This window comes from Enterococcus silesiacus, from assembly GCF_001886225.1.
In the GTDB taxonomy this organism is placed as follows: Bacteria; Bacillota; Bacilli; order Lactobacillales; family Enterococcaceae; genus Enterococcus_L; species Enterococcus_L silesiacus.
The window spans coordinates 57,672-115,342 of record NZ_JXLC01000007.1; the positions used below are offsets into that span (position 1 = coordinate 57,672).

General features: G+C 36.1%; 53 protein-coding genes and 1 other annotated feature (2 of these 54 cut by a window edge). Of the genes, 13 read left to right on the forward strand and 40 right to left on the reverse strand.

What is annotated here, in order from left to right:
* From RV15_RS06535 to RV15_RS06550, 4 genes are all read right to left on the reverse strand, one after another.
* Positions 1 to 7 carry the 5' end (the start) of a PTS ascorbate transporter subunit IIC gene (locus RV15_RS06535; RefSeq protein WP_071877251.1) on the reverse strand. It extends 1,253 nt beyond the left edge of the window, so the window shows 7 of its 1,260 coding nt (coding positions 1-7); the start codon lies at positions 5 to 7; the stop codon falls past the left edge of the window.
* Positions 8 to 43: 36 nt separating this feature from the next.
* On the reverse strand, positions 44 to 322 hold the full coding sequence (locus tag RV15_RS06540) for a PTS sugar transporter subunit IIB (RefSeq protein WP_071877252.1): 279 nt from the start codon (positions 320 to 322) through the stop codon (positions 44 to 46).
* A 12-nt stretch (positions 323 to 334) separates the two neighbouring features.
* A complete protein-coding gene (locus tag RV15_RS06545) occupies positions 335 to 769 on the reverse strand; it encodes a PTS sugar transporter subunit IIA (RefSeq protein WP_425429266.1) in 435 nt (144 codons plus the stop codon).
* A 476-nt stretch (positions 770 to 1,245) separates the two neighbouring features.
* On the reverse strand, positions 1,246 to 1,692 hold the full coding sequence (locus RV15_RS06550) for an NUDIX hydrolase (protein ID WP_071877254.1): 447 nt from the start codon (positions 1,690 to 1,692) through the stop codon (positions 1,246 to 1,248).
* 174 nt (positions 1,693 to 1,866) lie between these two features.
* Here RV15_RS06550 and gloA point away from each other — a divergent pair, with 174 nt between their 5' ends.
* Both gloA and RV15_RS06560 read left to right on the forward strand, forming a co-directional pair.
* Positions 1,867 to 2,241: a lactoylglutathione lyase gene (gene gloA, locus RV15_RS06555; protein WP_071877255.1), complete on the forward strand. Its 375-nt coding sequence runs from the start codon at positions 1,867 to 1,869 to the stop codon at positions 2,239 to 2,241.
* A gap of 166 nt (positions 2,242 to 2,407) precedes the next feature.
* On the forward strand, positions 2,408 to 3,127 hold the full coding sequence (locus RV15_RS06560; protein ID WP_071877256.1) for a gamma-glutamyl-gamma-aminobutyrate hydrolase family protein: 720 nt from the start codon (positions 2,408 to 2,410) through the stop codon (positions 3,125 to 3,127).
* 64 nt (positions 3,128 to 3,191) lie between these two features.
* On the opposite strand, the gene RV15_RS06565 is transcribed toward RV15_RS06560, so the two are convergent.
* From RV15_RS06565 to RV15_RS06575, 3 genes are all read right to left on the reverse strand, one after another.
* Entirely contained in the window at positions 3,192 to 4,016 is an 825-nt protein-coding gene (locus tag RV15_RS06565) for an aldo/keto reductase (protein ID WP_071877257.1), read from the reverse strand.
* A gap of 237 nt (positions 4,017 to 4,253) precedes the next feature.
* Positions 4,254 to 4,946: a DUF6612 family protein gene (locus RV15_RS06570; RefSeq protein WP_071877258.1), complete on the reverse strand. Its 693-nt coding sequence runs from the start codon at positions 4,944 to 4,946 to the stop codon at positions 4,254 to 4,256.
* Between the two features lie 154 nt (positions 4,947 to 5,100).
* Positions 5,101 to 6,117, reverse strand: a complete 1,017-nt coding sequence (locus RV15_RS06575) for a branched-chain amino acid aminotransferase (RefSeq protein ID WP_071877259.1) — start codon at positions 6,115 to 6,117, stop codon at positions 5,101 to 5,103.
* A gap of 139 nt (positions 6,118 to 6,256) precedes the next feature.
* On the opposite strand from RV15_RS06575, the gene RV15_RS06580 reads away from it, so the two are divergent.
* Positions 6,257 to 7,189 carry a mechanosensitive ion channel family protein gene (locus tag RV15_RS06580; protein WP_071877334.1) on the forward strand — a complete coding sequence of 311 codons (933 nt, stop codon included), beginning with the start codon at positions 6,257 to 6,259 and terminating at the stop codon, positions 7,187 to 7,189.
* Between the two features lie 95 nt (positions 7,190 to 7,284).
* On the opposite strand, the gene RV15_RS06585 is transcribed toward RV15_RS06580, so the two are convergent.
* A complete protein-coding gene (locus RV15_RS06585) occupies positions 7,285 to 8,415 on the reverse strand; it encodes an N-acetyldiaminopimelate deacetylase (protein ID WP_174549272.1) in 1,131 nt (376 codons plus the stop codon).
* A 115-nt stretch (positions 8,416 to 8,530) separates the two neighbouring features.
* Positions 8,531 to 8,971 (reverse strand): flavodoxin domain-containing protein, encoded by a 441-nt coding sequence (locus tag RV15_RS06590; RefSeq protein ID WP_071877260.1) that lies wholly within the window; start codon positions 8,969 to 8,971, stop codon positions 8,531 to 8,533.
* 133 nt (positions 8,972 to 9,104) lie between these two features.
* Here RV15_RS06590 and RV15_RS06595 point away from each other — a divergent pair, with 133 nt between their 5' ends.
* Complete coding sequence (locus tag RV15_RS06595) at positions 9,105 to 9,569, forward strand: MarR family winged helix-turn-helix transcriptional regulator (protein ID WP_071877261.1); 465 nt, start codon at positions 9,105 to 9,107, stop codon at positions 9,567 to 9,569.
* A gap of 45 nt (positions 9,570 to 9,614) precedes the next feature.
* Here RV15_RS06595 and RV15_RS06600 read toward each other — a convergent pair whose 3' ends face one another.
* The 8 genes from RV15_RS06600 to racE form a co-directional block, all read right to left on the reverse strand.
* Positions 9,615 to 10,820, reverse strand: coding sequence for an ABC transporter permease (locus RV15_RS06600; protein ID WP_071877262.1), 1,206 nt, complete (start codon positions 10,818 to 10,820; stop codon positions 9,615 to 9,617).
* Positions 10,817 to 11,497, reverse strand: a complete 681-nt coding sequence (locus tag RV15_RS06605) for an ABC transporter ATP-binding protein (RefSeq protein WP_071877263.1) — start codon at positions 11,495 to 11,497, stop codon at positions 10,817 to 10,819. Before RV15_RS06605 ends, RV15_RS06600 begins: the two co-directional genes overlap by 4 nt.
* Complete coding sequence (locus tag RV15_RS06610; protein WP_071877264.1) at positions 11,490 to 12,641, reverse strand: efflux RND transporter periplasmic adaptor subunit; 1,152 nt, start codon at positions 12,639 to 12,641, stop codon at positions 11,490 to 11,492. Before RV15_RS06610 ends, RV15_RS06605 begins: the two co-directional genes overlap by 8 nt.
* Positions 12,642 to 12,825: 184 nt before the next feature.
* Positions 12,826 to 13,527: a 2,3,4,5-tetrahydropyridine-2,6-dicarboxylate N-acetyltransferase gene (gene dapD / locus RV15_RS06615; RefSeq protein ID WP_071877265.1), complete on the reverse strand. Its 702-nt coding sequence runs from the start codon at positions 13,525 to 13,527 to the stop codon at positions 12,826 to 12,828.
* 94 nt (positions 13,528 to 13,621) lie between these two features.
* The gene (cbpB, locus tag RV15_RS06620; RefSeq protein ID WP_071877266.1) at positions 13,622 to 14,119 is read right to left on the reverse strand and encodes a cyclic-di-AMP-binding protein CbpB; all 498 of its coding nucleotides are present in this window, start codon (positions 14,117 to 14,119) and stop codon (positions 13,622 to 13,624) included.
* Positions 14,120 to 14,398: 279 nt separating this feature from the next.
* Complete coding sequence (locus RV15_RS06625) at positions 14,399 to 14,911, reverse strand: metallophosphoesterase (protein ID WP_071877267.1); 513 nt, start codon at positions 14,909 to 14,911, stop codon at positions 14,399 to 14,401.
* A 10-nt stretch (positions 14,912 to 14,921) separates the two neighbouring features.
* On the reverse strand, positions 14,922 to 16,271 hold the full coding sequence (rph, locus tag RV15_RS06630) for a ribonuclease PH (RefSeq protein ID WP_071877268.1): 1,350 nt from the start codon (positions 16,269 to 16,271) through the stop codon (positions 14,922 to 14,924).
* Positions 16,272 to 16,311: 40 nt separating this feature from the next.
* A complete protein-coding gene (gene racE / locus RV15_RS06635) occupies positions 16,312 to 17,160 on the reverse strand; it encodes a glutamate racemase (protein WP_281246827.1) in 849 nt (282 codons plus the stop codon).
* 434 nt (positions 17,161 to 17,594) lie between these two features.
* Here racE and RV15_RS06640 point away from each other — a divergent pair, with 434 nt between their 5' ends.
* The 4 genes from RV15_RS06640 to RV15_RS06655 are packed head-to-tail and all read left to right on the forward strand — an operon-like array spanning position 17,595 to position 20,598.
* Entirely contained in the window at positions 17,595 to 18,323 is a 729-nt protein-coding gene (locus RV15_RS06640; protein WP_071877269.1) for an amino acid ABC transporter ATP-binding protein, read from the forward strand.
* A gap of 39 nt (positions 18,324 to 18,362) precedes the next feature.
* On the forward strand, positions 18,363 to 19,184 hold the full coding sequence (locus RV15_RS06645) for a transporter substrate-binding domain-containing protein (protein WP_071877270.1): 822 nt from the start codon (positions 18,363 to 18,365) through the stop codon (positions 19,182 to 19,184).
* A gap of 46 nt (positions 19,185 to 19,230) precedes the next feature.
* Positions 19,231 to 19,929, forward strand: a complete 699-nt coding sequence (locus tag RV15_RS06650) for an amino acid ABC transporter permease (RefSeq protein ID WP_071877271.1) — start codon at positions 19,231 to 19,233, stop codon at positions 19,927 to 19,929.
* 30 nt (positions 19,930 to 19,959) lie between these two features.
* Entirely contained in the window at positions 19,960 to 20,598 is a 639-nt protein-coding gene (locus RV15_RS06655) for an amino acid ABC transporter permease (protein WP_071877337.1), read from the forward strand.
* 77 nt (positions 20,599 to 20,675) lie between these two features.
* Here the strand turns inward: RV15_RS06655 and pheT are convergent, their stop codons facing one another.
* The 10 genes from pheT to RV15_RS06705 form a co-directional block, all read right to left on the reverse strand.
* Positions 20,676 to 23,099: a phenylalanine--tRNA ligase subunit beta gene (gene pheT / locus RV15_RS06660; protein ID WP_071877272.1), complete on the reverse strand. Its 2,424-nt coding sequence runs from the start codon at positions 23,097 to 23,099 to the stop codon at positions 20,676 to 20,678.
* 6 nt (positions 23,100 to 23,105) lie between these two features.
* A complete protein-coding gene (pheS, locus tag RV15_RS06665; protein ID WP_071877273.1) occupies positions 23,106 to 24,152 on the reverse strand; it encodes a phenylalanine--tRNA ligase subunit alpha in 1,047 nt (348 codons plus the stop codon).
* Positions 24,153 to 24,378: 226 nt separating this feature from the next.
* Positions 24,379 to 24,588: a binding site (T-box leader), on the reverse strand.
* A gap of 41 nt (positions 24,589 to 24,629) precedes the next feature.
* The gene (locus RV15_RS06670; protein ID WP_071877274.1) at positions 24,630 to 24,974 is read right to left on the reverse strand and encodes a winged helix-turn-helix transcriptional regulator; all 345 of its coding nucleotides are present in this window, start codon (positions 24,972 to 24,974) and stop codon (positions 24,630 to 24,632) included.
* 60 nt (positions 24,975 to 25,034) lie between these two features.
* The gene (addA, locus tag RV15_RS06675; RefSeq protein WP_071877275.1) at positions 25,035 to 28,835 is read right to left on the reverse strand and encodes a helicase-exonuclease AddAB subunit AddA; all 3,801 of its coding nucleotides are present in this window, start codon (positions 28,833 to 28,835) and stop codon (positions 25,035 to 25,037) included.
* Positions 28,828 to 32,406: a PD-(D/E)XK nuclease family protein gene (locus tag RV15_RS06680; RefSeq protein WP_071877276.1), complete on the reverse strand. Its 3,579-nt coding sequence runs from the start codon at positions 32,404 to 32,406 to the stop codon at positions 28,828 to 28,830. Before RV15_RS06680 ends, addA begins: the two co-directional genes overlap by 8 nt.
* 137 nt (positions 32,407 to 32,543) lie before the next feature.
* A complete protein-coding gene (gene lepB, locus RV15_RS06685; RefSeq protein ID WP_071877277.1) occupies positions 32,544 to 33,083 on the reverse strand; it encodes a signal peptidase I in 540 nt (179 codons plus the stop codon).
* Positions 33,084 to 33,270: 187 nt separating this feature from the next.
* Positions 33,271 to 34,002 carry a LutC/YkgG family protein gene (locus RV15_RS06690; protein ID WP_071877278.1) on the reverse strand — a complete coding sequence of 244 codons (732 nt, stop codon included), beginning with the start codon at positions 34,000 to 34,002 and terminating at the stop codon, positions 33,271 to 33,273.
* Complete coding sequence (locus RV15_RS06695) at positions 33,995 to 35,467, reverse strand: LutB/LldF family L-lactate oxidation iron-sulfur protein (RefSeq protein WP_071877279.1); 1,473 nt, start codon at positions 35,465 to 35,467, stop codon at positions 33,995 to 33,997. The genes RV15_RS06690 and RV15_RS06695 overlap by 8 nt, the downstream gene beginning before the upstream one ends.
* An 11-nt stretch (positions 35,468 to 35,478) precedes the next feature.
* Entirely contained in the window at positions 35,479 to 36,240 is a 762-nt protein-coding gene (locus RV15_RS06700) for a (Fe-S)-binding protein (protein WP_071877280.1), read from the reverse strand.
* 237 nt (positions 36,241 to 36,477) lie between these two features.
* Positions 36,478 to 37,215, reverse strand: a complete 738-nt coding sequence (locus RV15_RS06705; protein WP_071877281.1) for a cyclase family protein — start codon at positions 37,213 to 37,215, stop codon at positions 36,478 to 36,480.
* A 145-nt stretch (positions 37,216 to 37,360) separates the two neighbouring features.
* Here RV15_RS06705 and RV15_RS06710 point away from each other — a divergent pair, with 145 nt between their 5' ends.
* Positions 37,361 to 37,702, forward strand: coding sequence for a hypothetical protein (locus RV15_RS06710; RefSeq protein ID WP_071877282.1), 342 nt, complete (start codon positions 37,361 to 37,363; stop codon positions 37,700 to 37,702).
* Between the two features lie 1,063 nt (positions 37,703 to 38,765).
* Here the strand turns inward: RV15_RS06710 and RV15_RS06715 are convergent.
* Both RV15_RS06715 and gdhA read right to left on the reverse strand, forming a co-directional pair.
* Positions 38,766 to 40,115, reverse strand: a complete 1,350-nt coding sequence (locus RV15_RS06715) for a glucose-6-phosphate isomerase (protein ID WP_071877283.1) — start codon at positions 40,113 to 40,115, stop codon at positions 38,766 to 38,768.
* Positions 40,116 to 40,356: 241 nt separating this feature from the next.
* Positions 40,357 to 41,703, reverse strand: coding sequence for an NADP-specific glutamate dehydrogenase (gene gdhA / locus RV15_RS06720; protein ID WP_071877284.1), 1,347 nt, complete (start codon positions 41,701 to 41,703; stop codon positions 40,357 to 40,359).
* Positions 41,704 to 41,841: 138 nt separating this feature from the next.
* Between gdhA and RV15_RS06725 the strand changes: the two genes are divergently transcribed.
* Positions 41,842 to 43,131 carry a BaiN/RdsA family NAD(P)/FAD-dependent oxidoreductase gene (locus RV15_RS06725; RefSeq protein WP_071877285.1) on the forward strand — a complete coding sequence of 430 codons (1,290 nt, stop codon included), beginning with the start codon at positions 41,842 to 41,844 and terminating at the stop codon, positions 43,129 to 43,131.
* A gap of 62 nt (positions 43,132 to 43,193) precedes the next feature.
* Here the strand turns inward: RV15_RS06725 and RV15_RS06730 are convergent, their stop codons facing one another.
* Positions 43,194 to 45,512 (reverse strand): Ig-like domain-containing protein, encoded by a 2,319-nt coding sequence (locus tag RV15_RS06730; protein WP_083429122.1) that lies wholly within the window; start codon positions 45,510 to 45,512, stop codon positions 43,194 to 43,196.
* Positions 45,513 to 45,740: 228 nt separating this feature from the next.
* Here RV15_RS06730 and RV15_RS06735 point away from each other — a divergent pair, with 228 nt between their 5' ends.
* The gene (locus RV15_RS06735) at positions 45,741 to 46,178 is read left to right on the forward strand and encodes a hypothetical protein (protein ID WP_071877287.1); all 438 of its coding nucleotides are present in this window, start codon (positions 45,741 to 45,743) and stop codon (positions 46,176 to 46,178) included.
* A 73-nt stretch (positions 46,179 to 46,251) separates the two neighbouring features.
* Here the strand turns inward: RV15_RS06735 and RV15_RS06740 are convergent, their stop codons facing one another.
* The 7 genes from RV15_RS06740 to RV15_RS06770 all read right to left on the reverse strand — a co-directional run bounded on the left by RV15_RS06740 (position 46,252) and on the right by RV15_RS06770 (position 51,307).
* The gene (locus RV15_RS06740; RefSeq protein ID WP_071877288.1) at positions 46,252 to 46,953 is read right to left on the reverse strand and encodes a winged helix-turn-helix domain-containing protein; all 702 of its coding nucleotides are present in this window, start codon (positions 46,951 to 46,953) and stop codon (positions 46,252 to 46,254) included.
* A gap of 56 nt (positions 46,954 to 47,009) precedes the next feature.
* Positions 47,010 to 48,116 carry a WxLIP family cell surface protein gene (locus tag RV15_RS06745; RefSeq protein ID WP_071877289.1) on the reverse strand — a complete coding sequence of 369 codons (1,107 nt, stop codon included), beginning with the start codon at positions 48,114 to 48,116 and terminating at the stop codon, positions 47,010 to 47,012.
* A 111-nt stretch (positions 48,117 to 48,227) separates the two neighbouring features.
* A complete protein-coding gene (locus RV15_RS06750) occupies positions 48,228 to 49,019 on the reverse strand; it encodes a WxL domain-containing protein (protein ID WP_071877290.1) in 792 nt (263 codons plus the stop codon).
* A 60-nt stretch (positions 49,020 to 49,079) separates the two neighbouring features.
* A complete protein-coding gene (locus tag RV15_RS06755; RefSeq protein ID WP_071877291.1) occupies positions 49,080 to 49,874 on the reverse strand; it encodes a WxL domain-containing protein in 795 nt (264 codons plus the stop codon).
* Between the two features lie 19 nt (positions 49,875 to 49,893).
* Positions 49,894 to 50,628 (reverse strand): WxL domain-containing protein, encoded by a 735-nt coding sequence (locus RV15_RS06760; protein ID WP_071877292.1) that lies wholly within the window; start codon positions 50,626 to 50,628, stop codon positions 49,894 to 49,896.
* A gap of 13 nt (positions 50,629 to 50,641) precedes the next feature.
* Positions 50,642 to 50,887: a hypothetical protein gene (locus tag RV15_RS06765; protein ID WP_071877293.1), complete on the reverse strand. Its 246-nt coding sequence runs from the start codon at positions 50,885 to 50,887 to the stop codon at positions 50,642 to 50,644.
* Between the two features lie 27 nt (positions 50,888 to 50,914).
* On the reverse strand, positions 50,915 to 51,307 hold the full coding sequence (locus tag RV15_RS06770; protein ID WP_071877294.1) for an LPXTG cell wall anchor domain-containing protein: 393 nt from the start codon (positions 51,305 to 51,307) through the stop codon (positions 50,915 to 50,917).
* 371 nt (positions 51,308 to 51,678) lie between these two features.
* On the opposite strand from RV15_RS06770, the gene RV15_RS06775 reads away from it, so the two are divergent.
* A complete protein-coding gene (locus RV15_RS06775; protein WP_071877295.1) occupies positions 51,679 to 53,151 on the forward strand; it encodes a helix-turn-helix domain-containing protein in 1,473 nt (490 codons plus the stop codon).
* A gap of 72 nt (positions 53,152 to 53,223) precedes the next feature.
* Here the strand turns inward: RV15_RS06775 and RV15_RS06780 are convergent, their stop codons facing one another.
* Positions 53,224 to 54,618, reverse strand: coding sequence for a 6-phospho-beta-glucosidase (locus RV15_RS06780; protein ID WP_071877296.1), 1,395 nt, complete (start codon positions 54,616 to 54,618; stop codon positions 53,224 to 53,226).
* Between the two features lie 204 nt (positions 54,619 to 54,822).
* Here RV15_RS06780 and RV15_RS06785 point away from each other — a divergent pair, with 204 nt between their 5' ends.
* Positions 54,823 to 55,818, forward strand: a complete 996-nt coding sequence (locus RV15_RS06785) for a LacI family DNA-binding transcriptional regulator (protein WP_071877297.1) — start codon at positions 54,823 to 54,825, stop codon at positions 55,816 to 55,818.
* 34 nt (positions 55,819 to 55,852) lie between these two features.
* Here RV15_RS06785 and RV15_RS06790 read toward each other — a convergent pair whose 3' ends face one another.
* Together RV15_RS06790 and RV15_RS06795 are read right to left on the reverse strand one after the other, a co-directional pair.
* Entirely contained in the window at positions 55,853 to 57,112 is a 1,260-nt protein-coding gene (locus RV15_RS06790) for an ABC transporter permease (RefSeq protein WP_071877298.1), read from the reverse strand.
* Positions 57,105 to 57,671, reverse strand: partial view of an ABC transporter ATP-binding protein gene (locus RV15_RS06795; RefSeq protein ID WP_071877299.1) — the 3' portion only. 333 nt of this gene lie beyond the right edge of the window; the window shows 567 of its 900 coding nt (coding positions 334-900); the start codon falls outside the window, past its right edge; it ends in the stop codon at positions 57,105 to 57,107. Before RV15_RS06795 ends, RV15_RS06790 begins: the two co-directional genes overlap by 8 nt.

Sequence of the window (57,671 nt, forward strand, 5' to 3'; positions counted from 1 at the left end):
AATCCACTCTTTTTCATCTCCTTATCTTTACCTTGATACAAAATCAACTATTCAGAAATCCAGCTAGTTTGCTTTGAATTTCATTTTTGTCGACAATATTATTGATACCAATAATTGTTTGCTTTAATCCTTGTGATTCCAACTCCTTAGCAACATCAGCCAGTGTTATCAATAAATCGCCATCAAAACCTGGTACTGCATCTAACGATGCGTGCTCGACTTGAATTGGAAAACCATTTTCTTTGATGACTTGTTCCGTTTTTATTTTTAACATTAAGCTTGAACCTACTCCTGCTCTACAAGCAACAAGGGCTTTATGCATATACTCCATCTCCTATTCTTTTTCAATGATATACTCTAAAATATCCATTGGACTTTGTGCAGTATCTAAAATTTGGTAAAAATAGTGATCACTTAATAAATTGACCAACTCAGCCATTGATTCTAAGTGCGTCTCGCTATCTTTAGCACTCATACAAAAAAGATATTTGACTGGGTCATTCGCTTTATTTCCTGATTTCACTGGTGTTTTTAACGTTGTGATACCCATTGCTAAATCCAATGCACCAAATTGTGCTGGTGCATGAGGCAATGCAACATGTTTTGTGACCACAATATAGGGTCCCAACGTTTGGCTTGTTTCAATAATTTTTTCAATATATTCTGCTGTGATCTTACCTCCATAAAGTAGTGGTTCTGCGGATCTGCGGATTGCTTCTTCCCAATCTGCTACTTCAAGATTTAGCTGAATAAATTCTTCTTTTATCATCTCACTTAACAATATGCAACACCCCTTTTGAATTTCACCAAGCGTACGACTTATTGGTTCCTTTTCAATATAATCTGTTTATGAGAGGGTTTCAATCTCTTTTGATTACTTATTTTGTAGGCTATTACAACAAAATCTGGTCCCTAAAACCAAGTGCGTTCAACAAAAATAGCTATCTGGCAAAAACGAGACATCAAATGTAAATTATTCACGCCATTCATAGTACTTTGCTTACTTTTGATCCCAACCAATGCTTAATCAGCAAACAAAAGCTGAACTAAACATGCTGACTATAAAAATTTAAGTGAATTATTTCATGATTTTCCCATTCGTCTTTTTCATAACAAAAAAAACGTAGAATAAAACTAAACATCAAGTTTTATCCTACGCTCTAAATCCAATTAAATAGTGACAACTATTCAGTATACTTCTCAAAATTCAATACTCATATTTCAATTTCTTTTTACCATAATGATTTATGATTGATTCGCTTGCCATTTTTTAACCGCCCATTTATGACTACCACGTTTTAATAAATGAATGCCTTTTTCAACAGAAACCCAACAAATTCTATTGGTTTTCTCCAAAGGAGCGCAAACCTGTTGCCATTTTATTGCCACAAAGAAATACCCTGGATTATAATAGTCTGTCATTCGATGTCTTGAATGAAAATATTCATCCGCTTGTCCTAAATACTCACCAATTGTTACTTCGATCCCTAATTCTTCTAGCATTTCCCGATGGATTGCTGTTTCCTTTGTCTCACCAGACTCAATTTCTCCGCCTGGTAAAAAATAAGCTCCATTTGGCGCTTGAATCAAAACAATTTCCGTTTCATTATTTCTTGAGACAATAATATATGCGCCTAGTCTTTTTTTATATACCAATGTTTCTGATTTTTCACCAAACGACGGTGTTTTCATAAGAACAGCTCCCATTTTAGTTTACTCTAATTTTACATTAGAATTTTCTCATGAACAAGTGTTAACCTAACCTTTCACTCACAAATCCAACGCAGTCTATGCTACTATAAAAACATCAGCTTTTATTTGATTCAAGCTGAACAATACCCCATTCACGAAAGGAAGATAACCTATATGAAAATGGCTCACACTTGTGTTCGTGTCAAAGATTTAGAAGCCTCATTAGAATTTTATCAAAAAGCATTTAATTTTGAAGAAAGTCGCAGACGTGATTTTCCAGAACATAAATTTACTTTAGTTTACCTAACATTACCTGGTGATGGTTATGAACTAGAACTAACGTATAATTATGACCATGAAGCATATGATTTAGGAGACGGCTACGGTCATATTGCCATCAGCACAGATGAACTCGAAAAATTACATGAAGAACAAAAAAATGCTGGCTTCACCGTGACTGATATGAAAGCCTTGCCTGGTACTCCTCCATCTTATTATTTTATTACTGATCCAGATGGTTATAAAATCGAAGTGATCCGCACTCGTTAGTACTAAAAAAACAGTTGATCATACATTAGGCTCTCTCAACATCCTGCCTAATCTGTGATTAGCTGTTTTTTTCAGCCTGTCTCACTTCGGCCAAACTTAAATATCCCCATTTCATAAAAAAAAGTGCTACACTGTTATTCTACATATTAATTGAGGACGTGATCAAATGACAACAACTATCGGCATAGCCGGCAATCAAATTATTCAATCCGTTGATGTGTTCAACGGGAACCATGTAACATATACACCTCAGGGATTTGTAACAGCTGTTCAAAAAGCAGGAGGATTACCAATGGTTTTGCCAATTGGAAATGAAGAAGTTGCTGCATCTTATATTTCAAAGATCGATAAATTACTGTTAGCTGGCGGACAAGACATTTCCCCTGATTTCTTCGGTGAAGAACCTCACCCTAAACTGGAAGAAACAAATCGAAATCGTGATCTCTTTGAATTAGCCTTGATCAAAGAAGCGATTAAACAAAATAAACCCATTTTTGCGGTTTGCCGCGGCATGCAATTGATAAACGTTGCATTAGGCGGCACCTTATATCAGGACCTTTCTCTCTACTCCGAATGGTCAGTCAAACACGGACAACAGCCGACGCAACCCCAATTTGCTACACATGGGATTAAAATCGAAAAAGACAGTGCTCTTTATCAGGTATTTGGAGCCGAATATCGGGTCAATTCTTATCATCATCAAGCAATCAATGACTTAGCCTCCTCATTAAAAATTACTGCAAGATCTTCCGATGGTATCGCAGAAGCAATTGAATCGATCGATGCAAATCAACGTTTATTAGGTGTACAATGGCATCCTGAGCTTCGTTTTGATACAGCTGCAAAAGAATTTAAGTTATTCGAGTATTTTGTAAACCAATTATAAAATAAGGTGGCACACATCAAAAGTAAAAAATGCTTTTGATGTGTGCCACCTTATTTATTCAATCTTAAAAATCAAAATTATCTGGGTCTGGTCCTAAACGTTCATTTGTATTTAGTTCATTAATCCGCTTAATGTCTGCCTCAGTTAATTCAAAATCAAAAACATCAAAATTTTGTTTGATACGATCTTGGTGAACTGATTTTGGAATGACGATGATATCGCTTTGTAAATGCCAGCGAATGATCACTTGCGCTGCGGTTTTATGGTATTTTTTACCAATCTCAACTAGTGTAGGATTTTCTAGAATTTTACCTTGCCCTAACGGAGACCATGCTTCAACCGCAATTTGATTATCTGCTAGGAATTTGCGTAGCGGCTCTTGTGTCAAGGTTGGATGGAGTTCAATTTGATCGACCGTTGGGACAATGGTCGCTTCTTTAAGCAAATCCTCAATATGATGTTCATGAAAATTAGAAACACCAATTGCTTTAGCTCGTCCACTTCGATAGATCTCTTCCATCGCACGCCAGGAATCCTTATATTTCCCTTCGACCGGCCAATGAATCAAATATAGATCAATGTAATCTAGCCCAAGTTTATTTAAACTCTCATCAAATGCTTTTAACGTTGAATCGTATCCTTGATCCGCATTCCATAATTTTGTTGTAACAAAAATTTCTTCCCGAGGAACACCTGATGCACGAATCCCTTCACCGACACTGACTTCATTTTTATAAGCGGCAGCAGTATCTATTAAGCGATAACCTGCTTGTAAAGCCCATTTTACAGAATCAACAGCCTCAGCACCATCTTTCACTTGCCATACCCCTAAACCTAAACGCGGGATAATTGAACCATTCGCTAACTCTTTTGTTTTCTTAAAAGACATGTTTTTTCATTCCTTCCATTGAAAAAGTGACTCTTATTTTAGTATACTCTTTTAACTGCTAGATGGAAAATAACTGGATTATAAAACAATGTATAGTCTTCTAAAGATTCTTGTTTATTCTTCTTAGAATAGTCATACATTGCTTTTCATTTTTGATCACTCGATTTTTCTTAATTGAGGGCAAAAAAGAAAACAACAAATCGGCTTCGTCATTTTCTTTGCTGTTCATTATAAAAATCAATCTTCTTCTGGTAACTCTATTTTTTCAATTGCATTAAAATTATCAAATTCCGAATCTATGCTGACAACTACTTTCCCTTTTTTATTTTCAGCAAAAACGTTAATCTTCATTTCTTTTACATTAAATGATTTTTTATCTACAATCATGTTCATCTGAATCGATAAATCCTCATCCGTATCAAAACCAGTAAAAGAAATATTATAATATTTTTTCAGTGTTTTATATAATTTTTTATCATACCCGTCATACATAAAGTGATATTCATCATCCGTCGTCTCGAAACCGACATCTTCTGAAACGAACCCGAGTAATTCTAAAGGCACACTGTAATCAACTTGCTTGCTGAACTCTTTCGCATCGACTTTGGCTGTTTTCTTCCAAACCCCTGGTCGGTCTTCTAAATAAGCTTTGCCCTCTTTTATAATCACTTCAAGCTCTTCACCATCGGCTTTCGTCAGGTCAACACTGTAGCCATTATTTTTACGATCGACTTCGGAACTCATTTCAACTCTTGAATTATCTTTTTGACCTAAGGCACTAACCTTCACACTAAGATCCATATCTAGTGAATAACTATCCACTTTACTTTCCTGTGCATCCATACGCTTGAGTGCAGCTTCTTTAGTTAGCGGCTTATTGCAGCCAGCCAATGTAAATAGTAACGCACATACCAAAACAAACTTTTTCATCTTAACTCCCCAAATTCTTCTATTATTTAGTGTGACTATTCTCTAAAACTCATTATACTAAACCTATATTCAAAATACGAGCACTTTTCTGAATACTTTTATCGAATAAAAAAGAAGCCAAATCGCTCACAATTTTGACTTCTTACTTATTTTTCTATATTTTTATGTTTCTGATCCAGCCTTCTGGCGCTGGAATATCTCCAAATTGAATACCCGTCAGCTCATCGTACAGTCTTTGTGTTACTGGTCCAACTTCTGTCTCACTATAAAAGACGTGGAAATCATCATACGTTTGGATGCCGCCAATTGGTGAAATGACTGCTGCCGTTCCACAAGCTCCAGCTTCTTTAAACTGGTCTAAAGAATCAATATAGACATCTTCTTCGACAGCTTCCATCCCTAGATTATGCTCCGCTAAATAAAGCAGAGAATACTTTGTGATGCTCGGTAAAATCGATGGTGATAATGGCGTGATAAAGCGATCATCTTTTGTAATTCCAAAGAAATTAGCAGAACCGACTTCTTCGATTTTTGTGTGAGTTTTCGGATCAAGATAGATACAGTCTGAAAAATGCTGTTCCTTAGCTTCTTCTCCAGGCATGAAACTAGCTGCGTAGTTCCCACCAACTTTAATAGCTCCAGTTCCTTGCGGCGCCGCACGATCATAATCAGAAAAGATAAAGTTCGTCGGCGTTAAGCCACCTTTGAAATATGCACCTACAGGCATACAGAACACCGTAAAAAGATACTCTGGTGCTGGTTTTACCCCGATTCCCTCTCCAACACCGATTAAAAGTGGTCGAATATATAATGTCCCACCACTCCCATAAGGAGGAACAAACGCTTCATTGGCTTTTACCACAGCTTCCACTGCCTGAATAAATTTAGCTTCCGGCACTTCTGCCATCATTAAACGCTTAGCACTTCGATTCATTCGCTTAGAATTTTCATCTACTCTAAATAAATTAATTGATCCATCTTTGCAACGATATGCTTTTAAACCTTCAAAACACTGTTGTCCGTAGTGTAGTGCCGCTGAACTTTCGTGAATTTGTAAGGTGCTATCTTCAGTAAGTTTGCCTTCATCCCACTGACCATCTTTCCATTTAGAAATGTAGCGAAATGGCGTTTTTATATACTCAAAGCCTAAGTTATCCCAATCAATTGTCATACGATCACTCCTTATTTTCAGAATATTGTAACACATTTCCAATGATTTTGTTAAGCTTTTTACAGAAATAATGACATCTTTTTTCAAATTCAAGTATAATAAGAGATAATTATTGATAAAAAAGAAAGTTGGGATTTCCTTGTTTATTCTTGGACAATCAGTATCTAGCACTACAGTTGAAAGTACCATGGATTCTGCTCTTGATATCAAAGCTGTCACTGAAAACAAAGTCAATGCGTTTCAACGTTTTTGGAATGGCATCAATTGGGATGAAATTCTTGCAACACTAATTGAAAAAGCCATTTATCTACTATTTCTAATTCTGCTTTTCGGGCTGCTTAATCGTATAGGCAAAACACTGATTGATAAAACATACGGTAATTACAGTAAAAAACAGTCTTTTAGTGAAAGCCGTTTGAAGACATTACATACACTGATCAATAATGCATTTCAATATACATTATTCTTCTTTTTTATTTACTCCTTGCTGACTGTCATTGGTGTTCCTGTAGGCTCACTCCTCGCTGGAGCTGGTATTGCTGGTGTGGCGATTGGATTAGGCGCTCAAGGTTTCATGAATGATATCATCACGGGATTCTTTATCATTTTAGAGCAACAAATGGATGTTGGTGATTATGTTCGCTTAACAGCGCTAGGAATTGAAGGGACTGTTACAGCCGTTGGTCTTAGAACAACGCAAATGAAAGCTTTAGATGGTACCGTTCACTTTATCCCTAATCGAAATATCACTACAATAAGCAATCTCTCCCGGTCTAATATGCAAGTTTTGATTGATGTTCGAATCATGCCAGATGAAGGATACGATCAAATCATAGCAATTATTGACCAAGTCAATCAAGAATTAAAAGAAAAATACACTGAAAGCATCCAAACAGGGCCGACTATTTTCGGCATGGTTGATCTTGGCAATGGGAATTTTGCTATACGTACAACGATGTATGTATTAAATGGCAAACAAGCACCGATCAGAGAAGAATTTTTAGCTCAATATGTGAAAAAATTATCTGAAGCAAATTTTACGATTCCGAATACACCAATCACAATAAAATAAAAAAACGATCTGACTAGATAAACGATTGTGGCAGAAGGGTTTAACTCCTCATGTTTCTCAGAGTTAAAGACTTCTACCACAACCTCGTCGTTTTTTTATTTATCTAATGATTTTAAAAAGTTGCTGACATGTTCTACAGCAAAAGGAATGGCTGCTTCTTTAGGTTCAAATTTAGCAGAATGCAGGCCATAGACACTATCAACCCCTAGCCAAAACATTGTTCCAGGAACTTTAGATAACAAATAACCAAAATCTTCACCTGTCATCGCTACTTCTGCCTCTTCAAATAAAACACCTGATTCGTGTTCCATAAATGACATGAAATTTTCTGTCTTTTCCTTATCATTAATAACAGGAACATACCCTTTTTGATCTAAGAACACATCTACTTCACAATTGAACGACTTCGCAATTCCTTCACCAATTTCTCTGATTCTGATTTGTGTCAATTGATTCATCTCTTCTGTCAAGGTTCGAATCGTACCTGAAATCGTGGCTTCACCTGCAATTACATTCGTTGCAGTACCAGCATTGAATGTACCGAAAGTGACTACTGCACCTTCAACGGGATTCACATTTCGACTAACAATCGTTTGCGCTTGTTGTACAAGACTCATCCCAGCTATGATCATATCATTTGAAGTATGAGGAAATGCTGCGTGTCCTCCTTTACCTGTTAAAGTGATTTGAACTTCACATGTTGCTGCGAAAAGTGTACCGACTTTTGTTGTGATTTTCCCAACGGGTAGCTCAGGATTGACATGAAGTCCATAAAATTCATCTGGTAGCCACGAACCAAAAGCCCCTGCTTCATACATCAGCATACCGCCAGCTTCATTTTCTTCAGCAGGCTGAAAAAGAAATAGATAGTTATTTTCAGGCTGCTCTAAAGTCATTTGCTCCAGCAATCCTAAGCCAATCGTCATATGAAAGTCATGCCCACATGCATGCATATAACCATTGTGTGTAGACTGAAAATCAGAAATAACTTCTTCTTTTATTGGTAGACCATCAATATCAGCACGCCAACCAATCGTTTTTTTGGGAGCTTTACCGTGAACCAAAACTAAAATCCCAGTTCGCCAAATTTTAAATTCTATAAATTCTTTGTCGATCGATCTAATAATTTCAAGTAAGTATTTTTGTGTTTTTTCTTCTTCTAATCCAATTTCTGGTATTTGGTGTAGCTGTCTACGAATCTCAATCAACTGTTCTTGAATCACCATTCATCTGCCTCTTTTCTATTTCTCTATACCTTATTGTTGAATAAAAAGATGCGTCTGTCAATCCTTCGTTAAGAGAAAAATCCCAACATTTACTCGTTCAAATATCGTATAGATTTTATGAGTGCTTTAAATAGTTTTGAGCAAACTCACTGATTTTATCCAAATCGATTCCCTTTAACTTGTTATCCGTGCTTATCGGTACCCAAGAAGGTTTGTAGCCCCCAAAAGAAACAATTTCAACGGCTTGCTCTCTGATTGCTTCTGGAATACTGGCAATAATCACCTCTTGCGTTGTCTTTGGTTTGGAGTTGCATAAGTAACAAGCTATAGTTTTAGATAGTAAATCCGTTTGACTTTTTTTCAAAAAGTCTCTGATTGGTTTATACATCTTATCATTGCGAACACCTGCACCTACAATAATATGAGTAAATCCCTCTAGAACTGGTTTCTCCTGATCAATATCAATAATAGTAGAATTACTTAATTTTTCTCCTAAAATTTCTGCACATTCTTTTGATGCCCCAGACTTTGTTCCATAAACGATCAACGTTTTCATTTTTTTCAGCCTCGATTCTTTCTTTGCTTTACAGATAACATTAAGCTTGTTATGATATATTTATTCAATTATATTTTGATGAAAAAGAATCTCGTCAAACGAGATATATTAAGCATAAAGCGAGGGAGAGCATTTGTCAAATAATCAACGCTCAACAGCAAACGTATCTATAGATCAACTTACTACTTTATTACGGGGATTCGGCTCACGTTCTATCTTACACCAACAAGCAATCGTTCACTCTCTAGGAATCCCAGCGAATGACTACATTTCAATTGACTTATTGAATGAGCTAGGCCCCCTTACAGCTGGAGAATTAGCAGAAAAAACGGGATTGTCCACTGGAACGATCACGGCATTGATCGATCGCTTGGAAAAAATTGGCTACGCCCGTCGGGAAAAAGATCCTAATGATCGCCGGAGAGTCATTATTGTGCCAACTTACGATGATAGAGAAGAAATAAAAAAAGCTTATCAGCCACTTGATACTGCGATGAAAAAATTAGCACAAGATTATTCAGAAAAAGAGTTAGAAATGATTAACCAATTTTTAACAAAAGCTGTTTCTGTATTGGATGATCAATTACAAACTAAATAGTTTATCTAAAAAAACCAACTAATTAAACATTAGTTGGCTCTTTTATTACTTCATAATATCGATCAAATCTTTTTTAGAAGCAGCTGATGCCGGCATATAACTAAAAACAACACCTATCAATACTGAAATTCCTACAGCCAAACCGATCGTAAATAAGTCTGGCCGAACTTCAAAAGGTAAAAACATAGAAGAAACTAATCCTAGGATCATTCCTAATAGATAGCCAATTAAACCGCCGAGCAATGTTAATGTTAGTCCTTCAGCTAAAAATTGTTTTCTGATATCTTTTTCGGTTGCACCTAGAGCCCGCCGAATTCCTATTTCTTTTGTTCGCTCTGAAACAGAAATATACATCATATTCATGACACCCACTCCAGCAATAAATAACGAAATCCCTGCTACAGCTGAAATGAATAGTGTAAGATTATCCAAAATACTGCCCATTTGGTCAATATCTGATTTTGGATTGTATGTTTCATACTCACCAACATTTCTCATGCTACCATTAAAATTAAGTTGTTTTAAAACCTCTTTGGTCACATCAGCTTTATTTCCTTCAACATCTGTTTCTAAATTTAAAATGGATTGACTTTCAATATTTTTGAAATAGTGATCATAACTTTTTATTGGAAAATAAACAAGCGGGGCTTGATTTTCCATTGATAAGGTCCCATCACCACTGGCCACAACGCCAACAACAGTAAATAATTCATTCATTAATTCGAACCCTTTTCCAATCGCCTTTTCAGGATCACCAAATAGCTTTTGAGCTAAAACTTCACTGATTACAGCCACTTTATTTAATGTTTCGTTGTCTTTAGATTCAATTTGTCGCCCTACCAATAAGCTTTCGGATGTCTTTTCAACCCGTTCTACTTTTTTGGTCAGTTTTTTGCCTCGAATATTAATCTCTACTTGACGTTCAGTCATTTTTTGTTTTGGTTTATAAAAATCAACGTTTCTGACACCTTTTATATTCTTGATCAAATCAAGGTCACTTTTTTTAAACACTTCATTTTCGCTGACCGCATTAGCTACATCATAATAGTTAAACGTGATATTACTAACATTTTCGTTTGTATTCGTCATTGAAATTTTATCGATCATATCTCGTTTAAAACCGTTACCGATAGAAACGATCGTGATCACTGATGCAATCCCAATAATGATACCAAACATCGTTAAAAAACTACGTTTTTTATTTTTTAGAATTGATTTTAATGCTGTCTTCCAAATGACAAAATTTTTCATTTAATCAACTCCTCTTCAACAATGACGCCATCTTTAACACGAATCAAGCGACCGCAATAAGAAACCATATCTGGATTATGAGTTACTAAAATGATTGTTACGCCTTCTTCTTTATTCAAATCTTGAAATAACTGCATAATATCATCCGATGTTTTTGAATCTAAAGCGCCTGTCGGTTCATCGGCTATGATAAATCTGGGTGAGTTCACAATCGCTCTTGCAATCGCCACACGCTGTTGTTGACCACCAGAAAGTTGCTTTGGATATTTATTCCCTTTATCTCCTAAACCAACTTTTTCTAATACTTCTTGTACTCTTGCTTTGGTATTTGTGTAAGCTGAACCGTTGTATAACAACGGCAGTTCGATATTTTCAAAAACAGTATTATTTTCAATTAAGCTAAAATTTTGAAAGACAAATCCTACTGATTTATTTCTGATTTCAGAGAGTTCTTTGTCAGAAAAATCCGTAATTTCTTTTCCTTCAAACAAGTATTTCCCTTCGAATTTTTTGTCGATAAAACCGATTAGATTGATCAAGGTTGATTTTCCAGAACCAGAGGGCCCCATCACAGCTACAAATTCTTTTTCTTTGATCTCAAAATTAACGTTCTTCAAAACATGCAGTTTTTCTTCTTCCAGAGAGTAGAATTTGTTGATTTGTTCCAGTTTAATCATTTTCAACCACCTGCACTTCTGTATTATCTTTTAATTCATCATCTGGGTTTCCGATAATTTTAGCCCCATTTGAAACGCCCGACTCGACATTTTTTGCACCATTTACGTCTGTAATTTTGACATCTGTTTTCACTGCTCGTCCATTTTTATAAACAAAAACAAACGTCTTGTTCTCTTTTTTTAGAACTGATTTTTCAGGTAACACTAATTGGGGCTGTGGCAGTGAAACTTGTGTAGAAGAACCATACGCCCATGGGAAATCTCCCTCTACGATAAATTCATAGGTAGGAATTTCTGAATCATTGCCGTTTTTTGATTGAGGAAGTTGGTTAATGTTAGTTATTTTCCCTTGAGCAGTTTGATTAGAACCAATTGAAGTTACACTGACTTCTTGCCCAATTTTTAGTTTATTTAGGTCATACTCTGTGACGATTCCTTTAATCTGCTTCGTCTTACTTAAAACTTGAATTAGAGGCTGATCCAATGATTTCTTGCCAGCTTCATTGACCATCGCTACACCATCAATCGGCGATTTAACTGTTGATGTAACTTTTCCTTGTTCTGATTCCAGTGCAGCAGATTCATCATTTACTTCTGTATTAGCTAAGTCTAATGCTTGTTGTGCTTGGAACACTTCATTGTTAGTGCTAGTTACTTCTGTTTTTTGTTGTTCCACTTTTCCTTTTAGTTCCTCTTTTTTCTCAGGATCTGTTTCTCGGTCATGATCAGCATTAGCTTGGTTCAAACTTGCTTGCGCTTCATTGTAACGAGCTTGTGCGCGACTTAAATTTTGAGCCGCTTGCTGGGCTGATAGACTACTTTTGTTTACAGTTCGCTGTTGTTGGTCCACACGAGTCTGAGCCTCACCATTTAAATAATTGAGAACAACATCGCCATTTTTCACTTCTTGTTCATTTTTTACTGGAATATCAGCAATTGTTCCTAATGTTTGATCGTAGAAAATATCTTCTGTTTGAGCAGGTTTAACTTCTCCTTTCAAGAGAAGTGGATCTAGTCGACTTAGAGTGAATACATTATAGCTAGGCTCAACTTTTTTTGAGGAGGAAAAAAATAAAAAATAACTTCCCACACATACTCCGATTAAAATACCACCGATAATTAATTTCATTTTCTTATTTTTCATAATACTCGTTCCTCCTACTTTATCTTATATAACTGATTATAATCAGTTATAATCTTATAAAGAATTGAATAGACGAACATTTTCCTTACATATTTGCAAGCTTAATATAACATAAAAAAAATGGACTAAAACTGAATAGCAGTTTTAATCCGTTTTCTAAAAGTAATTGTATTAGTGTCCCTGATTATAATTTACGTAGTTCTTCCATCATGTTTGTTTTACTTTTGGTTTTTGCATCGATATCTTTTATCTTTTTAGCTGGTACTCCGGCGACCACAGTATAAGATGCAACATCGTCAACAACAATTGCTCCAGCAGCAACCACAGCACCCTCGCCTACTCGAATCCCTTCCAAAACAACAGCATTCGCACCAATCAACACGTTGTCTTCAATAACAACAGGCTCTGCACTCGGTGGCTCAATTACACCTGCTAGAACAGTCCCAGCACCAATATGGCAATTTTTGCCAACAGTAGCGCGTCCGCCTAAAATGGCACCCATGTCAATCATTGACCCTTCACCGATCACAGCACCGATATTGATTACAGCACCCATCATGATCACAGCATTGTCGCCAATTTCAACCTGATCTCTGATGATTGCTCCTGGTTCAATACGGGCGTTAATCTCTTTAATATCTAGCATTGGGATGGCTGAATTTCTAGAATCATTTTCTACCACATAATCTATGATAAGTTCTTTATTTTTCTCTAAAAACTCTTTAATTATTCTCCATTCTCCAAATAAAGTTCCTGTTTTACAGTTAGTAAATGCTTGAATCTCATCAGGAAAGGTTACTTCTTTAAGTTTCCCTTTTAATGTAACTTTTACTGGTGTCTTTTTTTCAGCGTTCCCGATATAGTTAATAATTTCATATGCATCCATCCACATAACTCCCTTCAAATTAAACAACAGATTTACCGATATCCTAGAAATACAGCTGTTTTTTACCGCTTAGTATGACTGAAAAAGCTAAACATCAAATAACTTTCATCTCCATAGATCCTTCACCTGATTTTGGAAGTATGATATTTTTCCTTTCCAATTCATGGGCCATATGATTGATTGCTTTCAGCAATTCTTTGCGAGTGATAATCCCCTTAAAGCACTGATTATCATCTACAACTGGAAGAAATGCTGCATCAACTAATAAATGAAGAACGTCTTCTAGTTCCCATTTTTCACCGATCACTGGAACATTTACTTCCATGACATCTGCGACAGTAAAATCTTTTAATTTATCAAAATCAACAGATGTGATATCGAACATTTTATCCACAACATCTGATAAGCTGATCAATCCTACAAAACGATCGCCTTTATCTAAAACGGGGATTTTTGAATATTTCACTTGAGATAAAACCAATAAAGCATGACTTAACGGATTTAAGCACATTACATTTGCAACGTTCTCCGCAGGAATCAAAAAGGTTTCTTGTTTTTCTAATAATAATTCTTTTACAGCAGTTCCAATCATTGGAGTGCCTCCATTTCATTTTCTTTGCCACAACTATCATTGTACAGAAAACGGATGCAAATGTCTTTAAATTCAAACTTTTTTCATAACTCTTAAAAAAAATTAAGGTTTGATCTTAATTTCTTCATTTTTTCGTTTTGATGAAAAACTAAAAATTCGATGAGGCCGAGACAAAAACGTTTAGCTCCGAGAAATTAGAAGGAGTTGCTTTTGTCTCAGGCTCATCAAGAAATCCGAATAAACGGTGAGAGCAGTCTATCCCAACCTTATTCTAATTGATTATTTATTAAAAACAAAATGCAGTTTTTTAAATGGTTGATGATCTCGTCCATAATATTGAATAATGAATTGATCTGCTGTACTTTCAATGATCACGTATGATTTCAGTTGAATTGGCCCTCTAGGCTGGCTGATACTTCCAGGATTTAAATAAAGAACCTTTGCCCGAACTTCACAACCAATTTCATGAGTATGACCAAATAACACAATAGTTGCTTTTGCTTGATCCGCCTGTAAAGCAAGAGTCGTTAGACCCATACGAACATTGGCTAGATGTCCATGTGTCATAAAAATAGTGTCTGTATCACTTTTTTCTACAATTGTATTGGGAAATTCAGGATCATAATCGCAATTTCCCTTGACCACAATAAAATCATTCCATAATAAATCTGTAGGTTCTAATTCAGAATCACCACAATGAAACATTTTATCCACTTTTCCCCGATACGTATCTGCTAAATCAACTAACACCTCACGATCGCCGTGATTGTCGCTCACTACTAGATATTTCATGTACAACCTCCTAGTTTTTTAACCAATTTTCCCATTGATTTCTTAGTTTTGCAACAGCTTTTCCTCGATGACTGATTTCATTTTTACGTTCATCTGACAGCTCAGCTGCAGTTTTTTGTTCTTCTGGTACAAAGAATAGTGGATCATAGCCAAAACCATGATCGCCACGTGGAATTGTTCCGATTGCTCCTGACCAATCACCTTCGACAACTAAGCTCTCTTTATCAGGAGCTGCAAAAACAAGCGTACAGTGAAATGTTGCCGTTCGTTTTTCTTTTGGAACTCCAGTTAGTTCATGCAATAATTTTGCGTTGTTGGCAGCATTATTAGTCGGTTCTCCAGCAAAACGTGCTGAAAATACTCCCGGTCTGCCATCTAATGCATCAACAATCAACCCTGAATCATCTGCTAAAACCGGTTGTTTTAAGATATCTGCAATCGTTTCTGCTTTTAAGCGAGCATTTTCTTCAAAAGTTTTCCCAGTTTCCTCAACGTCTGGTAACTCTGGGTAGTCTAATAACGTTTTGACATGATACCCTTTTTCAGCAAATATTTTCTTGAACTCTTTAGCTTTCCCTGGATTTCTCGTAGCGATCACGATCGTTTTAGCTTCTGCTGGAAAAGATTTTTCACTTAGTTCAGTCATAAAGGCTTCTTTTTGATAGGCAATCAAATGCTCAATCCCTGTTTTGCCATAGAATAATAATGAGTTCAGCTCATCACCTGAAAAAGTAGCCTCTTCTCCTGTTCCTTGTAGCTCAACGAAATTACCCGATTCAGTCATTACCAAATTCATATCAACAGCTGCGGCAGAATCTTCCACATAGTCCAAATCAAGAACACAATTTCCATCGCTTAAAATCCCAGCACTAACCGCAGCTAAGTACTCTTTGATCGGATTTTCTTGGAGCTCTCCTTTTTTGAGCATTTTATCTACTGCTATTTTCATTGCAACAAAAGCGCCCGTAATACTAGCTGTTCGAGTTCCGCCATCCGCTTGAACGACATCACAATCAACGATGATACTTCTTTCTCCCAATTTCTTTAAATCGATAACTGCACGCAATGAACGTCCAATTAAACGTTGAATCTCCATTGTTCGACCAGTCAGCTTTCCTTTGGCGCTCTCGCGGATATTCCTTGTATTTGTGGCTCTTGGGAGCATACTATATTCTGCCGTCACCCAGCCTGTTCCTTCACCTTTTAAAAATGGTGGCACCTTTTCTTCCACGGTTGCAGAGCAGATTACCTTAGTATCGCCAAAAGAAATCACTACTGAGCCTTCCGGATGTTTATAAACGTTGGTCTCAATAGTCACTTTTCTTAATTCTTTTGCTTGTCTTCCATCATGTCTGATCAAAGTTTATTCCTCCCAAAATAGTTGAACTTGAATAACAAAATTAGCTTCTATAGCTAGATAATCGAACTTGTTCAACTTTTAATTTTTCTAAATTTAACCAATCACCAGCAATAGCTTTAAACATTTTAGCTGATCCAGTCGTATAAAATTCATTTGCTTCATTTTTGTATTTCGGAGTATTGGCTATATCAAAATAGTCTAGTAGCATACTAACCTCACTCACCGTTTCAGCACCCGAGTCAATCAATTTTACTTGACTACCCATCACGTTTTGAATCAAAGGACGTAATAAGGGATAATGCGTACAGCCCAAAATCAAGGTGTCCAATTTTTTCAATTGTAGCGGATTTAACGTTTCTGATACAACTTTTTTTGCCACAGAAGAATGAAACTCATTACTTTCAACAAGAGGAACAAACTTTGGACACGCCAAGCTGGCAACAAATGTATTTGGTACCTTACTCTTTAATGCCTTTTCATAGGCACTACTTTTAATCGTTCCAGCGGTACCGATAATGCCAATACGATTGTTTTTTGTCGCCTTCAAAGCAGCTCTAGTTCCTGGCAGAATCACTCCGACTACAGGTATATCTAAGTGCGCTTTGATTTCTTCTAATGCAACAGCTGTCGCTGTATTACATGCGATTACTAACATTTTGATATTCTTTTCTAAAAGAAAATTAGTCATTTCCCAAGTAAATTGCACGACTTGCTCAGCAGGTCTTGGTCCATATGGACATCGTGCTGTATCTCCTAGATAGATCAATCGTTCATTTGGGAGTTGTCTCATTGCTTCTTTTACTACCGTAAGTCCACCGACTCCGGAATCTATAAATCCTATTGCTTCATGGTTATTCAAGTCAATCAAACCTTTACAGTATTTTTTCATCAACCTTATTCTCTACTTTTTGACACTTTTTTTCAAGTTTTAATGCCAGTCACGTTCTTATTATATCATTTTTTTCATCAAGGTTTCATTTGCTTTTTGTTTGTTAAGTGTATTTTTTTGTCGACTCTAGAAAAAAAACTGGTAATCTTATTTTTCATATGTTATAATTTCTAACATTAACAAACGAATAGATTTATGATGAAAAGATTAAAGATAAGCGAAAACAATTTTTATAAACAAAAAACATTTTTTGTGCGAATTATTCTTTGAAAACCTATAGTGAAAATAAACATACGCTCAATCGTCCCTCTTGCCATATTCTTAGTTTATAAAAATAATGCTTTTTTATGTTTCTATCTATTTCTATCTATTTACTTGTCAATCAATATTCACTAAAAGTGATGTGATAATTTTATACATAAAGGAGAATGAGCATGATTTCATTGGAACATGTAAATAAATTTTTTGGGAATCATCATGTGTTGAAAGATGTTTCCTTAACCGTTGCTGAAGGCGAAAAAATCGTAATCATCGGACCTTCCGGTTCCGGAAAAAGCACCTTAATTCGTTGTATCAATCGTTTAGAAAAGGTTAGTGACGGTCAAATACTAGTAGGCGGTATCGATATCACAGAACCAAAAGCTCCTGTTCAACAGGTACGGCAAAAAGTTGCGATGGTTTTTCAAAGCTTTAACTTATATGCCCACAAAACAATTATCCAAAATCTGACATTGGCACCAATTAAAGTCAAAGGTATCAGCAAAGAAGAAGCCACCAAAACTGGCATGGAGTACTTGGAAAGAGTCGGCTTAGCTGATAAAGCCAATGCATATCCAGCTCAACTTTCCGGCGGACAACAACAAAGGGTCGCAATCGCTAGAGCCTTAAACATGCACCCAGAGATTATTTTATTTGATGAACCAACTTCAGCTTTAGACCCAGAAATGATCCAAGAAGTATTGGATGTTATGGTTGATTTATCTAAACAAAATATCACCATGATTTGCGTTACTCACGAAATGGGCTTTGCACGCCAAGTGGCTGATAAAGTTATTTTTATGGATGATGGGCAAATCATTGAGACAGGAACACCAGAACACTTCTTTACGAGTACGCAAAACGAACGCGCTAAAGAATTTTTAAGCAAAATCATTCATAATTAAAAGCACAACTATCAAGCAATTTACGAGGAGGAAAATTTAATGAAAAAGACAAAAAAATTATTAGGTGCATTATCACTTGCTCTACTGCTAGGATTAATTGTAGGTTGCGGCAGCGGAGATGGCGATAAATCTGCAGATTCTGGTTCTAAAGGAACAACAGATATCCAAAAAATTAAAGATGCAGGTGTTATCAAAGTCGGTGTTAAAGAAGACGTTCCAAATTTCGGATATATGAATCCCGACACAAATAAAAACGAAGGAATGGAACCAGATATCGCTCGCTTGATTGCTAAAGAATTAACTGGTAGCGAAGATAATGTAGAGTTCGTCGGCGTTACTGCCAAAACACGAGGACCATTATTGGATAATGGTGAATTAGATATGGTAATCGCTACTTTTACGATTACAGATGAGCGAAAAGAAACATACAATTTCACGACACCTTATTATAAAGATGAAGTTGGTTTCTTAGTGAGAAAAGCAGATAAATTCACCGATACTGCAAGTTTAGATGGAAAAACGATTGGTGTTGTTCAATCTTCAACAACGAAAGAAGCTATCGAAAAACAAGCAAAAGAGCTAGGTGTATCGTTTAAATATCAAGAACTTGGTTCTTATCCAGAATTAAAAACAGCTTTGACTGCAAAAAGAATCGATGCTTTTTCCGTTGATAAATCTATTTTGACAGGCTATGTTGATGACAACACAGAAATTCTTAAAGCTGGTTTTTCACCACAAGAATATGGCATAGCTACGAAAAAAGCTAATACTGAATTAAATGACACTTTAAATAAATCTATTGAAAAATGGGAAAAAGATGGTACTTTAGAAAAAATTTACAAAACATGGAATCTAGATTGACACTCCTGATTCTATCCAATTTTGTCATAATTTGGGAGGAAATTAGATGTTCATTATAGCAAATGCAAGTCCTTTTGCACTCTATCGGTGGGAAGCATTATTTAAAGACTGGAGGCTTTTTGGTGATGCTTTCCTCTATACCATTTTATTGGCTATCGGTTCGCTAATTGTTGCAATGTTATTGGGTATCTTTTTCGGCAGTCTATCAGCGATGCAGAATAAGCCATTAAATATAATCAGCCGGATTTATGTTGAGTTCTTTCAAAATACACCTTTGTTGATTCAATTTATTGTAGTCTACTATGGCTTTCCACTGATTAGTCCTATACTGACTTTTTCAACAACGACAATCGCTATTATTTGTGTTGGTTTTTATCACGGCGCTTATATTTCAGAAGTTGTTCGTTCTGGAATCGGTGCTGTTCCTAAAGGTCAATTTGAAGCAGCTTATTCACAAGGTTTTTCTTATGGTAAGACAATGCGACATGTAGTATTGCCTCAAGCTTGGCGAATTATGTTGCCTCCACTAACAAATCAAGTTGTTAATTTAATTAAAAATACTTCAACTGTTGCGATTATTTCAGGTGCTGACGTGATGTTTACAGCCAACAATTGGTCCTCCATCAATTTAAATTATATTCCAGCGTTTACTATGGCAGGTTTGCTGTACTTTATCCTATGCTTCCCGCTAGCCAAATTAGCTCGGAATTTAGAAGAAAACAACAAGAAAGCTTATACCAGATAGGAGGTTGCAACAATGTCATTTTCAGAACAAATGAGTCAACTTTTGACAGGTAATAATTTGCGCTTTTTATTCGATGGTCTAAAGCTTACTCTTTATATCTCATTTATAGCAATTGTTTTGAGCACTATTTTTGGAACAGTTCTAGCAGTTTTAAGAAACCAAAAATCAGGTCCTTTAAAGTTTTTAGCCAGTTTATATATCGAGATCGTTCGAAATATTCCCAATTTATTGTGGATTTATGTCATTTTTTTGATTTTCAAAATAAAATCAACACCAGCAGGAATTGTCAGCTTTACAGTCTTTACAACTGCTGCTTTAGCTGAAATCATCCGTGGTGGTTTGAACGGTGTTGATAAAGGGCAAAAAGAAGCTGCACGTTCACAGGGATTTAGCAATTTTCAAGTTCTTATTTATATTGTCTTACCCCAAGCAATCCGAAATGTATTACCAGCCATTGTTTCTCAATTTGTGACGGTTATCAAAGATACTAGTTTTTTATATTCGGTTATTGCTTTGCAAGAATTATTTGGGAAATCCTATATCTTAATGGGACGCTACGCACAAACTGGACAGGTTTTCGCTATTTATGGCTTGGTCGCTTTGATGTATTTTGTCATCAATTTTTCAATTTCTCAATTTTCTCGATGGTTATCTAGAAACTGGGCATAAATATAGTTGAGTAAAAACTTATTCATAAATAAAAGTGCAGCAAAACTGGAATTTAGTTTTGCTACACTTTTATTTTTTTATCGAATTGTCACATTAAACAACTCAACTAAAGCTTTTTCTACTTTTTCCATTGATTGATTAATTTCTTCATCAACCAAAGTTGCTTCAGCATTCACAAACGTTAAACTGTAAGCCATTGATTTTTTACCTTCAGTGATATTTGCTCCTTGATAAACATCAAATAAATGAACTGATTGCAAGAACTTTCCAGCATGTTTAGAGATTGTTTCAACCAATTCTTGATTTGTCACTGTTTCATCAACTAACAATGCAATATCTCTTGAGATTGCTGGAAATTTCGAGATTGGCTGATAAACCAAAGCCTCATTTTCAGCTTCAATAATCGCATGAAGATTTAATTCAGCAGCGTACGTTTCTGGAATCTCATATTCTTTTGCAACTGTTGGATGAACTTGTCCAATAAAACCGATAACTAAATCATTTAATTTTACTAACGTTGTTCTTCCTGGATGTAAGTCTGTTTTTTCATTCGTCGCTTCATAAGATATTTTATCTGCAATTCCCACAGAATCAAATAATCCCTCTAACATTCCTTTGATTGTATAAAAATCAACAGGCGTTTCTTTTGTCTGCCAATCTTTTACCACCTGATTACCTGATAACACGATCCCTAAATGATTTTCTTCATATGGTAATTCTTTTTGAGGATCATTCTCTTGATAAAAGACGCGCCCGATTTCATACAGAGCGACATTGTTATTTTTACGTGCAACATTATAAGCTACGTCATCAAGTAAGCCAGAAATTAAGTTCATTCTCAACACAGAACGTTCTTCGCTCATCGGCCACTGTAAACTGGTTGTTAGACTTTCTCTCATCATAAATTGACGTGATTTTTCTTCTGTCGTCAAAGCATAGCTGATTGCTTCGCTAGCCCCAAGGCCTTCTAACAAACTCTTAATTTTACGAACCAACAATTGTCCGCTTGTTAAACTTCCAGCTACAGTTTCACCTTTTGGTAATGTTGACGGTAAGTTATCATACCCATAAATACGTGCAACTTCTTCAATCAAATCTGCTTCGATCGTAATATCCCAACGTCTAGGTGGCACTGTTACACTATATTTTTCTTGATCAAGCTTGTAAGCGAAGCCTAATGTATCGAAAATTTCGCTAACCGTGGCTTGATCCATTTCAGTCCCCAAATATTCGTTGATTCGCGAAATGGTTACACTGACAACCACCTCTTCAAGTACTAGTTGTGAGCCTACAGCTTTTCCAGAGACAACTGTACCACCCGCTAATTTAGCGATCATTGCCGCAGCAACATCACCCGCTTCACCAATAGTTGCGTGATTAATGCCTTTTTCAAATCGACTAGAAGATTCACTGCGCAGATTGAATTCTTTTGACGTTCTACGAATCGATAATGAATCAAATAATGCTGATTCCAAAGCTACTGTCGTTGTTTCTTCAGTGATTTCTGAATCTGCGCCACCCATTACACCAGCTAAAGCTACTGGGTTTTGTCCATTTGTAATGACGATATTTTCATTAGATAGCTTGCGAGTCTCGCCATCCAAAGTAACGATTTCTTCTCCAGTTTTTCCACGTCTCACTAGAATTTTATTGCTATTCAATTTTTGATAGTCAAATGCATGTAATGGTTGTCCAAATAACAAAAGGATATAGTTCGTTACATCTACTACATTATTGATTGGGCGGATTCCTTCATTCATTAAACGGGTTTGCAGCCACAACGGGCTTTCTGCTATTTTCACATCTTTAATGATTCTGATTTGATAAGCAGGCGCATCTTTTTCGTCTTCCACTTCTACAGAAATATACTTTTCAATGGCTTCTCTTGTATCTTCTGCTAAAGGTTCATCATCAAATGTAGGTGTTTGGCGGTAAATGGCTCCCACTTCATAAGCAACACCACGCATGCTTAAGGCATCTGCACGGTTTGGTGTGATCGATAATTCAATAATAGAATCGTCCATATCTAAATAACTAAAAACGTCATCACCATTCACAGCATCTTGTGGCATATAGTAGATTCCCTCAGAATATGCTTTAGGAATTACGCTATCTGAGTAACCTAATTCTTGTAACGAACAAATCATACCATTTGAGACTTCGCCACGCATTTTGCCTTTTTTAATTTTTTGATTCCCACTGATACGAGATCCTGGTAACGCTACAATGACTTTGATCCCCGCTTTGACATTAGGTGCACCGCAAACAATTTGTGATAATTCTGCCTCACCGATATCCACTTGGCAAATCGATAAATGATCTGAATTCGGATGAGGAACACATTCTTTGACCTCACCAACGACAATTTTTTTCAAGCCATCTTCAGGGACTTCAACTCCTTCAACCTCAATACCCGTCAAAGACATTTGATCCGATAACTCTCTTGCAGATATTTTTGAAAGATCTAAATACTCACTTAACCATTTATAAGAAACTAACATCGTCGATTACTCCTTTACCTTGAACTGATTTAAGAAACGTAAATCATTTTGATAGAAATTCCGAATGTCGTTGACTCCATATCGCAACATTGCTACACGATCTGGTCCTAAGCCAAAAGCAAATCCTGTATATTCATTCGGGTCGATTCCTGACATTGATAAGACGTCTGGATGAACCATACCAGCACCTAAAATTTCGATCCAACCTGTTTGTTTACAAACATTACAACCTGCTCCACCGCACTTGAAACAACTAACATCCACTTCAACTGAAGGTTCAGTAAACGGGAAATAGCTTGGACGTAAACGAATCTTACGGTCTTCCCCAAACATTTTTTTCATGACAACTTCAAGGGTGCCTTTAAGATCTCCCATTGTAATGTTTTTATCAATAACCAATCCTTCAATTTGATGGAATTGATGACTGTGTGTAGCATCGTCTGTATCTCTACGAAAAACTTTTCCAGGAGAAATCATGCGCAATGCACCTTTTGAAAAATCATGTTTTTCCATTGTTCTTGCTTGAACAGGTGATGTATGTGTGCGAATCAGTATTTCATCAGAAATATAAAATGTATCTTGCATATCACGAGCTGGATGATCTTTTGGCAAGTTCATGCGTTCAAAGTTATATTGGTCAGATTCTACTTCGTAGCCTTCAACGACCTGGTAGCCCATTCCGACAAAGATATCTTCGATTTCTTCCATCACTTGTGATAATACATGACGCGTCCCATGAGTCATTTGTTTGCCTGGTAATGTTACATCGATTGTTTCCTGCTCTAACGCTGCATTTAAAGCGGCGGCTTCTAGCACTTCTTTGCGTATTTCAATCGCTTCTGTCAGTAAATCACGAATTTCATTGGCAAAGCTTCCCACTACTGGACGCTCTTGTGCAGATAAATCCTTCATGCCTCGCAGCACTTCCGTGATAGGTCCTTTTTTCCCTAGTGTTTCTACTCTGATTTGATTTAAGCTATTAAGATCAGCCACATTTTGAATATTCACCAATGTTTCGTCTCTTAACGCTTCTAATTGAGCTTTTAATGTCATTTTTCTATTCCTTTCTTTCGCTTGGTATTAAATAAAAGCTGAACTGGCTCATTCAGCTCTGACAGAAAAATAGGAAAATATAGTTGTGACACTTTTGGTCACGGACATATTTTATCTTTTTTCCGAAGGACTAGCCTGATAAGCTCGATAATGCATGGTATAAGCTGAACAATCTCTTTTTTCTGAACAACTAGCTAAAATAAAAAAACGATAGCCCATTCCTTTATCAAGGAACGAGCTATCGTGTTACCATCCTACTTCATGATCAAAAATCATGCACTCAATTCTTATAACGGCTTTCACCGGTCTGCTCTTTTTAGAACAAACAAACTCCGAAAGTGAACTTCATTTTTCGATAACGTAACCTGTTTCCAGTCTAAGACAGGTTTTCCCTTTTCGCATCAACCAAATTACTCTTTTTCATCAACGTTTATTGTTATTCAATTGATTACAGTTTACAAGAAATTAAGTCTTAGGTCAACTGCATTCTTCAGCGGTGACCCATTTTTCTGCCCATTCTTGGATTTGTTCCATTGCTTGTTGTAAGTCTTTTCCCTTATTAGTGAGGAAATATTCTAGACGACTGCTCTCATCACAGCGAACTGCTTTTGAAATGATCCCTTCTGCTTCAAGTTCTTTCAAACGTTCGACTAACACTCGATCGCTTAGTTCCGGGATTTTTTGTCTTAACTCACCAAATCGTTGAGGACCACTTTCCAACAAGACATCAATAATCAAACCATTCCATTTTTTCCCTAAAATCGCAAAAGCTTTTTCGAATTTAGGGCATAGTGAAAATTCGGTTGTTTTTACTTGCTCCATTTACCTCACCTCGTGAACTGAGTATAGCACACAACTTACAATTTGTAAGTATATCTGCTTTCATTTTTTCATTTTTTCTATAATTTGCCCAGCATCCATATCAATAATGATTCCTGCAGATAATAACACCAACAAGACCTGAGTTACTTGCTTGCCAGTAGCCTGAACCAACGCTTTCCGGTACAAATTAAGTTGGCCTCTATAGCGTTGGATGATTTTCTTGATCTCTTGATCGTTCTCAATATCTTGAACGAAATCTGTTTTGTAATCATAGAGAATACAGTTCTCCTCTTGCTCGATATAGCCATCAATCATTCCGTGAATCAATAGATCGTCTTCTGTCTCTCTAGGGTAATCTTTAATGAGCTCTTCTGCCTTTAATAACATCGAAAATGGTTGTTCGCGGACAACTTGAGCAGATTTAGTCAATAGTTGCTGACCTAGGCTAGTTTGATAAAAAGAAAGAACCTGTTCAATCTTGATCTGCTTCGCTACATTTTCCTTGATGATTTTTGTTTGGATCAGCTCATCGATCAATTGAAGAATATTGTCTTTTGTCGGTTCTATAGTTAGGTCCAAAAGCTGTAATAGATAATGTGTTGCTGTTCCAATTTCTAATGCCGATGGTTTGCGAATGGTTTCAATGAATCTTGGTTTGCCTAATTCTCCTTCACTCATTCGGTGAATGATCATCGGTGTTGGCTGAATTGTATTTTTATCATCAAGCTCGATTTTAGCGATTTCCTTATTGTCTGGATCTTCAAAAATCCGCTTAATTTCAGATACAGATTGGTAATTGGTCGTTATTGTTGAAAGCTGATATGGATACACATAGTTTAAGCGTTCAAGTCCTCGCTTGGTTAACTTTGGATCATTACTTCCAAAACTTTCCTCATTTACAGAGCTTGTCTCAATAAATTGAAGTGCAGCAAACTGTTCTTGGATCTCTTTTTCAGCCATAAAACTGATGCCAAACCCTGCAGGATGTTGTGTGATTCCTGCAATTCTCTCTGTGATATGTTCTGTTTGAAATTCTGACATTTTGTGATGACGGATCAAACTCATTCCGACCCAGTTCATCAAGCTGCTTTTGCCTTGCAGCCGATTTTCGCTAGGTAACACTTTTGTTTGAACATCGCTGACTTTTAGCCACTCTTTCCAAGTTGCTTCTTGATTATTGTAAGAGCCAATTAAATAAAGTTTTTGTTCTGCCCGAGTCAAAGCAACATATAGTTTCCGCATTTCTTCAGAAAGTAATTTTTTTAATTTTGCTTGCTTTATCGCTAAAAAAGGTAATGTCTCATATAACATCCGGTCCCCTTGGTCAAGATAACGAATTCCCACGCCTAGGCGGTCATCAAATATATAGCGGTCATTCAAATCACCAAGATTGAATTCTTTTGTCATATCCAACACGAATACTACTGGAAATTCTAGGCCTTTACTAGCATGAATCGTCATTACCCGAACTGCATTTTCATCACTTAAAATAACTGGTTCCGCTAAATCCTTATCTTTTTCCTGCATTTTTTCAATAAAACGCACAAACTGAAATAATCCGCGGAAGCTAGTTTGCTCATAATTGGCTGCTCGGTCCACAAGCGCGAATAAATTCGCCTGTCTTTGTTTACCAGCCGGCATGCCCCCCACATAATCTAAATACGCAGTATCTTGGTAAATTTGCCAAATTAACGTGGCTAATTGATTCCGTCTAGCCAGTTCCCGCCATTGGTCTAGTTTTTTCGCAAACTGTGTCGTTTTTTCTTGTACTGTTTGCTGCTCTTTTGTTGTAGCATCATTTTGATTGAACTGCAAAAAAGCTTCATAATAAGAACTTTTTTTAGCAGCTAAACGGATCATAACCAATTCGTTTTCTTTCAAACCCACGATCGGCGAACGTAACACAGCTGCAAGTGGAATATCCTGATAAGGGTTATCGATGATTTGCAAAAGCGCCACCATGGTCTGAACCTCTGTTGCTTGGAAATAATTTTGCGCATCATTGACTTGAATCGGAATTCCAGCTAATTTGAATATTTCCAGAATGGTCAAATTATTTTTCTTAGTCGGTGTCAATAAAACAATATCTTTATAAGTCAGCGGACGATTTTCTTTCGTAGACTTGTCGTAAATCAAAAACTGCTGATCGATCAGTTCCCTGATCTTCAACGCTGTCATATGCAGTTCGCCTTCAGTTTTATCTTCTAAGATCAGTTGAGAATCATCTGTTTTAAGTGTTTCTTCCAGCTGCTCTGATTTTTTTTCATAGATCAGCAGTTCTGTATCATAATTTTCAGCCTCAGCAAATTGATCAAATCCATGAACCAGTTGAGCCGCTTCATCATAATCGATTTGTCCCACCCGTTCATCCATCAGCTGCTCAAAAACTAAATTGGTAAAATCTAAGACATTTTTTCTAGAGCGGAAATTCTCAGCTAAAACGATTCGTTTTCCTTCTTTATTTTGCCCATATTGATTGTATTTTTCAATAAACAACGTTGGATCAGCTAAACGGAAGGAATAAATAGATTGTTTAACATCCCCCACCATAAATAAATTTCCCTCTTCAGCTGATGGTCTTCTAAGCCAATAAAGGATCGTTTCTTGCAAGCGATTGATGTCTTGATATTCATCAACTAACACTTCATCAAATTTATCGCGGTAATACTTGGACGCTTCTGTGGCAAACCACTTCCCAGCTTCTTTATGAGCTAGGATCGCTAGCGTGAAGTGCTCTAAATCGTTGAAGTCAACTAATCCCTTTCTAAGCTTTTGTTCGCTGTAACGTTCAATGAAAGCTTTCCCGACTCTGGCCATTTCTTCTACTACTGGTAAGGATTGCGCTAAGATATCTTTCATTTCCTGCGGTGATAAAGTAAATAAGTTCGTTATAATATCATTTATCGCTTTCTTATTTTGTTCGCGTAGATTTTTTGCTTGAGCCGCAGTTTCTTTTAAATCCTCGACACGAACTGTGGGATAACGTTCAAAGGTCACCGTTTTTGAAATTTCAAATCCAGATTCCAAATCATTATCTGCCAGTTGACTACTGAAATTTTCAACAAATTCCTTTTCATTTCTAGCAAGAATAGCGATTTTTTCTAGTTTCTCTTCTCCTTCGGTCAGGCGGATCATTTCTTCGTAACGAGCTACACAACGGAGTAAACTTTCCATGAGCTGCGGCTTTAAGTATTCCTGAAATAACATTGAATCACCTAACTGTCCTGTTACACGATAGCTATCAGCTAGATGTAACAGCCATTCATCTGGATCAGGATTTGCACGGGCAAATTCATAAAGAGAAAAAATTAGTCGAGTCAGTCCATCATCACTGCGATCATTTGAGAAATTACTTGTCAATTGATAGAAAGATTCTTGGTCTTCTGCGTAAAATTGTTCTCTAAGCTCATCCCAAACATCCTCTTTTAAAAGCAGCATTTCAGTTTCATCCGTCAATAAACGAAACACTGGATCCATTTCAATCAAATAATAAAAACGACGAATCACAGTTAAACAAAAAGCATGCAGTGTACTAATATTAGCCGTAGGGAGTAGTGATAATTGTCTGATAAAATGCTGCTTGCGCTCTTGTTCGCTCTCATTTGAAATCGCCTTTTGTAAAGCACTTTGGATTCTTTCCTTCATTTCTTTAGCAGCGGCTTCTGTATAGGTCACAATCAATAAACGATCAATGTCCACACCACTTTTGAGTTTTTCAATTACTCGGCGTACCAGAACTGTGGTCTTTCCAGAACCCGCTGAGGCAGAAACCAAAATATTTTCATCTCCATCGAAAACAGCTTGCCACTGATTATCAGTAAATTGTTCGTTTTCTGGACGTAAAGGAATCGTCTTACTCATCACTCGCTCCTCCTTTTTGCTCGTTTTCGATCAGTCGATCCATCACTTCATTTTTGGATAAGGTCTCAATCCTATTGTAGTTATTTTCTTTTAACATCACATCAAAATTACAAACACTCCTAAAGGGACAAAAACGACAAGCAATTCGTTCTTTGCCTTGATAGGCAGGATTCAATTCGATTTCACCACTTGTAACCTTGTTGCCCGCTTCGATAAATTTACTGCGGTTATGGGTCAATAAAGCATCTAATTCCGGCTCTGTCACAAATTTATCTTCTTGACGGCGCCCAGGTTTAATAATTTCTTTAGCAGATTCTTCAATTGGGTAAATCAATGAGCTTTGTTTAGCTTGCAAACTCTTATCTAAATTTTCAAGTAAAACAGGATCATTCAATAGCAATCCGTCAAATTGAAATTTTTTTAAAAGCTGCTGCTCTTTTTTATCTTCTGTTTCATACGATAAAATCGGGTTGTGAACGTGGAGATAAAATGAGCCTGCGGGTTTCGCCGTGCGGCCAACTAGATTTACTGCATCCATTAATGCAACATCTAAGTATGTCAACATTTGCATGGCTAATCCATAATAAGCCTCAGTAATATTAAATTTTTTATGGCTGGATTTATAATCAACAACACCTAAATATAAAGAATCTGGTGTCACTAATTGATCCAAACGATCGATTTTCCCTCTAACGCTGATATTTCCGCCATTTTTCAAAGGTAATTCTAGGCCTTTGATCCCTTTTTGGCTAGCAATCTGCCCAAATAAAACTTCCGTTTGAACAGTAGTCATCCCACTACGTTCACTTTGACGTTTTAACGCCCAGCTGACTTTTTTGATTGTTTGACCCAACTGATAGCGAATATAGTTCATGCGGCTGGATGAATCTAAGATTGAAAACTTGATTTCGCCAAAAACAGCGTTCAATATTTGCTCCGTAAACTCACTGACATCTCGATCGGTTAACTCAGATAATTGTTTATTTTGGGTGATCAATAATTTAAAGAACTGATCTAACGCCTCATGGAAAAAATCACCTGTTGCAGCGGGTGACAGCCCAAAAACATCGCGTTCTTTTAAGCCTAAACCAAAACGAGAGAAGTATTGATACTGGCAACGATAAAAGCTTTCCATTCTTGAAACAGACGTGTAAATCTGTTTACTGTATAATTCATCTGCTAAGTGTTCGTTTAAATTTTCCGGCAAGTTTTGATGGCCTAGACTTTCAAAAATATGCTGGGCTAATGGCGCTTGAGCGTCTTTCATTAATGCACGTTCCAGTTCTAACCAAAATGCTGATAGCCCAACTTGGGTTTCTTTTTTCTGACGCTTTAAATTTGTCAAATCACTGATCAATGTTCGATAGGTTCCGACGTGTTCTAAGCAGACCTGTTCATCATCTAATATGGTAAGTATATTTCTCTGCTGTACTTTTAAGCCTAAATCGTTTTGAATATTCGTTAAATAAGTGGAAGGTTTGACATCTTTTGCTGTATCTTTCACACTTGGGTAAGATAAATATAGGCGCTCAGTTGCTGATGCGAACATGATATAAGCATTAAATGGTTCTTTAGCAATGCTTTTTCTGGTGTCATTCAGCAAAAATTGTCCATCCTCTAAATGATCATTGACAAATTGACGTTCTTCATCCGAAAGTAACGTTTTATTCTCAAATTTTTGTGGCAAAACTTGATCCGTCAAGCCAATTGCAAAAACAACTTTAGCCTGTCCTGGTCGAGCTAAGTCGATTGCACGGACTTGTACTTGGTCGATTGCTGTTGGTACTTTGTTATAGCGTAGTCCTTCTAACCCACTGGAGAATAGTTCTTCAAATAACACTAAATCAAATGGTTCATTGCCATAAATCGTTACATACTCATCCAACAAGGTCATTAGAGCTTCCCAGGTTTGTTCGTGATTTCTAGCAGCTTCTAATTGGCCGTTTTGAATAGCTTGATTACGCCACATCATTAATTGCTTCTCTACGCCATTATCCACCAAAAAGCGATAAAAATAATCAGCAGCTTCGATGCCAGAATTCACTTTTTGAAGTGTTTTAAAAAATACTGGTATTGTTTTTTGAATTTGATTTCTAACAGCATTTGAGTCTTTTTCAATCAACTCAGTATCATCTTGTTGCTCTGCTTCAAAATCATAACGGATAAAATGCCAATCTTTAGCCTTTTCCCAATGATATCCCTCGTATCCATACGCAAGAACCACATTTTCAGTTACATCGATCTTACGACGCCATTCATTTCGTTCAGTTAGCCATTGTTCAACTGAGAGTTGATCTTCAATCGGAAAAAATAATTCTGTTCTTAAGAAACGCAATACATCACGATACCGATAATGGTAGCTGTTGATCGCAAACAATGACTGAATAAATTCTACTAACGGATGTTGCTCCATCGCCATATCCCGATCTAGATAAACGGGTATCTCATGCATCGAAAATAACGGCTCGATCAAGGTTTCGTAACTGTCCAGTTCTCGTGTAAGCAATTGAATATCTTTATAGCGATAATTTTCTTCAACAACCAATCTACGGATTTCTTTTGCAATCTGGTTGATTTCTTCTTTGAGATTTTCTGCACACCAAAATTGCAGATGATTCCCCACGACTTGTCTCTTTTTCTTTTGCGGATGATTTTCCTGAGCTTGCACCCAATATTTTTCAAGGTTTTGAAGAGTCTCATCTAAGACCAAAACATTGTTCTTTTCTACGTAATCAGGTAGTATAGCCACCTTTGACTGTCTAGCTAGTTGATAAAGCTTGTGATACGTTGTGCCTGTTTCATAAAACAGATTCATCATCGACGGTAATTCATTGGGATACATTTTATCCAGCGCCAACGAAATTTTGACTTCCCCGCTGCGACGCATTAAGGTATCAATCAATTTTAATTCCCTCGCTGAGAAATGATGATAGCCATTGATCACAAATAAAACGTTGCTAAGATCTTTTGTCTCTAAATAATCAGTTAAATACTGGATAATCTCTGCTGATTTGATGCCATATTGGTTCATCGTTTCTTCAAATTTTGAAAAAACGAACTTAATATCTTGAATTTTTAGTTGCAAGTCTTGTTCTTTGCTGTCTGAACCAGACCCAGTTAAGTGACCAAATAAATCTTCTAAATCAATATTGCCTTCTTTGATTTCCTGATATAATTCAAAAAGCTGTTGAATAAACCCCGATTTATTGACTTCTCCTCGAAAAACCTTCAGTATTTCTTCATTTTCCGATAATATCTTTCTAAAAACCATTGCAGCTCCTGCTTCTGAAAGAATCTCTGAGCTGTAATACTGCGTGTGTTGCAAATAATACCAAGCCAAACGATAGAAACTAAACACTTGAAAACGCATTGTGGCGATCGAGTCACTGTGATTTCCTTGAATAGTTTTGATTCGCTTGAGCGCATTGATCTCTTGTTCAAACTTCATGTGATTGGGTACTATATAAAAAACTTCATGCGTCTCATCTTCAGATAGCCACTTAACAGATGCCTGTAAAAGCGCCTCTTCTAGGTCCATTTCAGCAGTTCCGCGGATAAATTGTAGACTCATTCTGTCACATCCTTTATAAATGTTTCTTGACTTTAGTTTATCATAAATCGGTCTTAAAAACGGCTTTTAGTCCCTAACAAAAAAAGCCTCTTAGTTAAAAGAGAACTTTTCTGTTTATTCGTGTGGCTTAGACCATTTTAAATCGTACCAAAACGATCCAATGGCCATAAAACAAATTTAACATCGCCCATTATTTTGTCCTTACTGATAAATCCGATCATTCGTCCATCTTTTGAATTTCGGCGGTTATCACCCATCACAAAATATTCACCATCGGGAACTTTTTTCTCACCGGTTACTTCACTTAAAGTGAAATCAATGGTCAATGGTAACCCATCAGTCACTTCAGCTTTAAATTCATCAAGATAAGGTTCTTTTACTTCTTTATCATTGATATATAAAATATCATCTTTGTACTCAATCGTATCACCTGGTAAACCAATCACTCGTTTGATATAATTCTTTTTCGGCTCATCTGGTGCTGGAAATGTTACGATATCAAAGCGTTTGATTTCCGTATTCTTTAGTGCAATCACTCGTTCACCATCAGCTAATGTAGGATCCATCGAATGACCTTTAACAACAACTGGTGTAAACACGAATTGTCTTAATAAAAATAATAGTGCCGCTAAACCAACAAAAAATAAGATTGTATGTATTAACTCTTTAGACTTCAAATTCCATTCCTCCAAAAACTTGCTTTCTCTAGTTTACCACAAACAAGCAAATTCCTACAGGATTCTTTTCTTTTTGAGGAAACTTTTAACTCTTCTCTTAATAATTGGTTCAATTTCTGATTGTACCATAAATTAAAAATCAAAACTGAGCGTCATAGCTGAGTATTTCAACTCAGTTTCGACCAACTTACATATCTTTTACAACAACATAATACACAGCGAGTGGACCATGTAGTCCCACTACTAATTGCATTTCAATGTCCCCTGAGTTAGAAGGTCCCGAAATAAAATGAATCGCTGATCCAACTTTTCCACCTTTTGCTTGTTTTTGTGCATAGTAAGCTGCTGCTTGGGTAGAACGAGGAACAATTTTGCTCATCGGAATAATTGAAATATAGTGTTGTGGTAAGAAATGTAATGAACGACCTTGACCAGCGTTTGTTTCAACGACCACTGATCCTGATTCAGCTAATAAAAATTCGGCAAAGGCTATAGCAATATTTGCGCGTTGTGCATTGTCTATATTCGTCTCTCTGTGTTCTGAACCTTTTTGCCAAAACTTTAATTGTTCATTTTCCTCCCCAAAAGCTCCTTTTTGAGTAAATCTGTCTAACCCGTAAGTTGAAAAACGCTCATCGATCGGCAATAAAATTTTTCCTTGTCCAAATTCTTCGATTATCTGATTGATTGTAACCGCCAATTGATCTTTGGTTGTTTCTATCAGCTTCGTATTGATCTTTTCTACACGTTTTTTAGCAACCTCCAGCAATTCTTCAGGTGATTTATCTGCCAAGGTCGTCTCTGGCAGATCATTGATTGGATGAAATGGATGTGCTTTGACACTTTGTCGTTCTGTACCCAATTTTTCATTCAAATTCTTAAAAAAAGCAGCTCTATTTTGTATATTAGCATTAGTCATCTTTTTCACCTGCTTTATGCTTTTTATACCAACTTCTAAAATTCTCAGAACTTTTTGGTGGCCGCGGCAAATCTCTAACATCGGTCCAACCTTTAACAAGTCCAGGGCCTTTCGCTATATATCCACCATATTGAAACATATTGTCGACTGTGATCTCTTTTTTCTTACTTAACGGTGCTAAACCTACATGATCGACCTTCATAGCCATTTTAAATAAACTTGGCGTCGCAGTCGCTTTTCCTACAACTCTCATTTGGAAATCATCAAACCCATGCTGCATCTTCAATTCATCTGTCATGACTCTTCGATGTTCGATCAACAGTTCATGTAATGGTATTTTCACTGGACAAGTATCTGTACACGCACCACAAAGACTAGAAGCATAAGGTAATTCCCCAAATTGTTGATAGCCGCCCAAAACAGGTGATAAAACAGCGCCAATCGGGCCAGGGTAAATCGAACCGTAACCATGACCACCGATATGACGATACACTGGACAAACATTTAAACAAGAACCACAACGAATGCATTGCAATATAGGTTGGAAAGCCGTTCCTAATGCGTTGGAACGACCATTATCTAAGATCACAACATGAAACTCTTCTGGTCCATCAGACTCATCTTCATTTTTGATTCCAGCAAACGTTACATAAGTTGTCAAACTTTGACCAACTGCGCTTCGCGCCAATAGATTGTCTAATACTTCTGCTTCCTTCATACTAGGAACGATACGCTCCATCCCCATTAAAACAATTTGTGTCTTAGGAATACTGATTGTTAAATCTGCGTTCCCTTCATTCGTATTTAAATTGATCATCCCGCTGTCAGCAATCGCAAAGTTGCACCCTGTAATACCAACTTCTGCTTCTAAGAAAAATTTCCGCATAACTTCTCTGGCACATCTCGCTAAATTGACCGGATCATTATCCCCTTTATAACCTAGTTTTTCCTCAAACACTTGACGAATCTGCTCACGATTTTTATGAATACTAGGGAAAACAATATGGGATGGTTCATCCCAATCATCCATCTGCAAAATAAATTCAGCCAAATCAGTTTCCATGACGCTTACACCATCCAACGCCAATAACATTGGATCAATATCAACTTCTGTGGTCACCATTGATTTTGATTTAACAACTTTTTTAGCGTTTTTAGCTAACACGACTTGTTTGACATATTCACTTGCTTCTTCTGCACTTTGAGCAAAAAAGACTTTTCCACCTTGTTCCGCTACCTTGTCACTAAACTGTTCTAAATAGTCTGGTAAATAAGAAATAGTATGTTGTCTAATCTGTTCGCCTAAGGCTCGCCACTGTTCCCAATGACCAAGTTCCTCTCTAGCACCTTCACGTTTGATCCATTGATCATCTTGCGCTTTGGCTACAGCTTTTTGCATGAAAACATCTTTTTTACTATCCTCTAATCGTTCTTTAAATGGTTTTGAGCTGGTTGTTAATCCCACGATTTTTCCTCCTAGATAACTGTCATTCGTTTTGGCTGGTCACAGCGTTCGTTGTTCACTTGTTGATTTAGCACTTCTGCAATATGCATGATTTTGATCAGTTTACCGTCTCGATTAAATTTACCACCGATATTCATCAAACAACCCATATCTGCGCTGATTAAAATCTCTGCTCCAGTATCAATCACGTCATTCATTTTTTCTGTAACCATTTGTTCAGATATTTCCGGCATTTTTACGGAAAATGTCCCACCAAACCCACAACAGTTTTCAATATGGTTTAATGGCACCATTTCTAATCCCTCAACATGATCTAATAAAATAAATGGTGCTTCCCGTTCTTTCAAAATTCTCGTCATATGGCACGAACGATGGTAGGTCGCTTTAGCCTTTAATGAAGCTCCAACATCGGTCACACCTAACACACGATAGAGAAATTGACTGAACTCAAACGACTTTGCAGCTAACGCTTTAGCTTTTGGACCATAGATCGGATCGTCTTTTAAGAAATGTTGATACTCTCTCAACATCCCTACACAAGAGCCCGCCGGTCCAACAACATATTCTGCCTCCTCAAAGCAATCGATTTGATTTTTTAACGTGGCATAACTTTCTTCAACATAGCCGCTATTATACGTTGGCTGACCACAACAGGTTTGATTATCAGGTAGCGAAGTTTCACAGCCTAAACGCTCCAAAACCTCAACCATCGCCTGTCCTACATTTGGAAATAGTAAATCAACAACACATGTAGAAAAAATACTAACTTTCAAAAAAATGCCCTCCTCGTAAAGTTGTACGAAAAGGGCAAATCAGTTATCTATATAGTCAAAAATAACATTGGCATATACATCCGCCTTTACCTAAGTAAAAACGATCACTCGTCCCGTTATCATACAACTTAGAATCAAAATCATTTTGTAATAATTATTGCACAATAATAATTCTAGCAATGATAGGACTGTTTAGCAATCAATTTCTGTATGCTTTTTCGCATACTTTTATTTTACTTAATCTGGCACGATTGCAAACGAACGAACAGGAAATCCTGGTGCATTCACTACATTGGGAAAACTGGTTAGAATAATACTACCAACAGGTGGAACCTGTTCTAAATTACACATTACTTCAACTTGATATTTATTTTGTTTTAACCAATAATATTCAGCCAATAAACCATTATTTTTTCTAAAATCTACCGCACTGTCTGTATCTAACGTCTCATGACCAATCGCTGTAACATTACGGACCTCACTAAGATACTTCAAAGCTTCCAGACTCCAACCTGGTGTATGAGCATTGCCATCTGAATCAACATTATAATACTCTTCTGTAGAACCCCAACGATTAGACCAGCCGCTTGCAAAGGCCACAAAGGCTTCTTCAGGAAGTGAGCCAAACTCTGCTTCAAAAGCTAAAATATCTTGGAGTGAAATGCAATAGTCATGATTTTCATTGACTTCTTTTTCCTTATGGATAACATATAGTGGTAAGACTAGCTCTTTTAATGCTAACTCATGTAGATAACGTTTCCCCTGTGCAAAATGAATGGGTGCATCAATGTGTGTGCTATATTGCGTTGGAAAAGTGTACTCTTTGGCAAAAAAACCGTCTTCATTGATCTTAAACAATGTTTTTTCCCGTGATGCGTTAAAAGCACTAAAACGCGGAATTTTATCATGTATTGCATGACTTAAGTCAATCCACTTCTTTTCTTTCAAACAATTCATTGCGTCCAATGTATTCATACGTTCTCCTCCATTTTTTCCAAATATATGGTTTGAGTTTGATTATAATCAAACTTAATTACTAATATACAAGAAAAATAGATGACTGTATACGTAACATTTGATAAACTGAATAAGAATAGGATTATAAAGGAGGATCACCATCATGTTTATCTCATTTGGCATGTTTATTGGTTTAATTATATTAACGATCATTATGATTGTATTGATTATTTATTTGACATTTACAGGCGGTAATAAAAAAGCACGTCGTAAAAACATTCTTCAAGCAGAAGAAGCTGCTAAAGAGCGGTTAGCTCAGAACGATAGTACTATGTCACAACAATCAAATAACTTACATCAGAATGAATCGAATTACCATGACGATTTTAGGCAAGAACTTGACACAGAGAATCATTATTACCAAGAGTCAGATTCAGAAGAACCTATTGAGGACGATTACTCATTACATGTTCTTCCTTACCCAAAAGATGATGACTTCAAATAGGTAAAAACCGTGCAAACTCACAATTGAGTTTGCACGGTTTTTATAGTATAAAATCGAAAAATTGAAATTATAAAAATAAACAATTGCTGTATTATGTGATACTGACCAAATGATTTGACTTTAAAACATTCTATTTCTATAATTTGGGAACACTAGAGAAAAAGGATTGATGAAATGGACTTTCTTCTAAACGAAAAAAGTAAAAAGAAAATAGAGCTCTTTACTGAATTACTATATAGAGATGACGAAGAAATATCTTTTTCTTATTTACAGTATTTCCTAAATGTCTCTTTGAGTACATTAAAGCGTTATTTTGATGAGTTAGATGTTATATTTCTGAAATAGATACTCTACAGGACCAAGTTAGGCTTTATGATTCGTTTCCAAGATCACAGCCTTTGATCAAAGACTGTGATTTATTAATTGAGGAATATGAAAAATTCTTTTATCCTAATTTAACTATGGGAAAAGAACAAAAAGCCATCGCCTTCTACTATTCACTTCTTGGACTAATTCAAGCGACTTACTTTTCAATAAGTTCATTTCAATTTTTTAGAGCTTCGTTTACTTACGAATCTCAAAATTCGTTGTCAATTAAAGTAAACTCAAAAGTTCAACGATTCTATACGTCATTCCGAGAAAATAATCTGGACATTACTATTCCCACTTCATTTAATTTTGGAATGAAGATCTTGTTAACTGTTTTAACAGAAACCTTTTAGTCCAATCTGTCTCTGTTTACATTCAATATTCAAGAAATAACTTAGGTACAGTTTACATAAAAAATAGATTGAATACTATTTTCAACCCTAAAACATTCTATTTTTAGGATACTATTGAACAGGCTGATCTGATAATCACAAACTGTTTTGAACTCAGAATAACTACAAGCAATCTAAAGTTTTTCTATGTGTCAAACATATACAAGGAACCAACTTAGTTTGAGTTATTTTCGTGCATTCAAGCGTTTTTATTTAAACCTGAATAAATTCAAAAATACCGAGGTCAAGACATAACTTGTAGAGTTATGTCTTGACCTCGGTAATTTTTTAATAAACTTATCTTACAGACGTGCGTTCAATTCTTTTGCTAGGTCTTCAAAACCTGGTTTACCAAGTAGAGCGAACATATTTTTTTTGTATGCTTCTACACCTTCTTGGTCAAATGGATTTACACCATTTAAATAGCCTGAAATGCCAACAGCAATTTCAAAGAAGTACATAACATAACCTAATGAATAAGCATCCATTGCAGGAATTTTAACAATCATATTTGGCACTCCGCCATCTGTATGAGCAAGTAGTGTTCCTTCGAAAGCTTTTGTATTTACAAAGTCGATTTCTTTTCCTTGTAAATAACCAAGACCATCTAAATCTTCTGTAAGTTCAGGAATAGAGATAACATGACGCGGTGTATCAACTTTAACAACCGTTTCAAATAAGTTACGCATACCATCTTGAACATATTGACCCATTGAGTGCAAATCAGTAGAAAAGTCCGCCGCTGCTGGGAAAATGCCTTTTTGATCTTTACCTTCTGATTCACCGAAAAGTTGTTTCCACCATTCAGAGAAGTAGTGCATTCCTGGTTCGTAGTTGATCAACATTTCAGTTGTTTTCCCTTTACGATATAAGATATTTCTTAACGCAGCATATTGGTATGCTTGATTTTTGCTTAAATCAGTTGTTGATGCATATTCTTTACGCGCATCATTAGCCCCCGTCATCAAGGCATCGATATCGCCACCACTAACTGCAATTGGTAATAAACCAACTGGCGTTAATACAGTGAAACGTCCACCAACATCATCAGGAATCACGAATGTTTCCCAACCCTGCGCATCCGCTTCAACTTTAACAGCGCCTTTAGCACGGTCAGTTGTGGCATAGATACGTTTATTTGCTTCTTCTTTACCATATTTTTTGATCAATAATTCTTTGAATACTCTAAATGCGATAGCAGGCTCTGTCGTTGTACCTGATTTAGAAATCACATTTACTGAGAAGTCACGATCACCAATAACATTGATCAAATCAGCTAAATAAGTTGAACTAATACTATTTCCAGCAAAGAAAACTTGCGGTGCTTTTCTTTCGACTGCGGGTAGTAAATTGTTAAATGAATGATGTAAAAATTCAATCGCTGCTCTTGCACCTAAGTAAGAACCACCAATACCAATTACAACTAAAACTTCTGAATCGGATTGGATTTTTTCAGCCGCTTTTTTGATGCGATCAAATTCATCTTTATCATAATTTTCTGGTAGATCGATCCAACCAGTAAAATCACTCCCAGCTCCAGTTCCTTCTCTTAATGCTTTGTCTACTGCAGTCACTTGTGTCTGCATATACTCCAATTCATGATCAGCAACAAATGGCGTCAAATTGGAATAATCAAATTGAATGTGTGACATTCCGTCTCCTCCTTGAAATTAAACTTAATACACTCACTACTTTACGTTCTTTTTATGCTTTTTTCAAGCAAATTATGACTGTCTGTACCAATTTTATTTTAAATCAGTTAAAAAGCCTCATTTATAACACAAATCCAAACATCTTTTAATCCGAATTGGTCTATACAACATTAACGTCCATCCGAAAAAATAAAGAATGATCATGACCAAACGCATCACTCTCATTCTTCATTTCTTTAAGCTAAACTAACCCTTGACTTAACATCGCTTGTGCTACTTTTTCAAACCCTGCAACGTTTGCTCCTAAGACAAAATTATTTGCAGCGTCATATTTATTCGCTGTATCACGGCATGTTTCGTAAATATTTTTCATAATATCATCTAGCATGCCATCAACTTTTTCAAATGACCAAGATAAGCGTTCTGAGTTTTGACTCATTTCTAATGCAGAAACAGCTACCCCACCAGCATTTGCGGCTTTACCAGGGCAATACAAGACACCTGCTTTATCAAGTACTGCAACAGCCTCTAGCGTACATGGCATATTCGCACCTTCAGCTACGACTTTTCCACCATTTTTGACTAAAATTTCAGCTTGTTGCTCATTGATTTCATTTTGCGTCGCACATGGTAAAGCAATATCGTAAGCTACTTCAAAGTCCCAAACTGATTGACCATCATAATACGTAGCATCTGAATGTGTCTCGACATATTTAGCAATACGTTCACGATTTTTCTCTTTTAATTCTTTGACTAATTCAACATCGATTCCATTTGGATCATAAACAAACCCGCTTGAATCAGAACATGTCAGTACCGTTGCACCTAGTTCTTTGGCTTTTTCCATTGCGTAAATTGATACATTTCCGCTTCCTGAAACAACAACTTTTTTTCCTTTAAATGAGTCATTTGAGTCACTCAATAGATGTTTAACAAAGTAAACACAACCATATCCTGTAGCTTCAGTTCTCGCTTCACTCCCCCAATAGCCTAAAGGTTTACCAGTTAGAACACCTGCATCATAATTTCTCAAACGCTTATACATACCGAATAAGTAACCGATCTCTCTTGCACCAACACCAATATCACCTGCGGGTACATCTGTGCTCGGTCCAATATGTTTTTGTAATTCTGTCATGAAACTTTGACAAAAACGCATGACTTCAGCATCTGATTTCCCTTTAGGATCAAAGTCACTACCGCCTTTGCCCCCACCAATCGGCAAACCTGTCAAGCTGTTTTTAAAGATTTGTTCAAATGCTAAAAATTTCATCACACTTAAATTCACGCTGGGGTGAAAACGTAAGCCACCTTTGTAAGGACCAATCGCAGAATTATACTGGACACGGTAGCCACGGTTGACTTGCCAATTGCCTTGATCATCTTGCCAAGGAACTCTAAACTGTAAAATTCTCTCTGGTTCGATCAAGACACCTAAAATATTGGCTTCAATGAAGGCTGGATTTTCTTTTAAAAATACCTCAACCGTTGGTAAAAATTCGTCAACTGCTTGCAAGTATTCTACTTGCCCTCGATCGTTTTCATGAATCTTTTTTTGAATTTCTTCCACGTACTGTTTTGCTTCCATTTAATCACCCTCTCATCGTTATAATCCTATTTTAACCTAAATTCTGAAAATTTCCACAATTTTTTACTATGAATTGCAAAAAAAATAGAAAAAGTTTTGAAAATTGTGTTAAAATACCATTGAAATGGAGGAGAATTTATGAAATCATTCGACGTGATTGTTGTCGGGGCAGGTACTAGCGGTATGATGGCCGCTATCGCAGCAGCTAAAGCCGGCAGTAATACTTTATTAATAGAAAAAAACAAACGTGTTGGGAAAAAACTCTTATTGACTGGTGGTGGTCGTTGTAACGTGACCAACAATCGACCAGCAGAAGAAATTATTGCCCATATTCCTGGAAATGGAAAGTTTTTATATAGTGCTTTTTCACAATTTAACAATTACGATATTATGGAGTTCTTCGAATCAAACGGAACCCATTTAAAAGAGGAAGACCATGGTCGGATGTTTCCCATCACAGATCGCTCAAAAACGATTGTCGAAACATTATTTAACCAATTAGAGCAACTTGGCGTTACCATCTACACTGAAGCAAAAGTTGAAAAGATTCTGCATAAAGACAAACAAGTGATTGGCGTCGCTATAGAACACGAGAAACTCTATGCTCCTTGCGTCATTCTAACAACTGGCGGCAGAACCTACCCGTCCACAGGGTCAACAGGTGATGGCTATAAGCTTGCAAAACGATTAGGTCATACAATTAGTCCGTTGTACGCAACGGAATCACCTATCCTATCTAATGAGCCTTTTATTCAAGATAAAACGTTACAAGGTCTTTCCTTACAAGACGTTTCACTTTCTGTTTTAGACAGTCAAGGAAAAGTCCTCGTTGAACATCAAATGGATCTTTTATTTACTCATTTTGGTATCTCTGGCCCAGCTGCTTTGAGATGTTCTAGCTTTATTAATCAAGAATTGGCTAAAACCGACCAACAACCAGTCACATTACGACTAGATATTTTCCCACAAAAAAGCGTACAGGAATTGAGCGGCGAAATCAAAAAAAGACTTTTAGAGCAATCCGAAAAATCATTAAAAAACGCCTTGAAAAACTTAGCTCCTGAGCGTCTATTAGATTTCGTCTTAAGCGAGCTCGGTCTTTCTGACAGCCAAGCCAAACAAGTCTCGGAGAAACAACTAGATCAACTCGTTCAACACTTAAAGTCTTTTTACATCAAAGCTGACAAGACGCTACCGATTGAAAAGTCTTTTGTAACCGGTGGCGGCATCTCCTTAAAAGAAATCCAACCAAAAACAATGGAAAGCAAATTGGTCAACGGTTTGTTTTTCGCAGGTGAGTTATTGGACATTAATGGTTACACGGGCGGTTATAACGTGACGGCTGCTTTTGTTACTGGACATGTTGCCGGAACCCATGCGGCAGCTATTGCTGAATATACGTATTTACCACCTCTGGAGACAGAATAAACAGATCATACAGAAAAACCTCAACAAAAAGTACTAGTAACTTTGTTGAGGTTTCATTGTATTTATGGTCCATTTTCCAGCGTCCAAACTATTTGAGTTCCATACTCTTCATTAGAACGAACCGTTCCTGGCAAGACATTCAAGTATATCGCTTGTTGCTCTAATTGATTAAACTTCAATGGGATTTTTCCATTCCGTCCATTTCTATCTGAATATAGTTCCGTCGTCATTTGATCACTTAGCGGTTGTTCAATCAGTTGATTGTTTGCGTCAAGTTTACGTAAGTTTATAGTACTTTTAGTCTTTTTGCCACTCTTAGTCTGTAGCGGTTGTGACAATTTAGCCATTAAGCGCCAATCTTTTATAAGAAAACGACTATCATCGATTAGAAAATCAATACTTTTTTGCGGATAAATTTCTTGAATTTCAGATTTAATTGTTGGCACACCGAAGGAGATAGGTGCTGCAACTTGATCAAAATCTAACTTTCCAGCAGAAAGTGTCACAGTTATCGTTTTTTTCAACTCACCTAAACTAAATGTTACCTGATAACTTCCCGGACTTTTACGCATGCTTGAATGATTGACCGCGAGCTGATCTGTTTTATTCTCACCAGTAGTTGTTTGCCAGACTCCAGCCTGGCTATTTTTTAGCAAAAACTGGATTTGTTCTTCACTTTTATCTGGAAAATCAATGGCCAAACTTGTAAAATCAGCTGTATACAACATATGCTCGCCGTCATCGATTGTTTCTTGGTCTTTAACGAAAATCGGTACAATGATTTTCAACGTATTCTTGGCTTTATCCATTAGCGTAAGTTCTGCTGTGGAAAAACCAACTTTTGTGAGATCTGGTGCTTTTGTCAACGAAACATTCACATGCTGACTGCCAGCATTATCATAAATGTTGGTTAACAATTTATCCAATGAGGGTAATGCTTCTCCAAGAGTCAACACTTGTTTTACAGGATCTGCCACAGGGGCTGTTGTATCTTTTATTTCTTGAGATACAGACTTCTCACTAATATTTCCGGAACTATCAGTTGCTGTGACATAATAATTAGCATAGGGAACCAGTGGCTGCTTATTAGCTGGTATCGCTAATGAATAGGTGCCATTTGTTGTCGCTGTTCCTTCTAAGAATAAGATATTCTTACTAGCGTCATAGACTTTGATAACTGAACTTTTTTCCCCTGTTCCTGAAAAGACTGTATCAGTATCTTTTAAATGTTCTAAAGTAGGCTGAGCAGGAGGCGTTGTATCTAAGACCGTTTTTGTTTGTACTGTTGATTTACCATGAAGCATACTGACTACAGTGATTTTTTCAAGATATTGAAAATGACTGTCCTTGGGCAGTGAGTAGCTGAATTTCCCTGTTCCATCTGCTCTAATTTGATATGTTCTAATATCCCCCTCAACCTCAGAATTTAAGGTTCCTTTTGGGATGTCATTTCGTCCAGAGAAGTTTAAAAAGGCATTCGGGTAAGTAACACCAATAATTGTACTACTATGGGCATCCTGCAGGTTATCCACCAAGTTTTCGATCGTCAGCTGGGTATTTACTGTGTCTAATAAACTTTGGGCTTTCGTTAGTTTTGTCTCTAGAGCAGTCACCACTTTTACATCTAACAGTTCTTTGATTTCATTCACAATTTTTTTAGTTTCAGTTATTTTTTTCTGGGTCACACTCAATTTGAGCGCGGTTTGACTTTTGTCGGTAAATAATGCATCAACAGAAGCTGTAATGCCATTCACTTCATCGGTAATATCTATCAAAGACGGATTCTTTAGCTCGCCAGTTGCTGAGTTAGAAGCAGCCCCATAAGGAATACCATAATTAGTAAATTCTAAATTTACTATCCCCCTGTTTGCTTTAAAACTATAAACAACTTCTTTGGAGTAACCGTCCGATAAATAAAATCGATCACTTTTTACTTCTCTATCCCAGTCGTCTTTTATTTTAAATTGATATTCGCTTGACGCACCTTTAACCGTTGTAATTGCTTGTAATACACCGCGAAACTGATAATACTTTTCGCTTTTAACTTGAATAGCATTTTGTTTTAAAATTAAGTAACCTGAGTTTATCCGCAAAGATACTGAATCCGCAGTAACTTTAGCTGCACCTATAGCGCCGCTCCCCCACGCTACACTTATATCTGTCCATTGATCTGTAATCACAGTATTCGACTCTACAATACCTCCCGAGCCATTATTATAGTAAGGTTTCCAATTCGTTGTTAATAAATTGACCGCTCTTAGATTACTTGAATCGGCAGCTTGTATTTCATAACTCTTATTTTTTAATTCTTTTACACTATAAAAAATACCCATTAAGCAGATAATTAGTGTTAAAGTTATGATTTTTTTTCTTTTTATCATTTTTCCACTCCTCATATTAATGCCTATAATAATTAGTCTGCCCAACAACCTATCGATCTTAAGTTAATAAAAAAGATTCAAGTATGAACTATGAATTTCAAATTTAAATACGTTCGATGTAACATGAAATACGACTTTAGCACGAGAAAAAGGGAACAATAAATCAGCCTTTTGTTTGATTCATTTTTCTGGCTTTCATGGGAAAATAGTTTAAAGAGGTGATCTATCATGAAAATCAAATTACAACGACAAACAACATGGGGCTGTGTGAGACACTTTACAGTTTATAAAAACGGCATCCAACAAGGCAAATTATTTAACAATATCCCAACTGAGTTAGAAGTTAAGACAGGCGATACACTTGAATTTAGAGAAGGGATTTTCCGTTTTTCTCAAAAAATCATCGTAACACCTGACATCAAAGAGGTTTCGATCACAAACAGCAATCATCTTCAGCAATTATTCGCACTCTTCATTATTTTGTTTTTGGCAATCTCTTTGCTTTGTCTTTCAATCGATTCTTTAAACGTTTTTTTAGCTATTGAAGTTGCAACTTTCGTTATTTTGAATCATTTATTTCGTTATCGTTCTTATCAATTTAGCGTTGAAACTAGCCAACCATTGCGCTCCTTATTAAAGTCTCTAACTTCAGCCAAGGTCGCTTGACTATACTTAGAACTGTTCAAATCTATAGCCAGGTTTGAATGGTTTTAATTTTGATTACAGTAAATAAACGATGTTAATACTGGAATTCTTTTTCATAGCTATCGGTATCTAAAATATACCCAATAGAGCGAATCGTTTTTACTTGAACAGGTGAATTCTTCACGTCAGAAAACTTCTTTCTGACGTGAGAAACAAGGTTGCAGACCCGATTCTTCTGTAACTCCTCCGGTCCTTTCCCCCACACACCTTGATAAATATCTTCATAGGTGACTGTTTCGTTCCTTTTTTTATATAAAATAGTTAAAGCTAAAAATTCTTGTCTGGTTAAATTAATTTCTTGATTTTTATTGATTAGCACGCACGATTTTTTCGGAATCATCTCAAACGAGGAGCCCTGATCTTTTTTCTCAACAGTTTCTTTCCTAATTCTTTTTAAAATATTTTTTACAATTAAATCTAGTACATCAGCATCTTCAGAAAAAACGCCATCTGCTCCAAGTTTTAAATAAACCATTTGAGAAGTAAAAACGGTTTGCTCTTTGTCTGAGAGGATCAGGACGTAGATATTAGATTTTTTTCGAATTTCTAATAACGATTCACATATGTTGGTAAAATTGAGTTCGACACTTTCTTCTATTATAAGAACATCTAATATAGCTAAATCATCTAAACAAAGTTCTTCAATTAGCTCAAGTGAACATTGTTGGTCTATGTCCAATATTTTATAGTAGTTATTTTGAGGTCTTCTTAATGAAAAATAACCTATATTATACATATTACATTTCCCCTATATATTAAATTTGTTAATACTCAATTAATAACCCTTTAAAATTAGCTATCTCTTTTATTTTTAGTATTATTTTTTTGTCTATTCTTTGATTTTTTTCTTTTTGCTGCATTAGCTCTTAATTTTTTTCTTTTTTGCTGTTTCTTTTTACTGATGTATTGACTAAACGCAAATGTAATAATCATCAACAGTACAGCTGCGGCTACTCCCCCAAAAATATACCAATTTGTAGGATCAACCTTTAATTCAACTGCTTGTTCATTCAGTTTTTTTGCGTCTTTTTGGCTTATTTCAAAATCTTTAGACCATTTCCATTTTTCAGACCCATTAGACACATTCATGTGTAATGTATATTTTCCTGCTTTAAATTCTTCATTCTCCCAACTCGTTCCAAAGTTAAAGTTAGAATTTGGTGCCATCCGAATGCCAGGCTTTTTTTGTTCGAATAATGTTTCTTTGCTACCTTTTTTAGTTACTCGAGCATCAACTTCCAGCTTTTGGATAATCACGGGCTGTGTATTTTGAATATTCGCCTTCAAAACATTTCTATAGTTGACCTGAGATGGTTGTATTTTACCTAGCAGCAAATCTGGTTTAATAACATTGTCATTTTCTCTAATCAATACACCAATTGCAAAAGCAAAGCGATTTTTAATCTGCACGCCTGAGTTATCTTTATTTTCTTTTGTTTTGTCTTCTTTTTCAGTAAAATGAAGACCACCTAAAATGACACCATCCAATTCTTCATCAGGCATTGTCACCTTTACTTTTAACGTTTTTGAGCTTTTGGCTGGAATCGTGCTTTCTTTTTCTACTTCACTAATGATGGAAAAAGGTGCTTTTAGTGTTTTATCCAATGTAGGATCTGAATTGCTATAATCAACGATGCCATTATCATTGGTAATTGCTGTATTCGCATAATTTTCCACGGTGACTTCTTTGTCTAAAGGATTATTCATCAAAACTTCTAATTCCTGAACTTGACCAGGCTTCATCTTCAAATCAAAATAAGTTTTTGTTTTATCTATTTGATTCTCAGGAATGACCGCTGTTACAGAAAAATTCATGGTTCCATCTTGTGCTGAAGCTTTTAGTGGAGCCAGTCCTATCATGATGATCAAAAGTAAAAGTGATACTATTCGTTTATTCATTACTAATTTCTCCCAACTTGCATATGTTTGAATGTATGTTCTTACATTATTGCTTATGTAAGAATCAATCATTGCTACAATGATTGATTCAATTGATCTGTTTAGTTACACTTAAGGTGCTGTTGGTGTTGATGAAAGAGTCCAAGTGATTGTTGATTTGTATTCTTCCGTAGCATCTTTCTTGGAATCAGCAGGCACACTAAGCGTAATATTAGGATTTGTATCTAGATTTGAAAACTCAGTTGTTTTGTCTTTGCTAAATACAGCAGCCCAAGAACCCATCCCTTGATTTACTTCTGCTTGGATAAACGTTTGGGGTATCGAATTTAATGTTATATTTGTATTAAGCGTCCCAGGCTTAAGGGTTTCACCTATAACAGCCGTAGAAAATTCTGAATGACCTAGTGTTAAAGTAGCTTTTAAATCTGCTTTTGGATCTTTTGTACCTTGAAATGCAGTAGCTGATGCTGTTAACTGCCAGCCTTCATTCGTTCCTCTGTTGTCTGTTACTTGTACATAATGAGGTACGTATTTACTTTGAAGAGGTTCTGTCAATTTCCCAGTTTTATCTAGTAAATTAACTTTGGGATACACCGGATGATACTTCGCAGCATTACCTGACATTGTCACTGTACCAAACTTAAAGTTTGGCGCAAAATCAACCCTTAATGGCCCTTTCGTTCCTGTTGACCCTTCACCTGTATCTGGTTTCACTCCATCACCACCTGGATTAGTTGGATCGATTGTGTTTCCTCCATTATCAGCATCTTGTGCTTCTGATTTGAACTTTACAGTTGCATCAGTTGTCGGTGCTGCAACTTGCTCAGCGAAGGCTGGTGAAGCTGCCCCTAAAATAAATGTACTAATCAATAGCGCAGAAGCGATTGTTGTTGTCTTTTTCATAATTAATTTCCTCTTTTCTATTTTTAATATCGTTGTTTATGCTTTTGTTATTTTCTGACTTTAAGGTGTCACTTCTGGAGTATCTGATGATTTTTCTGGAGCATCTACTAATGTCCATGTCAACACGGTTTTATAGGCAGCATTTGTTAGTTTTGCAGTATCACCAGGGATAGTCAAGGAAACACTTTTCGCTGCTTGTTCATCCGTATCGCCTAATGTATAGTGCCAAGTCCCCATTCCTTTACCTGCAGATGCATTAACGACTGTGACAGCTGGACCGCCAGGCTCAAGCGCTACTTTTCTACCTAGCGGAGCAAATGCTGCGCCCTTTTGTGTAGACTTTAACGTTGGATTATCAAGCGTTAATTTAGCGCCTTCAAGTGTAGAACCATTTGCTTGGAATTGTGCATCTTGTTTAAGCTGTAACTGCCAACCGGCATTCGAGCCACGATTATCAGTAATCTGAACATAGTTTGGTACTTTTTTGGCTTCTAAAGTGTCTTTTAGTTTGATTTCTGCTAATTTCGCATAATAAGTTGCTGTATTACCAGAAACCTTAACGGAACCAAAATTGATTTTTGTGATATAGTCGATTGTTAAAGGTCCTACCATCCCTGTATCACCTTCACCCGGTTTTACAAGTTCTTCACCACCAGGCCCAACTGGAGGTGTCACTTCCGTTTCATTTTGCTCAAATGAAATTTCAGCTTCTGATTTTGCCGGATCCACAATTGTCATTGGTGGTTTCACTTCGTCGCCTGTTGTATCAGCAAATGCTGCTGGAGTTCCTAGTAGTAAACTTGCAAATGTTACTAAACCTGCAGTCGTTAGTGTTAAATTCTTTTTCGATATCATGTTTTTTCCCCTTTTACTTTTAGATTGGTGTATCAATCAACTCCCAGGTTAAGGAAGTTGTATAGTTACCTTTTTTCTTTTCGCTTGTTCCTGGAACACTGACTTGTATGCTTGTTTTACTTTCTTCGCTATCTTTTCCAAACATAACTAACCAAGTTCCTTTACCCGTTTTTTCGGTAGACTTAGCCATTTCTGTTGGTTCTCCGCCTTCTGGATCAAGACGCACACTCTCTGTAGCAATGGGTTTGCCTCCATTGTTTGGAGAAAACAGCGTAATATTTTTTAACGATATTTCAGCTCCTTTCAATGAGTGTGTACCATTTTTAAGCTGCCCATTTTGTTTAATCGTTAAACGCCATCCAGAATTTTTTCCTCGATTATCAGTTATTTGAAGGAAATTTGGGACCATTTCTTCAGTCCCATCAGATAACTTTTTTATCCGCATCAATTTTGCATAATAAAGATCATTTTTCTGCGATCCATCATGTTCTCCAAAAATAACATGTGGGGCAAAATCAACACTCAATGGACCTGACGTTCCAGGACGAATGGGAACTGACGAAACTATTTCTACTGCCTCACCAGGTTTGTCCCTATCGATAGGTGGAGTAATATCACTATTTTCTGTATATAAAATTTCTGCTTCAGATTTATTTTCCACCGCTCCATCTGCAAAAACTACCGGCACCTCTACACAAACTCCCCCTAACAGCAGCGCCATAAAAACAATAAATTTTCTCATGATTTTTTTCATTTCCCCTCCCCTTTCACCATGGAGCACCTTCAGTCGTAGGGCCAAATCCACGATCGATTATCTTATTGTAATCTGGATAAATAGGCACTGGATTATTCACATCTGAATTTGATAACCAATCCAGAGTATATTTCGCATCATTTCCAGCATAAGCACTTGCAGTTATCTCGGTAGAAAGTTGATAGTAATGACCAGGAATTGTATGAATTGTGCTTTTCACAAGTCCAAGAATACTGAGGTTCCCGTTGATATCAAACAATACATTTTCTTCAGCTTTTTCTTCCTATTATTTGCGTAATCTTTTACATATATTGGAGGATTTAAAAATGAGTAAAATGAATCCAGTAGTCAAAATTAAAAAACCAAAAAATAAATAGAAATTATTATTTTCAGATCCAGTACTTGGTAATACTCTGCTAATAACTGACTTCTCGGACTCTGCTTTTGAGTATTGCGTCTTAGCTTTAGATGCGCTAGTACTACTTTCAGACGTTGTATCTGTACTGCTGTCAGAGGTGGTCGTCGTACTTTCGCTACTAGCAGCTGCTACATCACTGTTAAACGTTAAACCAATTTCAGTGTCGTAATTAACAGCGTTTACCGCTTTAGAACTTTGGAGTAACGACACCATAATAAAAGTAATACTAAGCAGAATCAAAATAAAAGTTTTATGTTTCATAATACCTCCCTTTTTATCTTCAGCTCTCCTTTTGTTTCAAAAAAATATTATATATATATCAAACGAAGATTATCTAAATATCTTTTTTTAACCTTCTGAAGAATTTAAGTAATTTTTTTCTCTTTCGTATTACTTTATTATCATAAAACATAAAATTTTTTTTTGAAAATCCAAAACTGAACACATTTCAGTCCTCCTTTAGATAAAATAACAAAATTATATGAATAAACACTTTCCAAACGGAATTAAATATATATAAAAATAACAAATACAAAACAAAAATTCTTGTTTTTGATTATCGATTCATTGACTTTGATTTTTTTCTACTCTATAATTCCACGGAAAACTACTAACTTAAAGGACGTATATGAATGGAATTTTTTTTAAATGATAAACACAAGAAAAAATTAGAACTTTTTAAAGTATTGATTTTCGAAGATGGTGAAAAAGTTCCTTTCACCTATCTCCAACATTATTTAGATATCTCATTAAGTACTTTAAAACGTTACTTTAATGAATTAGAAACAGATATTCAAAATAATCATGACTTAAAAATGATTGCTTTTGAAAGAAATACGGGAGGTTTTCAAGTAACCAATCATTCAGATTTTAAAATTGATTATCTTGTTGTTCATTTAAGGCTCTATTACTTAAATGAATCGTTACAATTCAAAATTATTTCCAGTATTTTTACTAAAAGTTATTTAACTGCAGATGAATTAGCAGAAGATTTATTTGTAAGCATTCCTTATCTTTACAAGCAGATCAATACATTGAACGAACAACTTAAAGGTTTTCATATAAAAGTGATTTTTCATTCAGATCAGAATTTGTGTGGAGAAGAAAAACATTTAAGAATGTTTAGTTTTTATTTTTATTGGAATGCCTATAGAGGGATTCTTATTCCTTTTGAATCGGAACTCAATAGTGTTTTTACATGTCCTGATGTAGTGGAAAGTTTGAAAAAACGCTACTCTGCCTCTGTCATTAAACGAATAAAGTTAATGTTAGGAATCACTTTTATGAGGCAATATAAATACCCAATAATTTTACCTAAAGAAATAAAAAGCATTCTACAACCATTTGAAATTACGACAGAAATTTCGAGCATTGTGAAAAGGTATTTCATATCAGAAGATGAGCATCTATTTTTTAACTTGATGCTTAGAAGTTTCATTTCTGATATCGATTCTTCAAAAGAAAAAGTCATACTTTTTAACACCTTTCCAAGAACATCTACTTTAGTTTTTTCAAGTGAATTACTAATCAATGAATATGAAAAAAGTTTTTATCCTACAACTCTCATGAATCCCCAAAAAAAAGCAAGCATATTTTATTATGTTCTTATCGGGTTAGTTCATTCTAATTATTTTGAAATCAATCCAATGAACTTTTTTAGGCAAGTAATGATCAATGAGCAAGACAATACAGAATTTCTTAAAAAATATATAAAAAAACATCCTAAAAATTTTAGTTTTTATAAAAATTTTAGAAAAAACCATCCTGAATTTACCATTGATTCCTCGTTTAATTTGGGCATTTATATGTTATTGACGATCTTAACCGATATGTTTTTACTTCCTACAATCACTATTTACATTCAGTACAGCAGTAATAATTTTGGCTCCATCTTTATTAAAAATAGGTTGTTAACACTCTTTAACCCTGAAACTATCACCTTCACTAACCAATTAACTGAGGCAGATATTGCGATTGTTGACAACTTTGAAGTGCATGAAGAAAAGGAAAAGAAAAAATTTTTCTTTATAAATAGCTTTCTTGATGAAAGAATGTGGTTTGAGCTTATTGTATTTATTCAAAAAAACCTTTTAAATAGCAATTAAAAAATATTTTTACGATAAAAAAGCGACTAAGATCTAACTCTTGGAGTTAGATCTTAGTCGCTTTTTTATATTTTAGTTACTTTTCATCAATTCTGTTACATATGCCACCGTATCTGGTTGCTCTGCTTCAATCTTTGCAATAGCTGCAGAAAAGTTTGGTAGATGATCTTTGTGCGCGATCAATAGCTCATCTAGTAATGTTTTAGCCATTGCGCCACCTGGAACTAATGGGTTGATCGTAAATGCATGCAATGCTGCACCATAGTCTCCATCAATAGCAGCACGAATCACTGTTTCTTCCATGCCTTTCATTACTTGAATAATACCACGAGCAGCTGGTGGGAAAGCACCCCAATTATAAGGCTCATGTCCATGAGCTGTTACAGGTCCAGAAACTTCAACGACACAATCGTATGGTAAATCAGTGATTGTTCCATTATTTTCAGTTGAAACAACCATATCTGTACGTTTATCATTATGGATCGATGCGATCAATTCACAGGCTGCATCGCTGTAGTGTGTACCACCACGTTGTTCTAATTCTTTTGGTTTGTAATCTAAGTTCGGATCTTTATAAAGTTCAAACAGACGAGCTTCCGTTTCTTTAACGACTTGTGCTCTTGTTTCTCCTTTTTCAAATTCTTCAATTGAATGTTTCAGCATTTCATCTTCGATATAATAATAACGGTGATAGCCGCAAGGCAACATCCCTAAGTCTTTGATTTGTTCATAATGGAATGGTGCGTTATGGATATTTTTCAAGTGACTTTCAGAGTCTTCTTGCGGTCCATAAATTAAGTCGATCAATTCTTGTGTTCGTTCATTTCCTTGTTTATCCCAAACACGGTGCCAATGGAAGTGATTGATCCCAGCAAACTTGAAGAATAAATCATCTTCTGGAATACCTAATTTTTCAGCTGCTTGTTTTCTGTGACCAATCGGTACATTACACAACCCAGCCGTTTTTTTCCAACCGCCATGCTTGATTGCCGCTTCTGTAACCATGCCAGCTGGGTTTGTAAAGTTAACCAACCATGCGTCTGGGCATAATTCTTTCATGTCTTCAATAATACCAAGAATAACAGGGATTGTTCGGAACGCTTTAAACATACCACCTGCTCCGTTTGTTTCTTGTCCTAAAACGCCATGCGATAAAGGAATACGCTCATCTTTGATACGTGCGTCAAGTAATCCTACACGGAATTGTGTTGACACAAAGTCAGCATCTTTTAATGCTGCACGACGATCTAAGGTTAAATGAACTTCCCAGTCCAATCCAGCTGCTTTGACCATGCGTTTTGCCATGGCGCCAACTGTTTCCAATTTTTCTTTACCTGCTTCAATATCGACTAACCAAATTTCTTTGATTGGTAGCTCATCTTTTCTTTTAATATATCCTTCGATTAATTCTGGTGTATAACTTGAACCTCCACCAATTGTTGCGATTTTTAAAGCATCTCTTGTCATGTGTTTCCCTCCTGATTTTTTGTTCAGAATATGTTCTGACATCGTTTACATTTACATCATAATGTGTGGGAATGTTCCCATGTCAAGGTCTTTTTTTAATTAATTTATGTTATACTTAAAAAGTGAGAGAACTTTACTGTTAAAATTGTACTTAAGAAAGTAATTAAAACCTATCTACAATCATTCAATAAACGAGGTGTGCTGATGACCACAATTATCGATGTCGCAAAAAAAGCGCAAGTATCAAAGTCAACTGTCTCCAGGGTAATTTCGGGAAATGGCTATGTTAGTAAAGACAGCCGTGAAAAAGTTTTAGAAGCAATGGAAGCGTTATCCTACTCACCTAACTTAATAGCACGAAATTTACAAAGTGGCGAAACCAAAACGATTGGTTTTCTTGCTCAAGGTTATATGGATCCTTTAGGAATTTTTCTTCAAAGCTTCATCTCAATTGCGAAGAAATATAATTATTATGTAACATTATATTTTACCGATGGAGATAAGAAAAAAGAGATTGAAGCCTTAAATCAAATGAAGTACAAACAGCTTGATGGTGTATTTATCTTAACTCGAGCCAATAAATGGGAAGTCATTGAACCTTACAGTATTTATGGGCCGATTGCTACTTGGCATCGGATTGATTCTGAACGAATTTATTCTTCATACGTCGATCATTATTCTGGTTACCTAAGATCACTGCATTATTTGTATCAACGGGGTTACCGCTCAATTGGTCATGTTCTGGGAAATGTTGAAAATCTGAATACAAAAGCAAGACTTAAGGCTATTGAGGATTTTCACAAAGAAATAAATATTCCAGTCAAAGATGAATGGATTTTTCATGATCAATCCAGAATCGATAACGGGCAAAATATCGCTCAACTATGGCATGAAATGGTTAACAAAACGGATGCAATGGCTTTTTATACAGATTCTGTTGCTGCCGGCTTTATTTCTGAATTACAAACATTGGGCTACTCGCCCCCTGAAGATGTTGCTGTTATTGGTTTTGACAATAGTGAAATCAGTCGCTTGATGCATATTACAACTGTGGACTACTCGATTAAAAGCCAAGCTGAAAATTCATTTATTTATATTCATAACCAACTGAATAAAGAAACGATTCCGCAACAAGAAATGCGTGTTCAACTGATTGAAAGAAATACTGTGCCGTTAAGACTACAAGAAAAAAAGCAGTGAAGAAATGCTTCATTGCTTTTTTCTGGTGTTTAGGCTATTTTTGGCGTTCATTTCTTAAAATCGAAATCGATTGTTTTAGAGATTTTAAAACGCCGCCTTCACTATAAACCAATACATTTGATTTATAGAGTTTCGCTGAAAATAGGGTCAATAATACGCCGAAAACGAAAAGAATCACAACAGAAATCATCGCTCCAGTGTTTGTTACCGTTTCATTTGCTAAACGAATTGGCATGATAAAAGATGAAATCAGTGGAATATAGGAGGTAACTTTGATCACGATATTTTGTGGGTCACCCATACCTAATGAAATCCCGATAAAGTAACCAATCATCGCAATATAAATAATCGGTTGAACTGCTTTTGCTGTATCTTCGGGTTTGGATACCAAAGATCCACACAAAGCAGCTAACACTGAGTACACGAAGACTCCTAACACAAAGAATAGCAAAGTATAGATTACGAAGCTACCCAGTAGATTAGTCGAGGAAAGGCCCTCTAATAAGCCTTTTACCATATCTAAGTCTTTTAATTGTGTGTAGCCGATTCCAAATGCTCCAGCATAAATCACGATTTGAGTAAGAGCGACTAAAATGACGCCAGTCAATTTTCCATAAAAATGCGTTTGCGCTTTGGTACTTGATAAAATAACTTCCATGATTCGAGTCCCTTTTTCAGAGGCTATTTCTTGTGCAATGATTGACGCATACGTGATGATAATAATCCAAAGAATAATTGTGATAATAAATGATAAAGCCGACTGGATCGCTGTGTTATCTTGGCCTGTTGTCATTTTTCCTTTGTCATCAAAACTAACCTTACTCTTTTCAAAATTCGCCGGTTGACTCAAGCTTTCCACCTGTTCAGATGTTAAATTCAATTTACTCGCATTCAACGATGACTGAAGTCCGTTGAGCATTTGACTCATCATCAATTCTGTCGTTGTACCTAAAGAAGATTCTGTATATAATTTCCCTTGAATTTGTTGCTTTGCAGTATCCAATACTAGAAATGCTTCGATATCTTTATCCTTTAACTGTTTTTCAGCATCTTCTTGCGATGAAACAACTTTAAACGTATACTCATCTGTTTTTGACTTTGCTAATTGTTGCGCTAACTCCTGATTGTCTGAGACAAGGCCAACCTTTGTTTCCTCAGAAAATCCGTCTGCCAGTGAACCTGCAACATAAATAATTCCCATAACAATAAAGGGTACCAGTATCATAATAGCAAAGGAAATAGTTTTAACATTCTTTTTATAAACATCACTTGCTATGATCCAAAATTTACTCATTTGGCTCACCTGCTTTCATCTTGAATATTTCTTCTAAGGTCGGTGGTTGCTGATTAAACATTGGAATGTAGCCAAATTGAGTTGCACGTGCAAAAATTTCTTGGCCCGCTTTTGGATCACTCAAGGTTACTTCAACGACACCATCAGCACGTTTTACTGCTGATTGTACTCCGTCTACCGCTAAAACATCTTCTGGGGTCAAAGGGGATTCTAAGAAGACCTTTGTACGTCCAAAACTTTCACGGATCTCATGAACTTTCCCATTAAGCACCATCTCACCACTTCTTAACATTACAAGATGATCACAAATTTTTTCAACATTATCCATATTATGACTAGAAAAAATTACACACGAGCCTTTTTCTTTCAACGCGATGATCCCATCTTTTAACAACTCTGCATTCACTGGATCCAAGCCACTAAATGGCTCATCTAAAATAACCAATTTTGGTTCATGAATCAGTGTAGCGATCAGTTGAACTTTTTGTTGATTTCCTTTAGACAATGATTTTACTTTATCTGTTTTTTTACCTTTAACTTTGAACTTTTCCATCCATTC

Bases quoted from the DNA above. Each gene is read 5' to 3' on its own strand.
- RV15_RS06540 (WP_071877252.1), bottom strand. From the start codon at position 322: ATGCATAAAGCCCTTGTTGCTTGTAGAGCAGGAGTAGGTTCAAGCTTA.
- RV15_RS06545 (WP_425429266.1), bottom strand. From the start codon at position 769: ATGATAAAAGAAGAATTTATTCAGCTAAATCTTGAAGTAGCAGATTGG.
- RV15_RS06550 (WP_071877254.1), bottom strand. From the start codon at position 1,692: ATGAAAACACCGTCGTTTGGTGAAAAATCAGAAACATTGGTATATAAA.
- gloA (WP_071877255.1), top strand. From the start codon at position 1,867: ATGAAAATGGCTCACACTTGTGTTCGTGTCAAAGATTTAGAAGCCTCA.
- RV15_RS06560 (WP_071877256.1), top strand. From the start codon at position 2,408: ATGACAACAACTATCGGCATAGCCGGCAATCAAATTATTCAATCCGTT.
- RV15_RS06565 (WP_071877257.1), bottom strand. From the start codon at position 4,016: ATGTCTTTTAAGAAAACAAAAGAGTTAGCGAATGGTTCAATTATCCCG.
- RV15_RS06570 (WP_071877258.1), bottom strand. From the start codon at position 4,946: ATGAAAAAGTTTGTTTTGGTATGTGCGTTACTATTTACATTGGCTGGC.
- RV15_RS06575 (WP_071877259.1), bottom strand. From the start codon at position 6,117: ATGACAATTGATTGGGATAACTTAGGCTTTGAGTATATAAAAACGCCA.
- RV15_RS06585 (WP_174549272.1), bottom strand. From the start codon at position 8,415: ATGGTGATTCAAGAACAGTTGATTGAGATTCGTAGACAGCTACACCAA.
- RV15_RS06590 (WP_071877260.1), bottom strand. From the start codon at position 8,971: ATGAAAACGTTGATCGTTTATGGAACAAAGTCTGGGGCATCAAAAGAA.
- RV15_RS06600 (WP_071877262.1), bottom strand. From the start codon at position 10,820: ATGAAAAATTTTGTCATTTGGAAGACAGCATTAAAATCAATTCTAAAA.
- RV15_RS06605 (WP_071877263.1), bottom strand. From the start codon at position 11,497: ATGATTAAACTGGAACAAATCAACAAATTCTACTCTCTGGAAGAAGAA.
- RV15_RS06610 (WP_071877264.1), bottom strand. From the start codon at position 12,641: ATGAAAAATAAGAAAATGAAATTAATTATCGGTGGTATTTTAATCGGA.
- dapD (WP_071877265.1), bottom strand. From the start codon at position 13,527: ATGGATGCATATGAAATTATTAACTATATCGGGAACGCTGAAAAAAAG.
- cbpB (WP_071877266.1), bottom strand. From the start codon at position 14,119: ATGATTGGAACTGCTGTAAAAGAATTATTATTAGAAAAACAAGAAACC.
- RV15_RS06625 (WP_071877267.1), bottom strand. From the start codon at position 14,911: ATGAAATATCTAGTAGTGAGCGACAATCACGGCGATCGTGAGGTGTTA.
- racE (WP_281246827.1), bottom strand. From the start codon at position 17,160: ATGAAAAAATACTGTAAAGGTTTGATTGACTTGAATAACCATGAAGCA.
- RV15_RS06640 (WP_071877269.1), top strand. From the start codon at position 17,595: ATGATTTCATTGGAACATGTAAATAAATTTTTTGGGAATCATCATGTG.
- RV15_RS06645 (WP_071877270.1), top strand. From the start codon at position 18,363: ATGAAAAAGACAAAAAAATTATTAGGTGCATTATCACTTGCTCTACTG.
- RV15_RS06650 (WP_071877271.1), top strand. From the start codon at position 19,231: ATGTTCATTATAGCAAATGCAAGTCCTTTTGCACTCTATCGGTGGGAA.
- RV15_RS06655 (WP_071877337.1), top strand. From the start codon at position 19,960: ATGAGTCAACTTTTGACAGGTAATAATTTGCGCTTTTTATTCGATGGT.
- pheT (WP_071877272.1), bottom strand. From the start codon at position 23,099: ATGTTAGTTTCTTATAAATGGTTAAGTGAGTATTTAGATCTTTCAAAA.
- pheS (WP_071877273.1), bottom strand. From the start codon at position 24,152: ATGACATTAAAAGCTCAATTAGAAGCGTTAAGAGACGAAACATTGGTG.
- RV15_RS06670 (WP_071877274.1), bottom strand. From the start codon at position 24,974: ATGGAGCAAGTAAAAACAACCGAATTTTCACTATGCCCTAAATTCGAA.
- addA (WP_071877275.1), bottom strand. From the start codon at position 28,835: ATGAGTAAGACGATTCCTTTACGTCCAGAAAACGAACAATTTACTGAT.
- RV15_RS06680 (WP_071877276.1), bottom strand. From the start codon at position 32,406: ATGAGTCTACAATTTATCCGCGGAACTGCTGAAATGGACCTAGAAGAG.
- RV15_RS06690 (WP_071877278.1), bottom strand. From the start codon at position 34,002: ATGACTAATGCTAATATACAAAATAGAGCTGCTTTTTTTAAGAATTTG.
- RV15_RS06705 (WP_071877281.1), bottom strand. From the start codon at position 37,215: ATGAATACATTGGACGCAATGAATTGTTTGAAAGAAAAGAAGTGGATT.
- RV15_RS06710 (WP_071877282.1), top strand. From the start codon at position 37,361: ATGTTTATCTCATTTGGCATGTTTATTGGTTTAATTATATTAACGATC.
- RV15_RS06715 (WP_071877283.1), bottom strand. From the start codon at position 40,115: ATGTCACACATTCAATTTGATTATTCCAATTTGACGCCATTTGTTGCT.
- gdhA (WP_071877284.1), bottom strand. From the start codon at position 41,703: ATGGAAGCAAAACAGTACGTGGAAGAAATTCAAAAAAAGATTCATGAA.
- RV15_RS06725 (WP_071877285.1), top strand. From the start codon at position 41,842: ATGAAATCATTCGACGTGATTGTTGTCGGGGCAGGTACTAGCGGTATG.
- RV15_RS06730 (WP_083429122.1), bottom strand. From the start codon at position 45,512: ATGATAAAAAGAAAAAAAATCATAACTTTAACACTAATTATCTGCTTA.
- RV15_RS06735 (WP_071877287.1), top strand. From the start codon at position 45,741: ATGAAAATCAAATTACAACGACAAACAACATGGGGCTGTGTGAGACAC.
- RV15_RS06740 (WP_071877288.1), bottom strand. From the start codon at position 46,953: ATGTATAATATAGGTTATTTTTCATTAAGAAGACCTCAAAATAACTAC.
- RV15_RS06745 (WP_071877289.1), bottom strand. From the start codon at position 48,116: ATGAATAAACGAATAGTATCACTTTTACTTTTGATCATCATGATAGGA.
- RV15_RS06750 (WP_071877290.1), bottom strand. From the start codon at position 49,019: ATGAAAAAGACAACAACAATCGCTTCTGCGCTATTGATTAGTACATTT.
- RV15_RS06755 (WP_071877291.1), bottom strand. From the start codon at position 49,874: ATGATATCGAAAAAGAATTTAACACTAACGACTGCAGGTTTAGTAACA.
- RV15_RS06760 (WP_071877292.1), bottom strand. From the start codon at position 50,628: ATGAAAAAAATCATGAGAAAATTTATTGTTTTTATGGCGCTGCTGTTA.
- RV15_RS06770 (WP_071877294.1), bottom strand. From the start codon at position 51,307: ATGAAACATAAAACTTTTATTTTGATTCTGCTTAGTATTACTTTTATT.
- RV15_RS06775 (WP_071877295.1), top strand. From the start codon at position 51,679: ATGGAATTTTTTTTAAATGATAAACACAAGAAAAAATTAGAACTTTTT.
- RV15_RS06780 (WP_071877296.1), bottom strand. From the start codon at position 54,618: ATGACAAGAGATGCTTTAAAAATCGCAACAATTGGTGGAGGTTCAAGT.
- RV15_RS06785 (WP_071877297.1), top strand. From the start codon at position 54,823: ATGACCACAATTATCGATGTCGCAAAAAAAGCGCAAGTATCAAAGTCA.
- RV15_RS06790 (WP_071877298.1), bottom strand. From the start codon at position 57,112: ATGAGTAAATTTTGGATCATAGCAAGTGATGTTTATAAAAAGAATGTT.